The sequence below is a fragment of the Thioalkalivibrio sp. AKL19 genome (genome assembly GCF_000420165.1).
Classification (GTDB): Bacteria; Pseudomonadota; Gammaproteobacteria; order Ectothiorhodospirales; family Ectothiorhodospiraceae; genus Thioalkalivibrio.
Map to the genome: position 1 here is coordinate 226,717 of NZ_ATUK01000012.1, position 56,453 is coordinate 283,169.

Consider the following 56,453-nt stretch of genomic DNA (forward strand, 5'->3'; position numbering starts at 1 on the left):
CACCCTGGGCTATTTCGGCTACATCCCGCTGAACTGGGGGCTTTACCAGGGTCTTCCAGACCTGCTGGTCCCCGTCATCTTCCTGCTGGGCGGGTGTTTCGTCTGTACCGTGGTCAGCCTGACCCACAGTTCCGTGGAAAAGATCCGGCGGATCACGCGACTGGAGCACGAATCCATCACCGATCCGCTGACCGGTCTGTTCAACCGCCGACATATGGACCGCAGGCTGGATGAAGAGGTCTCCCGCGCGCGGCGCTATGGCCAGCCGCTGTCCCTCGTGATGCTGGACATCGACGAATTCAAGCCGATCAACGATCGCCTGGGCCACCTGATTGGCGACTACATCCTGACCACCCTCGCCGAGCGCATGCATCTGGTACTTCGGCGTTCCGACCTGGCCGCTCGCTTCGGTGGAGAGGAGTTCGTGGTCATTGCCCCTCACACCGACCTGGAAGCCGCGATGGCCCTGGGCGACAAGCTTCGGAACGCCATCGCCGGCACCCCGATCACCCTCACCGGACACCAGGCGGCCCCACCCTGCGCGCCGGACACCCTGACGGTGACCGTAAGTGTCGGCATCGCCAGCCTCTCCAGTGACCCGCAGTCCAGCGAGACCGCCGAGACCCTGATCGCGCGCGCCGACGATGCGCTCTATCGTGCCAAGCAGGACGGACGCAACCGCTGCGAGGCCAGCCCCGCTGCCACCGGCCTGTCAGCCGCCCTGTAGGCGCCCCTCCGGCGTCCGCGGGCAGACCGGGTTCTCGGCCGGTGCGGCTTGAGCGCCCGCCCCCGCCGTGGGAAGATCGCGGGCATTCCCCCCAAGGCGAGATCCCATGACGGCCCAGCTCATCGACGGACGCGCGATCGGACAAAGCCACCGCGCACGGATCGCGACCGAGATCGAATCCATGACCTCGCGCGACCTGCGTCCGCCGGGTCTCGCCGTGGTGCTGGTCGGGACCAACCCGGCCTCCGAGGTCTACGTGCGCAACAAGCGCAAGGCCTGCGAACAGGTGGGCGTGGTCTCGCACTCCTACGACCTGCCGGCGGGCACGCCGCAGACCGATCTGCTGGCGCTGATCGACCAGCTCAATGCCGACCGCACTATCGACGGCATCCTGGTCCAGCTGCCGCTGCCGGATCACATTGACCCCGAGACGGTGATCGAGCGCATCTCCCCGGCCAAGGACGTGGACGGCTTCCACCCGTACAACGTCGGCCGCCTGGTGGCGCGCGTGCCGCGCCTGCGCCCGTGCACCCCCTGGGGTGTCATCCAGCTGCTGCGGCATATCGAGGAACCGTTCAAGGGCCGCACGGCCTGCGTGATCGGCGCCTCCAATATCGTCGGCCGACCCATGGCACTGGAACTGCTGCTGGCCGGTGCGACCCCGACCATCTGCCATCGCTTCACCCCGGATACCGCTGCCATTGCACGGCACTCCGACATCGTGGTCGCCGCGGTCGGCAAGCCCGGCCTGGTCAAGGGCGACTGGATCAAGCCCGGCGCCACGGTGATCGACATCGGCATCAACCGCCGCGACGACGGCACCCTGACCGGCGACGTGGAGTTCGACGCCGCCGCCGAGAAGGCCGCCTGGATCACGCCCGTGCCGGGCGGGGTCGGCCCGATGACCGTGGCGATGCTGCTGGACAACACCTTGCGTGCCCGCGCCTTCGGGACCCACGAAGCGGCCTGAACGATGGCGTCCAGCGCCCGCCTGCGGGCGGGCGCTTGCTTCTCGCGGGTTCAGCCCACTGCGTGACGACGCGCGGCCTCCAGGCGCAAACGCACGCGCTCGCGCCCCAGATACTCCCAGATACGCGGCAGCTCCGGCCCAAAGGTCTGCCCGGACAACGCCGCCCGCAACGGCATGAACAGCTTGCGCCCCTTGCGTTCGGTGGCCTGCCCCACGGCCTTGGCCAGGGCGGGAAAATCCTCGGCCGCATCCAGCGCCTCCAGCCCCGCGTTAAAGAAATCCGGACCTGCGGCCGTCAGTTCCTCGCGCGCGGCCTCGCTGTAAGGCACCGGATCGGCGGCGAACGCCGCCACCCACAGTGGCGCCTCCTCGGCGCGGGTGATGTTGTCGCGCAGCAGCCGCGCCAGCGCCGGGCGCTGCTCGGCGCCCACCGCCTCCAGCACCCCCGCCGCCTCCAGGTAGGCCTGCATCTGTGCATCCGAAAGGCTGCGCAGGGCCTCGGACTGCCAGTGCTCCAGCTGCTGCGGATCATGCCGCGCCGCGCTGTGACCGATACGCTCGGGGCTGAATCCGGCCGCCAGCTCCGTGGGCGACAGCAGGGCATCGTTCTCGTAGCGATGCCCAAGACGCGCCAGGTGGTTCAGGATCGCGACCGGAAGATAGCCCTTCGCCCGCAACTCCTCGACACTCGCGGACCCGTTGCGCTTGGACAGCGGCGCCCCGTCCTGCCCCATCACCAGCGGCAGGTGGTGATACGCAGGTGCCGCGAGGCCCAGCGCCTCCAGCAGCAGCATCTGCCGCGGCGTGTTGGCGATATGGTCCTCGCCGCGCACCACGTCGGTCACGCCCATCAGGGCATCGTCGATCGCGTTGGAGAAGAAGAAGGCCGGCGTGCCATCGGAGCGGCGGATCACGAAATCGCCGATCTCGTCGGTGCGGAAGCTGACCGGGCCGCGCACGCCATCCTCGAAGCGCACCGTCCGCCCCAGTGGCACACGGAAGCGCAGCGTCGGCTTCTGGCCCTCGCCCTCGCGCCGGGCAACCTCCTCGGCACTCAGATGGGCACAGGTCCCGGGATAGCGCGGCGGCTTGCCCTGCGCGCGCATCCGCTTGCGCCCGCGTTCCAGCTCGGCGGATGAACAAAAGCACGGGTAGGCCAGACCCTGTTCGGTCAATTTCCGGTAATAGCCATCATAGAGCTCGCCCCGCTCGGACTGCGCGTAGGGGCCGGCATCGCCCCCGGCCCCGAAGCCCTCGTCCCAGTCCAGTCCCAGCCAGCGCAGATCGCGCTGCAACGCCTCGACAAACTCCGGCCGCGAGCGCTCCGCGTCGGTATCCTCGATACGCAGCAGGAAATGCCCTCCGCGCGAGCGGGCGAGCAGCGCACTGAACAGCGCGGTGCGCACATTGCCCAGATGCAGCAGGCCGGTGGGACTTGGGGCGAAGCGGGTTCGAGTCATCGTGTTCGTCATCGCGCGCATGGTAGCGGAGCGCCGGCGGGCTCACCAGCGCCACGCCCCCACATCCAGCCGGCGTGCTGGCAGGCCCTGCCGGTGGCGGGTACCATGGCCGACCTTCATCCTCCCGAGGTCAGTCCAATGCAGCGCATCCGTACCCGGCTCGGCATCGTGCTGGCCACCCTGCTGATCACCCTCTCTACATCAGGAGCCCTCATGGCCGATACCAACCCGCAGGTCGCGATCGAAACCAATCATGGCCGCATCGTGCTGGAACTCAACGCCGAGGCCGCACCGGAGACGGTCGCCAACTTCCTGTCCTACGTGGATGACGGCTTCTACGACGGCACGATCTTTCACCGCGTGATCCCGGGCTTCATGGTCCAGGGCGGTGGCTTCGACAAGGGCATGAACCAGAAGTCCGCTGGCGAGCCGATCCGCAACGAAGGGGACAATGGCCTGAAGAACGAGGTCGGTGCGATCTCCATGGCGCGTACCCAGGACCCGCATTCCGCCACCGCCCAGTTCTTCATCAACGTAAACGACAACGACTTCCTCAACCACACCGCGCCGAACGCGCAGGGCTGGGGCTATGCCGTGTTCGGCAAGGTCACCGAGGGCATGGACGTCGTGCGCCAGATCGAGGGCGTGCCCACCGGACGCTCCGGCATGCACCAGGACGTGCCGCAGGAACCGGTCGTGATGGAAAGCGTCAAACGCGTCGAGGACTAGGCCGGCCGTGAGTGCCCGCGCGCCGGCCCTGGTCATCTCCGACCTGCACCTGGATCGCGAACCCGACCCCCTGCTGGAGGCCGTGCTCGCGTTTCTGGAAGGGCCAGCGCGCACGGCCTCCGCTCTCTACATCCTCGGCGACCTGTTCGAGTACTGGGTCGGCGACGATGCCGGCTTTCCCGCTGCCGAACGGCTCGCCGCAGGCCTGACGACACTGGACATCCCGGTTGCCTTTATCCATGGCAATCGGGATTTTCTCGTGGGCGAGGCATACGCGGCGCGCGCGGGGATGCAGCTCGCTCCCGACCCCCTGCATGCGGCACTGCCCTGCGGACCCGCCGTGCTCCTGCACGGTGACTCCCTGTGCACCGACGACACCGAGCACATGGCGTTTCGTCAGCAAGTACGCAGTGGCGAATGGCAACGGGCGTTTCTCGCCCATCCGCTGGAAGAACGCATCCGCCAGGCCGAAGCCATGCGCGCCGCCAGCCGCGACAAGGGTCAGATGAAGGCCGCCGCGATCATGGACGTCAATGCGGAGACAGTCGCCGACACCTTCCGTGACGCGGACGTCCCGCTGATGATCCATGGCCACACCCACCGCCCGGCGATCCATGAGCTGACCGTCGACGGTCAGCCACGCCAACGCTGCGTCCTCCCCGCCTGGGACGAACACCCGGGGTACCTGGAGATCAACGCAACGGGCCCCATCCTGCGCGAACTCGACGGCTCGCCCTACCCCGAGCACCTCCTCTGCACCTAATCGAATCCGCCACCGCGCGCGTTGTGGGAGCGGGCTTGCCCGCGAACGCCCCCGCCTAGCCCTGACAGAAAGCCCGCAGGGTCCCGATGAGCACAATGAATCGGATCGACGCATAGAAAGCCCCGCATGTAGAGGCTGATCCTGGTTCATCGTCCAGTGTTTACGGTGCCTTCGTCCGGCCGCCTGCCACGCGCTCTCTCGCGAGCGCACCGCGAGGTACTTTCTTGCTTGCCCAAGAAAGTACCCAAAGAAGGGCACCCGGATTCCGCCCGGGAACCTCGCTCCGGACGCGCTGGGCCGGCGGCGCTGAACTCGCTACGCTGCGCTTCGCTCAGACATCCAGCGCCTTCTCCCGGCCCATCACGCCCTCCGCGAGGGGCTCCATACGGGAAGCGAAAGTCAAAACAAGCGGCACTCCAACATTCCTGCCCAACAACAAGCACTGCGGCCTGAACGCCCCCGGCGCCCGCTACGCGGGCGCGGCACGCCATGGCCGAAGGCCGAGCGTGCCTAGGATGTCCGAAGACCTAGCCTTCATCCATGAGCACAGCGTCGGGACAGCCGTTGTTTGGACCTTCGCCCCGTTGTCGTCGCGCCGAGTGGAGAGGCTTTTCGCGGGATTCAAGGCGCTGGATGTCTGAGCGAAGCGCAGCGTAGCGAGTTCAGCGCCGCCCGCGAAAAGCCTCGGAGCGAGGGAAACCCCGGCCCGCGCAGCGGGCCGGGGTCGCGGCAGTCGGGCGTGTTTCTTGGGTACTTCTTTGCACGAGCAAAGAAGTACCTCGCGGTGCGCTCGCGAGAGAGCGCGTGGCAGGCGGCGGACCGAAGCCACCGTAAACTCGAACCACGAACCAAGACCAGCCTTAGTGCGCAAGAGAACGCTCGGTATTGATGCGATTCGCTGCGCTCATCGGCATCCTACAGCGAGGTCGGGGCGGCCTGGGCCTCCAGTTGGGCCATCTCGGATTCGGTGAAGCCGGCGGCGCGGCGTGCCGCGTGCGCGAATGGTGGGCGCACGCGGCCGGGCATGTATTCGGCCAGCAGGTCGAGGAACAGCGGCTCGGGATCGAGACCGCGTGCCCGGGCCAGCTCGCGGAACCAGTGCGTACCGATCGCCACGTGCGCGACCTCCTCGCGCTGGATGATCTCCAAAAGACCTACGGTCGCGTGATCGCCCGCCGCGGTCAGGCGCTCGATCATCCCGGGCGTCACGTCCAGCCCGCGCGCCTCCAGCACCCGCGGCACCAACGCCATGCGCACCATCACGTCGTGGCCGGTCGCCAGCGCCGCCTCCCACAAGCCGTTGTGGGCGGGCAGATCGCCATAGTCGGCACCCAGCTCGAGGAGACGCTCCCGCAGCAACCGGAAGTGCCGCGCCTCCTCTGCCGCGACCTGCAGCCAGTCGCTGACGAACGGCGCCGGCATGTCGCGGAAGCGGTACACGGCATCCAGCGCCAGGTTGATCGCATTGAACTCGATATGCGCCACCGCATGCACCAGCGCGACCCGCCCGGCGGTGGTGTGCAGCCCACGCCGCGGCAGCTCCTTCGGATGCACCAGCACCGGCCGCTCCGGCCGCCCCGGCACCTCCATGCGTTGCGGCGCGGGGGCATTCGCGCCCTCCAGCTCATCCGCCCACCAGGCGCGCGCCAGCTCCAGCACACGCTCGCACTTGCGCTCCGGGTCGCGCTCTCGCAGCGCGACCTCGGCCTCACGGTAGACGGCCGGGTGCGGCCGCGGCTTTTCGGTCATGCCGTTCCTTCCCTTGTCATCGCGGCCCGTCAGGCCCGGACGCGCACGTTCACCATCATGTCGTTGTCCTCGTGCTCCAGATTATGACAGTGGAACACGTAGAGCTGATCACCAGCGTAGTGATGGGTGAAGTCGATCGCGATGCGCACGGTCTCGCCCGGCCACAGCAGGACCGTGTCCTTCCAGCCCAGGTCCGCGACGGTCAGCCCTTCATCGTTCACGGCCTGTTCGCGTACGAAATCCGGGCCCCCGGAGCGTGACAGCACCTGGAACGAAAAGCCATGGATATGCATCGGATGCGGCATGCTGCGGTCCGCATTGCGGATCGTCCAGACCTCCCGCGTATTGGCATCCACCTCGATCGGCACCCGGTCAGGAGCGTACGTCTCTCCGTTGATGCGCCACTGCATCGGCGCCATGTCCAGACGGATATCCCGCTGGCCGGCATCCGTCACGTCGATGGGCTCGATCCGCGACAAACGCTCGGGCACCTCGGCGGTGACCGCCTCGCCCTCGCGGACCACGAATTCGAGCAATGCGAGCGGATCGCCATCGTGCATGCCGCCACCCATCATGCGACCCATGCCGCCGCCCATGCCACGCCCCATCATTCCGCCGCCCATGCCGCCACCGGCCATCGGGTCGAATTCCATGCTGTGCAGCTCGACCCGGTCGCCTCCGGCAAACGCGGCGAAGTCAACCAGGACCTCCAGGCGTTCGCCCGGCGACAGGAAGGCCTCGTGGGCCTCCCGGGGTGATTCCAGCAGACCCGCGTCCGTGCCGATCACCTGGAACGGAACCGCCTCGCCGTCCGCCCGCAGTGCCAGGCGATAGATCCGGGCGGTGGAGCCGTTCAGCAGGCGCAGGCGATGCAGGCGCCGCGCCACTTCATGGGTCGCCGACGGTGTCATGTTCACCAGCACCTCGTCGCCGAGATAGCCCATCATCCGCTGCATCGGGTTCGGCTGGTACACCAGATGGCCGAGCCGGTCGAAGCGCTTGTCCTGCAGTACCAGCGGCAGGTCGGTCGTGCCGAGTTCCAGCCCCAGCGCCTCGTTCAGCGCGTCGTTGTCGTCATCGCTCACCAGCAGGAAGCTCGCCAGCCCCTGGTGGGCCTGGCGCGCGGTCCGGTGATGGGCATGGGTGTGATACCAGTAGGTACCGCCACGGTTGGTCACCTTAAAGCGGTATTCGTACTGCTCACCGGGGTCGACCGTCTGCATCGGATGCCCGTCCACCCGGCCCGGAACATGCATGCCATGCCAGTGGATGATCGTGCCCTCGTCGAGCTGGTTGTCCAGGGTCACGTCCAGTTCATCGCCGGTGCGCAACAAGAGGATCGGATTCTGGTATTCATGGCCGTTCATCTGCGTCCGGTACCAGAGGAACGGGGTCTCCTCGCGCCCCGGCACCGGCAGCCACCCCTGCTCCGCGACCAGGGTGAACGGCTCGTTGGGTGCGAGCACCGCAAACGGGCCGTCCGCGCCGGGCAGAAACAGGGCATTGTCGAACCGGGGGGCAGACACCGCGTGGTTGAACAGGCTCCAGCCGCCGAATGTGGTGATCACGGGAAGTGCCACGGCCAGCCCCAGAAACTGACGTCGTTTCATCATTACTTTTCTCCAGTACGGGATGCCGGCATGCTCCGGCGCAGCAGAATGGAATTGCCGATCACCGACAGCGAGCTGGCGGTCATCGCGACCACACCGATCATCGGATGCAACAGACCGGCCGCGGCGATCGGGATCGCGGCGGAGTTGTAGCCCCAGGCCCAGAACAGGTTCTGCACGATCTTGCGGAAGGTCAGCCGCGACAGCTGGACGGCCTCGACGACCTTGGTCAGCTCCCCGCGCACCAGCGTCACGTCCGCGGCCTCGATCGCGACGTCGGCGCCGGCCCCGATCGCGATGCCGACGTTCGCCTGCTGCAGGGCCGGGGCGTCATTGATGCCGTCGCCGACCATTGCCACGTGCTCGCCGTACTCCTTTTGCAACTCGCGGATGGCCTCGACCTTGCCCTCCGGCAGCACCCCGGCGCGCACCTCGTCGATCCCTACCTGGGCGGCCACGGCATTCGCGGTGCGCTCGTTGTCGCCGGTGACCATCACGCAGCGGATGCCGAGATCATGCAGTTGTTCGATCGCGGCCTGCGACTCTTCCTTGAGCGTGTCGGCCACCGCGACAATGCCGGCCGCCTGGTCGCCGATGGCCACCAGCATCGCGGTCTTGCCGGCATCCTCCAGTTCCCGCAACGAACCCAGTAGAGACGACGGGTCCAGCCCCTGCTCCTCCAGTAGCCGCTGGCTGCCCACCAGCACCCGCTCGCCGTCCAGGTGGGCCTCCACTCCACGTGCGGTATGCGACTGGAACTGCTCGACCTCGGCGACCTCCAGCTCCCTGTCGCGCGCCCCTTGCACGATGGCATCGGCCAGCGGGTGTGCGGAACCGGCCTCGACGGCCGCCGCCGCCCGCAGCACACGGGACTCGTCAAAGCCCTCGGCCGGGATGACATCGGTCAGCGCCGGCTTCCCCCGCGTGATAGTGCCGGTCTTGTCGAGCACGATCACCGCAATGTCCTTGAGCGTCTGGATCGCGGAGCCCGAGCGGATCAGCACGCCGCGCTCGGCCCCCATGCCGGACCCGACCATCAGCGCGGTGGGCGTGGCCAGCCCCAGCGCACAGGGGCAGGCAATGACCAGAACGGCGATCGCCGCCAGGATCGCCAGCACCAGCGGCGGGCGTTCGGAATCGACCCAGGGCAGGAAGCCCTCGCCCCAGATCAGGATCGGCTGCAGCGCCCCGGAGAACGCCAGCCAGGCCGCGAACGCGGCCAGCGCGATCACCAGCACCGCCGGCACGAAGCGTGCGGTGATGCGGTCCGCCAGTTCCTGCACCGGCACGCGCGAGCCCTGCGCCTCGTTCACCAGGCGAATCACCTGCGACAGGAAGGTATCGGCCCCGACGCGGGTCGCACGCACCTTCAGCCGCCCCTGCTGGTTCAGGGTCGCGCCGAGCACGGTGTCGCCCTCGCCCTTGTCCACCGGGACCGACTCGCCGGTGGCAATGGACTCGTCCACGGTGCTTTCGCCGGCCACCACCTCGCCATCGGTCGGCACCTTCTCGCCCGGGCGCACGATCATCACGTCGCCCACCTGGAGCGACTTGACCGACACCTCGACCTCCTCGCCATCACGCTCGACCCGGGCGGTCTTCGCACCCAGGTCCAGCAACTTGCGGATCGCCGAGGAGGCCTCGCCCTTCGCGCGATACTCCAGATAGCGCCCGAGCATATGGAAGGCCATGATGGTCGCGGCCATCTCGATGAACGAGGTCATCGGATAGACGAAACCGACCAGCCCGATCAGGTAGGGTGGCAGCGAGCCCATGGAGATCAGCACGTCCATGTTCAGATTGCCGCTCTTCAGCGAACGCCAGGCGGAACGATGCGTGGCCGCGCCTCCCGCGAGGAACACCACCGGGAAGGCCAGCAACGCAATGATCAGCAGATAGCCGGGGATCGGCTGCCAGAACATGTGCGGCATCATCAGGACCATGATCGCGATGGTCGGCACCATCGCGAACCACAGACGGTTCCAGGCCTGCTTCACGTAGGCGGCGTCGATCGCCGCGTCGTCCGCCTCGCTGGCGGCATCGTCGGTCTCCACCGCCGCCACGTCATAGCCGGCCCCCTCCACTGCCGCTCGCAGGACCTCGCCATCGGGCCCGTCCGCCGCCACCTCCACTGTGACCCGATGGTCGGAGATGTTGGTGCGTATGGATTCGATCCCGTCGAGCTTCTCGATCGCCGCGCGCACGATGCCGGCGCAGTGATCCGAGCCCATGCCCGGCACCACCAGCCGCACCGAACCGGAACCCCCGGCCTCGCCCTCGACCTGCGCGACGTCGTAGCCGGCGCCCTCCACCGCGGCGCGCAGGCCCTGCGGGTCGACCTGGTCGGGGTCATACCCCACCGTCACCCGGTGCCGGGCGATATTGGTCCCCACCGAGGTCACCCCCGGGGTCTTTTCCAGCGCCGCGCGCACGATGCCCCCGCAGTGGTCCGATCCCATTCCGGGGACGATGACCACCGCCTCGCGTGCGGTCGCCGGCTTCGTTTCTGACGTCGTCATCGCGTGACTCCTTACCGGCCACCGAACAGATACTTGATCAGCGCGGCGATCGCGAGGATCAGCAGTACCAGGACCAGAAGCCCGATCAGGCCTCCGCCCAGACCCATACCGCCCATCCAGCCAAAACCTTGTTCATTCATCATGGTGTAGTCCTCCCGGGGACGTAGATACAACGGCGATGCGCACATCGGCGCACCGAAGGGGCGACTGGCGCGTCGCCCGGAGCCGGGCGGCTGCCCGGCCGGGGAGGATTCAGAGAGGGGGGCGCAGGTCCGGACCCGCGCGGGCATCGGGGGCCATGGCCACGACACCCGGAACGGGACTGGAGGGTTCGGCGGTGACCGGCAGGGCCCCGCTGGAGGGCAGGGCCGAAACCGCGCAGATGCCACAAACCGCGCACGGCATCTCGCAGGTCGAGGCTTCGACCTGGATCGCGGGAGCGTCCGAATGCGGGCCAGCGCCCTGCTCCGGACAGTGGCCCTGCGCGGCCATTTCCGGTCCGGGGTGCCCGTGCAACATCCCCGCACTGGCCACCGGCGCCGCGAGCAGCGCGGCGGCGATCAGCAGGGTCAGCAGGTGGTGCAGGGTTCGCGACACGGACAGGCCTCGAAAACGTATTCCGGGTACAAGTCTAGCACTGACGTTCGCTGGCCACATGACACCGATAAAGTCACGTGGTTACCGCCCGGAACGTTACAACACCGGCGCCAGCAGATAGGCGGCACGCGCGGCCACCCGGCGCCAGAGTGGCAGGTCGTCCACGTCCTGCCGGATCATCTCGCGGGAACGGGCAAAGTCCGCCTCGAACATGCGCGCCGTCTCGCGCGCGAAGGCCGGGTCCAGCACCAGTGCCGTGACCTCGAAATTGAGCCGGAACGAGCGGTTGTCCAGGTTCACCGTACCCACGGCCGCGCCCATGTCGTCCACCACGAACGCCTTGCCGTGCAGGAAGCCCTCCTGGTAGCGGTAGACGCGCACACCGGCATCCAGGAGCGGCCCGAGGAAAGCATAGGCCGCATGCGTGGTCAGCGGGTTGTCGGTGACCTCGGGGATCAGCACGCGCACGTCGACGCCGCTCAAGGCGGCCAGCTTGAGCATGCCCTGCACGCCCTCGTCGGGCACAAAATACGGGCTGGCGATCCAGATGCGCCGCTCGGCGGAATGGATTGCCTGCTGCATCATCAGGCTGGCGGTCTCGAATTCGTCGGCCGGACCGGAGGGCAGGATCAGCACCGGGACCCCGTCCTCCGCCATGGTCGCCGGCTTCCATTCCAGCTCCGGGACCGCCTCGGTGGCCCAGTGCCAGTCCTCCAGGAACACCGACTGCAACGCGAGGGCGGACGGCCCCGCAATACGCAGGTGGGTGTCGCGCCAGGCACCGATTGCCGGATCGCGGCCCAGGTACTCGTCGCCCACGTTCAGCCCGCCGACCCAGGCCTGCTCGCCATCGGCGACCACGATCTTGCGATGGTTGCGGAAATTCAGCTGGAAGCGATTGCCGCGTCCGCGGGTGGAGTGAAAGTGCTGCACGTGCACACCGGCCTCGCGCAGGGTATCCAGATAGGATCCGGGCAGGCGGTAGCTCCCGATCTCGTCATACAGGAAATAGACGTCGACACCGGCCTCGGCACGTTCCACCAGCCGCCGCTGGAGTTCGCGCCCGATCGCGTCGTCGCGCACGATATAGAACTGCACCAACAGGTAGCGCTCGGCCTGCTCGATGCCGCGAAAGAGGCTGTCGAAGGTCGCCTCGCCGTCCACCAGCAGCTCGACCTCGTTGCCGTGGAGAAACGGCCAGCGGGCGAGTTGCTGTACGCCATCCAGATGCTTGCTCGGTTCCTGCGCGACGTACTGGTGCGACCACAGCTCCTCGGTCTTCGGCTGCAGCGCGCGGGCCAGGCTGGAATCCTCGTCGCGGCGTGCCACGACGTAGCCGCGAAACTCGCTGGCGCCGAACACCCAATAGGCCGGGACAGCCACATACGGCACGGTGTTGAGTGAAACGATCCAGGCCACCGCGCCCTGCGGCGTGCGGGTGGACATCAGCGCGTCCAGCGAGGACAGGAAGCCCAGCAGGTGGAACCCGATAACAACCGTCAGGAGGACACGCCAGCGCGGCCGGCGACGCCGGGACTGGCCGGGCTGGGTGTTCGAGGCTCGCGACATGCCCGTCGGTCTCGGGTCGTCGGCTCAGAGGGCGTCGAGGCCGCGCGCCAGGTCGCGCTGGATGTCGGCGACGGCCTCGAGCCCGACCGCGACCCGCACCAGGGCCTCGGTAATGCCCTGGGCCTCGCGCTTGTCCGGGTCCACGCGCCCATGGGTGGTGGTCGCCGGATGGGTGATTGTGGTCTTGGCATCGCCGAGATTGGCGGTGATCGACAGGAACCGGGTGGCGTCGATCACCGACCAGGCCGCCTCGCGCCCGCCAGCGACCTCGAAGCTCAGTACCCCACCAAAGCCGCTTTGCTGCTGCTTCGCGATCGCGTGCTGCGGGTGATCCTCGAGGCCCGGGTAATGCACCGCCGTGACCTTCGGGTGAGCCTGCAGCCACCGCGCCAGGGCCAACGCGTTGTCGCTGTGCGCCCGCATACGCAGGGCGAGGGTCTCCAGCCCCTTCAGGAACACCCAGGCGTTGAACGGCGAGAGCGTCGGGCCCGCGGTGCGCAGGAAGCCGTAGACGTCCTTGCCAACGTGCTCGGCATCCCCCACCACCGCGCCACCCAGGCAACGTCCCTGACCGTCGAGGAACTTGGTCGCCGAGTGGATAATGATGTCGGCCCCCAGATCCAGCGGGCGCTGCAAGGCCGGCGTGCAGAAGCAGTTGTCCACGGCCAGCAGCACATCGTGGCGGTGCGCGATCTCCGCCAGCGCGGCGATGTCCACCACCTCGCCCAGCGGGTTGGACGGCGTCTCGCAGAAGTACAGCCGGGTATTGGGCTGTGTGGCGGCCTCCCAGGCCTCCAGATTCGACAGCTCGACGTAGGTCACCTCCACGCCGAAGCGCCCGAGGTAGTTGTTGAACAGCACGGTAGTGGTGCCGAACACCGAACGCGAGCAGACCACGTGATCGCCGGCCTTCAGCAAGCCCATCATGGTCGCGAGGATCGCCGACATGCCGGAGGCGGTGGCGACACAGGCCTCGCCCCCTTCCAGCGCGGCCAGGCGGTCCTGGAAGGTGCGCACGGTAGGGTTGGTAAAGCGCGAGTAGATGTTGCCCGGGCTCTCGCCGCCAAAGCGCGCCGCGGCCTCCGCGGCCGAGCCGAACACGAAGCTCGAGGTCGGGAAGATCGCCTCGGAGTGCTCGCCCTCGGGCGTGCGCTGGTAGCCATGGCGGATGGCGACGGTCTGCGGGTCGTAATCAGTGGGGTCGAAGTCGGTCATCGCGGCATCCTTGAATGCGGGATGCGACAGTGTATCAGCGTGCCGGCTGCAGACGGTCCGCCACGCGGGTCAGAAGCTCGTAGCTGATCGTTCCCGCCGCGCGCGCGACGCGTTCCACCGGCAACCCCTCGCCCCACAGCGTCGCCAGGTCCCCGACCTGCACATCGGGCACCCCGCTCAGGTCCACCGCCAGCATGTCCATGGAGACGCGCCCGATCAGCGGGCAGATCCGGTCCTGCACACGGACCGGGGTACCCGACGGGGCGTGACGCGGATAACCGTCGGCATAGCCCATCGCGACGATCCCGGCCCGGCCGGGTCCGCGGGCCGTCCAGGTCGCGCCATAACCGACCGACTCGCCGGGCTCCAGGGACTGGGTCGCGATGATCGGGGCGCGAACGGTCATCGCCGGGCGCAGGTCCCCCTCGGGCCCCTCGGGCGGGCGCGCTTCCGGGACCGAGGCCGGGTGCGCGCCGTAGAGCATGATGCCGGGACGTGCCCAGTACTTACCGGCTGGGGCCGCGTCGCCGCCGCGGCCCCAGCCCGCGAACAGGGAAGCCGAATTTGCCACGCTGCGGTATCCCGGGAACGCCGCCACCGTGTCGGCAAAGCAGGCCAGCTGCCGGGCATTCTGCGCGTGGTCGGGCGCATCGGCGCAGGCAAGGTGGGTCATCCAGTGCAGCCCCGCGTGCCCGTGCCCGGCGGCCTGCAGACGGGCGGCGACCTCACCCGCTCGACGCGGTTCGAAGCCCAGGCGGTTCATGCCGGTGTTGACCTTGACCCAGACCTCGGGGAGCGTAACACCGGCGACATCGAGAAGCTCGAGTTGCGCGGGGTCGTGCACAACGGGCTGCAGGGCGAATTCGAGACAGGCATGCGCCTCGGTGACGTCCCGCGGCCCCTGCAGGACCAGCAGTGGCCCGTCGAAGCCGGCAGCGCGCAGCGCTCGCGCCTCGCCGACCTGCGAAACCGCCAGGCCGTCGCTGTCCGCCCCCAGCACTTCGGCGGCCCACAGCAGACCGTGGCCATAACCCTCGGCCTTGATCACCGACCACATGGGGACACCAGGGGCCAGGCGACGCGCCACGACCAGGTTGTGCCGCAGGGCCTCGGGGTGGAGCTGGAGGGTGGCCGCGCGTTTCACGCCGCTGGTCAGGCCTGGTGGCCCATCTCGCCGTAGACGTCGGGGGCATAGTTCTCAAAGCGCGTGAACTGCCCGCGGAAGGTCAGGCGCACGGTGCCGATGGGGCCGTTACGCTGCTTGGCGATGATGATCTCCGCCGTGCCCTTGTCCGGAGATTCCTCGTTGTAGACCTCGTCGCGATAGACAAAGGCGATGATATCGGCGTCCTGCTCGATAGCGCCGGATTCGCGCAGGTCGGACATCACCGGGCGCTTGTTCGGCCGCTGTTCCAGCGAACGGTTGAGCTGCGACAGCGCGATCATCGGCACGCTCAGCTCCTTGGCCAGGGCCTTCAGGCCGCGCGAGATCTCCGAGATCTCGTGGGCGCGGCTCTCGCCGGCCCCGGGAAACTGCATCAGCTGCAGGTAGTCGACCACGATCAGCTTGAGCCCCTTGTGCTCGCGCATCAGGCGGCGCGTGCGGGCGCGCAGCTCGGTGGGCGACAGCGCCGGGGTGTCGTCGATGTACAGCGGCGCCTCGGAGAGCATCTGCACCGCGCTGGTCAGGCGCGGCCAGTCGCCATCTTCCAGGCGACCGGAGCGCAGCTTCTGCTGGTTGATCCGGCCCATCGAGGACAACAGGCGCATCGCCAGCTGCTCTCCGGGCATCTCCATGGAGAAGATCGCGACCGGTTCGGCGTTCTTCATCGCCACGTACTCGGCGATATTCATCGCAAACGAGGTCTTGCCCATGGACGGGCGTCCGGCCACGATCACCAGATCGCCCGGATTCAGCCCGGAGGTCAGGGCGTCCAGGTCCTCATAGCCCGTGGCGATCCCCGTGATGGGGTTTTTGGTCTCGTAGAGCTCTTCGATCTGGTTTACCGCCGCCGTCAGCAGCGGTTTCATCCCGCGAAACCCCTGGGCACCCCGAGCGCCCTGCTCGGCGATACGGAACACCTTCTGCTCCGCCACGTCCAGCAGTTCCTTGGAGTCACGGCCGTCGGGGGTATAGGCGGAATCGGCGATCTCGGTGCCGACCGAGATCAGCGAACGCAGGATGGAGCGCTCGCGGACGATATCGGCATAGGCCACGATGTTTGCGGCACTGGGGGTCTCGGCGGCCAGACGCCCGAGGTACGCCATGCCACCGGCCGATTCCAGCTCGGCCGTGCGGTCGAGCTGTTCCGACACGGTCACCATGTCGAACGGGGCATTGCGATCGGCAAGCGTGGACACCGCCCGGAAGATCAGGCGGTGGTCGTGACGATAGAAGTCTTCTGCGGTGATGCGGTCCGCCACCCGGTCCCAGGCGGCGTTGTCCAGCATCAGCCCCCCCAGGACGGCCTGTTCGGCCTCCTCGGAGTGCGGGGGGACCCGCGGATTCGGGGCCATGGGCGAGTTCATGCGGCGAACCCGCCCATCTGCCGGGTATCAGCGACCCGGTGGGGCCACCCTCCCGACATCCGGCGAATCACTCTTCGCCGATCACGACGACGCGGATGTCGACGTCCACGTCCGAGTGCAGGTGCAGGCCGATCTCGAATTCGCCGGTCGTGCGCAGCGGGCCTTCCGGCATGCGCACTTCGCGCTTCTCGACTTCGGTGCCCTTCGCACTCAGGGCATCGGCGACGTCGGCCGGGCCAATGGAGCCGAACAACTTGCCTTCGCCACCGGATTTCGCGGTGATCTCGAGCACGGTACCGTCCAGCTTTTCCTTGCGCGCCTCGGCCTCGGCCAGGGCCTCGGCGGCCGCCTTCTCCAGTTCGGCGCGGCGCGCCTCGAACTCGGCGATGTTCTCGGCGGTGGCGAACGTGGCCTTGCCCTGCGGCAGGAGATAGTTGCGCGCAAAACCCGGACGCACATTGACGCGGTCACCCAGGGTGCCCAGATTGTCGATCTTTTCCAGCAGAATGACTTCCATCTTTGGTATTCCTGTAACGTTTGATCAGCCCCCGAAGGAGCGCATTCTACACCGGTCGTGGACCGGTCTCACGGATTGTTGTCACCGTCCTGCCCGCCCGGTGCGGAACCGGGGCCCAGCCGCGAGCGGATATCCGCCCAGGCGTCGATGACCCCGATGGTCGCCAGCAGCAGAAACATCTGCGGCAGCGCCAGGGCCAGCAGGACATACATCCCCACCAGCCAGAAACTGCTCATCCCCTGGCGTAGGGTCAGCGCGTGCATCAGCGCGATCCCCTGCAGGAAGAACAGCACCGCCAGGATGAACGCCAGCTCGGTGGCCAGCGGGACCGGGCCCAGATGCCCGACCCCTGCCAGCAGCAGCGTGGCCGCGCTCATCGCGCGTCCGAACTGCAGCGCCCGGAACTCTTTGCCGAACGCCCCCGGGTTGTACAGCAGGGCCTGCCAGTAGCGGCCCAGCAGCACCGCCAGCGTCAGGCTCAGCAGCAGGATCCCGGCAAACAGCCCGGTCAGATACGGGGCGGCGCGACGCAGCCCCGCCTCCAGTTCCTGCGGGCCGGTTTCGCTGCCCTCGACCAGCGGCCCCAGCAGCGCCATGCCGGTCTCGGCCCAGGTGGACTCGAGATCCGGGACCAGCATGTGGACCGCCAGCACCCCGAGACCCGCGACCCCGGCCGCGGCCTGCAGCGTCATGCGCCACGAGACCGTGCGCCGCAGCAGCTCGGCGAGCAGCGCCACCGGTGCCCACTGCACGATTCCGGCGATCACACCCGCGAACAGCGGGGCCTCGGGCATCAGGGCAAACATCGCCACCCCGAGCACCACCGCGGAAAGCGCCATGACCAGCAGCGCCTGCCCGAGACCGATGCGCAACCCGACCAGGGCGATCAGCGCACTGCTGAGGAGCGCGACCGGCGGCAGGAACAGTCCCGCCACGCCAAAGCCGGCGACCGCGCCCACGGCGCGGCCCCGGCTCTTCATCGCGAATTCGGCCAGTACGCGCATGGCGACGGCCCCCGGCGAACCGGTACGTGACTTAGTGGTTGTCGCTGTACGGCAGCAGGGCGAGGAAGCGCGCGCGCTTCACGGCGGTGGCCAGCTGACGCTGGTACTTCGCGCTGGTGCCGGTCACGCGACTGGGCACGATCTTGCCGGTTTCGGTGATGAAACCCTTGAGCAGGTTCAGGTCCTTGTAATCGATGTAATCGATGCCTTCGGCGGTGAACTTGCAGTACTTGCGGCGACGCGGAAAACGGGCCATGTCAGATCTCCTTCAATCAATCGGTCAGCGAACGGGCGGGGCTTACTCGGCGGCGGCCGAGTCGTCGGAGGCGGCTTCACCACCCTCGTCGTCGCGCTCGCGGCGACGGCCCTTGGCACCTTCCTCTTCCTGGCCCTTGGCCAGCGGGGAGGTCTCGGTCACGGCCTCTTCCATGCGCATCGCCAGGTGGCGCAGCACGGCATCGTTGAACCGGAAGGCACTGGCCAGCTCTTCCATCGCCTCTTCCGAGGCCTCGATGTTCATGAGCACGTAGTGGGCCTTCACCAGCTTCTGGATCGGGTACGCCAGCTGACGGCGACCCCAGTCTTCCAGACGATGGATCTTGCCTTCATGGCCTTCGACCAGGCCCTTGTAGCGCTCGATCATCGCCGGGACCTGCTCGCTCTGGTCCGGGTGGACCAGGAATACAACTTCGTAGTGACGCATCGGGAACTCCTTGCGGGTATCAGCCTCCCGTCCACGCGGTGAGGCAAGGGTTCGACCCCGCGGGCACACCCGCGGGGCAGAAAGGCGCGATACGATAACCGAAGCGCGCGGCAACAACAAGCCAGAGCCGGGGAAACGGACGCGGACGCCACACCGGAAGACCCGAAGGCGGAAACCTTCCTCAGGCCAAACCCGGCACCGGTGTGGCCTGGCGCTGACGCACCGCCTCGAAAAGGGTGACGCCCGTGGCAACGGAGACGTTGAGACTCTCCACCGTTCCCCGCATCGGCAACGCGACCAGATGATCGCAGGCCTCCCGGGTCAGGCGGCGCAGCCCCTCGCCCTCGGCCCCCATCACGATCGCGCTCGGCAGGCGCAGGTCCACCCGGTAGAGGCTTTCCGTCGCCTCGCCTGCCAGGCCCACGGTCCACATGCCGGCGTCTTTGAGCGAGGCCAGCGTGCGCGCGAGATTGCCGACGGTCACCACCGGAACGGTCTCGGCCGCGCCGGAGGCCACCTTGATCGCCGCCGGGGTCAATGCCGCACTATGGTGGCGTGGCATGATGACCGCACCGGCTCCGGCCGCATCGGCGGTACGCAGGCAGGCGCCGAGATTGTGCGGATCGGTCACCCCGTCAAGCACCAGCAGCAGGTCGAGGCCATCGTGAACACGCCGGACCAGGGCCCGTTCATCCACCACCGGGCGCGGTGTGCAGTGCACGATCACGCCCTGGTTCTGGAAGCCGGGGTGCTGCTGGTCCAGCCGCTCGCGCCCGACCCGCTCGACCGACAGGCCGCATGCCCGGGCGCGCTGCAGCAGGCGCTCCAGGGCGGGTTCCACCGGATCGGTGGCCAGCTGCAGACGCTTCACCCTTTCCGGGGCGTGCTCCAGCACGGCCGCCACCGCATGGATCCCGCCAAAGGTCTCCGCGCGGCTGCCCTTGCCACCCTTGCTCATGGCGTCCCTTCCGCCGGCGCGGCCAGAGGCCACTCCCATACCGGGCCCACTGCGACGACAACCCGCGGGGATGCCGCGCCTGGCCGCGCGAACGCATCGGGGCGCATCCGGCGCCTCAGGACGAGGACGGACGCCGACGGCGACTGCGGCGACGCGCGGAACCCGCAGGCTTCTTGTCCGCGGGCTTGGCCTCCGGCTCGGCGATGGTATTGCCGTCCTTGTCCGCCTCGGGTCGCGGCGGCGGAACCGCCTCGTTGCCGGGTTCCGGGGCATCCGGGGTGTCGTCGTGCGGCTCGCTCGGCGGGCCCGCTTCGTTCCCTGGCTCGGGCCCGTTGTCCGGACCGGACTCGCTGGCCGGATTCGACTCACCGGCCGCGGCGCCACGGCGGCGCCCGCCGCGACGGCGGCGCTTTTTCTTCGGCGCCGGGGCCTCGTCGTCGCCAGCGGGCGCCTCCGGTTCGGGCGTTGCCGGCTCGGCAGCGGCCTCCACCGGGGCGGCGTCCGCATCCTTGCGGCGCTTGCTGCGGCGGCTGCGCTTCTTGGGAGGCGCATCCGTGGGCTTCGGCTTGCCCGGCTCCTCGGCCAGGGCCAGGTCGATCTTGCGATCATCAAGGCTGACCCGCGCGACCTGGACCTTGAGCTCGTCGCCAATGCGGAACACCCGGCCACCGCGCTCGCCGGTCAGGCTGTGACGTGCCGGATCGAAGTGATAGAAGTCGTTGTCCAGGCTGGTCACATGCACCAGGCCCTCGATGTAGACGTCCTTGATCTCCACGAACAGGCCAAAGCCGGTGACGCCGGACACCACGCCGAGGAAGGTCTCGCCGACCTTGTCCTGCATGTACTCGGCCTTCAGCCAGGCCACCGCGTCGCGGGTCGCGTCGTCGGCCCGGCGTTCGGCCATCGAGCAGTGCTCGCCCAGCTGTTCCATGTCACCGTGCGAGTACGGGAAGGCCTTGGCGCTGCCCTTGCGCAGGACATGGCGGATGCCACGGTGCACCAGCAGGTCCGGGTAGCGCCGGATCGGCGAGGTGAAATGGGCGTAGTCATCCAGTGCCAGGCCGAAGTGGCCATCCAGTTCCGGTGCGTACACCGCCTGGCTCAACGAACGCAGCAGCACCGTCTGGATCAACTGCTGGTCCGTGCGCTGGCGCGCGGCCTTCAGGACCGCGGTGTAGTCGGCCGGGGTGGGTTCCGCCCCGCCCCCGAGACTCAGGCCCGCGCCGTTCAGGAATTCGCGCAGCTCCTCGACCTTGTCCGCCGGTGGCTGGTCATGGATGCGGTACAGCGCCGGCACCTTGTGCTTCTTGAGGAAGCGCGCCGCGGCGACGTTCGCCATGATCATGCACTCCTCGACCAGGCGATGGGCATCGTTGCGCTCGGTCGGGACGATCTTCTCGATCTTGCGGTCCTCGCCGAAGACGATCTTCGTCTCGGTGGTATCGAAGTCGATCGCGCCGCGGCGATTGCGCGCCGCGTGCAGTGACTTGAAGACCTTGTGCAGGGTCTCGAGGTGGGGCATCACATGCGCGTTCTTCTCGCGCAGGGCCGCATCGCCATCGAGCATCGCGGCGACGTCTTCATAGATCAGGCGTGCATGCGAACGGATCAGGCCCTCGTGGAAGCGAAAGCTCTTGAGGGCCCCGCGCGCGCCGATCTCCATCTCGCAGATCATGCTCAGGCGGTCCACGTCCGGGTTCAGCGAACACAGGCCGTTGGACAGCGCCTCGGGAAGCATGGGAATGACATTGTTCGGGAAATACACCGATGTGCCACGGATACGCGCCTCGCGATCCAGCGCGGCGTCGCGCTCGACATAGTGCGACACGTCGGCGATCGCGACCCACAGCCGCCAGCCTTTACCTTCCGGCTCGCAGTACAGCGCATCGTCGAAGTCGCGGGCGTCATCACCGTCGATGGTGACGAATGGCTTCTCGCGCAGGTCCAGGCGGCCCTTCTTGTCCGCCTCGGCCACCTCGGCACCGAGCTCGTCGGCGGCGGCCGTGACCTCGTCCGGCCACTCGTGGGGCAGACCATGGGCACGGATCGCGATGTCGATCTCCATGCCCGGCGCCATGTGCTCGCCGAGGACCTCCTGCACGTCGCCGCGCAGACGCGCGGTGCGCGAGGCCGACTCGCGGATGCGCACGACCACGATCTGGTCATCCTCCGCCTCGCCCAGACCATCTGGCGGCACCAGGATGTCGTGGGTGATGCGCTTGTTGTCCGGCGTCAGGATGCCGACGCCGTCCTCGATCTTCAGGCGCCCCACGACCTGCGTGGTGTTGCGCTCCAGGACCTCGACGATCCCGCCTTCGCGGCGGCCCCGGCGGTCCACGCCCATGACCCGGGCCAGGACCCGGTCGCCATGGAACACACCACGCATCTGCTTGGGCGACAGGAACAGATCGTCGTCCTGCTCGTCCGGCACCAGAAAGCCGAAGCCATCCGGATGACCGATCACGCGGCCGCGGATCAGGTCTTCCTGATTGACGGGCAGGTAGGCGCCCCGGCGGTTGCAAAGGGCCTGGCCGTCGCGTTCCATCGCCTTCAGGCGACGGCGAAGGGCCTCGAGACGATCGTCATCGTCGATCTGCAGCCGCTCCGCAATCTCGTCATAGGACAGCGGATTGTCCGCTTCCTGCAGGAGCCCGAGGATGAACTCGCGGCTGGGGATGGGGTTGTCGTACTTCTGCGCCTCGCGCTCGAAGTTGGGGTCGGCGGGGGTCTTGCGACGTTGTCTTGGCATTCAGTGAACTCTGTGGATGTTGCAATGGGCAGCCCGTCGCCGGGGATCCGGCCGGGCGCGCAAGGGAAACGCTGATTCTTGTACACGCTCGCGACATTGGTCGCGGCTGCGCGCCAACAAGGCGCGCCGAGCGAGGTATGGGCAGGCCACACCCGCAAAGCAACACCGCGAGCAGGCCCGTTCCCGTCCATGACGGGCGGCCGAGCCGCCCCTTGCCCTCACTTGCCGGGCGGGTGGCCCCGTTCCCCGAGCCAGCGCCCCACCCCGCATCAATCAAGAGCGGGCGGGCAGAACCACTGCCGCGACAGCGGCGTCTGGCCCCGAAAACGGGGGAGCGCCAACGCGAGCGTGTACATGTATCAGCGTTCCCCAAGGCGCCCATTATGAGGCATGCGGAATTTTGTTGCGCGGGCGGCCCGCTCGTGCCGCCTGGCGCACACCAGAAGCGGCGATTTTCACCCCCCGGGACGTTGACAGCCTCACGACCGCGCACTATATTGCGCGCTCCTGAAGCGCAGGACACACGGTTTTCCCTGTGTGTCGTCCCTCGTGCCGAGGTGGCGGAATTGGTAGACGCGCTAGCTTCAGGTGCTAGTGGGGGTAACCCCGTGGAGGTTCAAGTCCTCTCCTCGGCACCATTTCTATGCTTCAACCCAATCCCGATCGAACTTGTCGACGCGGCATCCACATGGATGGCGCGATGTTTCTGCGTGGGCGTCTTGCCGCAGCCGGGCTTTGTCCCGCCCGGGGCGCACCCGGGGCCAGCCCGGTGTGCGCCCTGCGCGTTCGCGGGCGCGATCAGGTATCGAACGGATCACGCAGGACCAGGGTTTCGTCCCGGTCCGGGCCGGTGGAGACCATGTCGACCGGAACCCCGACCACCTCGCTCAGGCGCTCCAGATAGGCACGCGCATTCGCGGGCAGCTTGTCGTATTCGCGGATCCCGACCGTGGACTCCGACCAGCCGGGCATCTCCTCGTAGATCGGCGTGCAGGCGGCATAGGCCTCGGCCCCGGACGGCGGCGCTTCGCGCATCTCGCCATCGCAGCTGTAGCCCACGCAGATCTGTACGTTCTCCAGCCCGTCCAGCACGTCCAGCTTGGTCATGCACAGCCCGCTGATGGTGTTCACCTTGACCGCGCGTCTCAGCGCGACCGCGTCGAACCAGCCACAGCGGCGCGCACGGCCGGTGGTGGAACCGAACTCGTTGCCCTGGCGCGCCAGGTGCTCACCCATATTGTCGAACAGCTCGGTCGGGAACGGGCCCGCCCCCACCCGCGTCGTATAGGCCTTGGTGATGCCCAGCACATAATCGATATCGCGCGGGCCCACCCCGGAACCGGTGGAAGCCCCGCCGGCCGTGGTGTTGGACGAGGTCACGAACGGATAGGTCCCGTGATCGATATCCAGCAGCGTGCCCTGGGCGCCCTCGAACATCACGTCCTTGCCCTGCTCGCGGAGCGTGTGCAGGCGGCCGGCCACATCGGTGACCATCGGCTGCAGACGCTCGGCGTGCGCCAGGCACTGCTCCAGCACCTCCTGCTGGTCGATGGTCGGGGCCTTGAAGTAATGCTTCAGCGCGAAGTTGTGATAGTCCATCACCTCGCCCAGCTTCGCGGCCAGGCGCTCGCGGTGGAACAGGTCATCCAGGCGCAGGCCGCGGCGGGCGACCTTGTCCTCGTAGGCCGGCCCGATCCCGCGGCCGGTGGTCCCGATCGCGGCCTTGCCCCGGGCCTTCTCGCGCGCATGATCCAGCGCCACGTGATACGGCAGGATCAGCTGACAGGCATCCGACAGGCGCAGGCGATCCGCGACCGGGACACCCTTCGCCTCCAGCTCCTCCATCTCGGTGATCAGGGCCTCGGGCGAGAGCACCACCCCGTTGCCGATCATGCACTCCACGCCCTCGCGCAGGATGCCCGACGGGATCAGGTGGAGCACGGTCTTCTCGCCGTCGATCACCAGGGTATGGCCGGCGTTGTGCCCGCCCTGGAAGCGCACCACGGCGGCGGCGTCCTCGGTGAGCCGGTCGACGATCTTGCCCTTGCCCTCGTCACCCCACTGGCTGCCCAGTACGACTACAAAACGTCCCATCGCCATCAATGCTCCACCACTGTCCATTCCCCGGCGTGCTGTTCCAGACGCGCGCCCGCGGATGATTCGTTGTCCTGGCCTTCCAGCTCCCGCACCACGCGCACGCCGCGCGAGCGCAGATCCGCGATCGTGGCCTCCAGCGCCGTGTCGCCGGCGGCGGGCGCCCATACCGTCTGGCGCACTGGCGCAGCCCCCTCGCGCCGCACCAAGGCGCGCAGGTCGGTACTGAAACCGGTGGCTGCCCGCGCCCGACCGAATACCCGGCCGATATCGTTATAGCGCCCGCCACGGGCGATCGCCTGGCCCGAACCGGGCACGAAGGCCGCGAATACGAGCCCCGTGTGATAGGCATAGCCACGCAGTTCGGCCAGATCCAGGTGCAGGTCCAGCCCCGGTTCACAGGCCTCGAGCCGCGCCACCACGACCTGGAGGTGATCCAGCGCCTCGGCCACCTCGCCCGGCGCACCGGCCAGCGCCCGGCGGGCCTCGTCCAGCACCCCGGCATCGCCGTTCAGATCCACCAGGGCGCGCAGGCGCGCGCAGGCCGCCGGATCCATGCCGGAGGCCTGCCAGGCGGCCAGGGTCTGCTCGATCTCGGGCACGCTCTTGCGCTGTAGCTGGTCGAAGAAATCCTGTTCCTGGCCCGCATCGAGGCCGGCGTCCCGCGCCAGCGCGCGGTAGATGCCGACGTGGCCCAGATCCATGCTCGGGCGTTCCACACCGCAGACCAGCAGGGTCGCGAGCATCAGCCGGATAATCTCGAGATCGCTGTCGATCCCGTCATGGCCGAACAGCTCCGCCCCGGCCTGCAGCGGGCTGCGCGAGCCGGACCACTCGTCGGCACGGGTGCGCAGCGCCGAGCCCACGTAACACAGCCGATTCGGGCCCTGGACGCGCAGGCGATGGGCGTCGATGCGCGCCACCTGCGGGGTCAGGTCCGCCCGCACGCCCATCATGCGCCCGGTGAGCTGGTCGGTCAGCTTGAAGGTCTGCAGGTCCAGGGCATGCCCGGCGCCGGTCAGGAGCGACTCCAGGTATTCGGCGAGGGGCGGCATGACCAGGTCATAGCCCCAGGTATCGAACTGGTCCAGCACGCGCCGCCTGAGATCCTCCAGGCGGCGCGCGGCGTCCGGAAGGGCCTCCTCCAGCCCGTCCGGCAGCAGCCAGCGGTTGATATCCGTCATTTCGTCCCTGCCCTTGTACTGTGATCCACCACGGCCACGGGGAAACCCGGCAAAAATCGGGCCCGGAATCTTCCGGGCCCGTTGCAAACGGCCACCTTCAAGGCAGCCACCGCCGCCCGCTACTGCCCGGTTACCGGGTCGGCAGCGGCGCCGGGCGTTCGCCACCCGGGGCGTTGAAGAACTGGAAGAACTCGGAGTTCGGTTCCAGGATAAAGGTACTGTTCTCGCCGCTCATGCTGTTGCGGTAGGCAATGAGGCTGCGATAGAAGCGGAAGAAGTCCTGATCCTCCCCGAACGAACGTCCCAGGGTCTCGGTCGCGATCGCGTCACCCGCACCACGGATCTCTTCCGAATCGCGGTAGGCGTTCGCCAGGATGACCGTGCGTTCGCGATCGGCGCGGGAGCGAATCCGTTCGGCCTCCTCCTGACCGCGAGCGCGGAAGTCCTGTGCCACGCGCTGACGCTCGGCGCGCATGCGCTCGTACACGGACTCGGACACCTCCTCCGGCAGGTCCATGCGACGGATACGCACGTCGACCAGATCGATCCCCAGCTCCTGCGCGGTCTCCAGCGCGGTCTGGCGCACCGCACCCATGATCGTCAGGCGCTCGCCCGCGACCACGTCCTGCAGCTCGAAGCGGGCGAATTCGTTGCGCATCCCGTCGCGCAGAATCTGCGCCAGGCGCTCCTCGGCCAGGCGCTCGTCCCCGCGAGTCGCGCGGTAGAACTGGCCGACATCGTCGATCCGCCACTTGGCGTAGAAGTCGACGATGATGTTCTTCGCCTCGGAGGTCAGGAACCGATCCGGCGGGATATTCAGCGTCATGATCCGGGCGTCGAACTTCTCGACGTTCTGGATCAGCGGGAACTTGAAGTGCAGCCCCGGGCTCGGGTCGACCTCGCGGATCTCCCCGAGGGCGAACTTGATCACGCGGTCGCGTTCGTCAACCGTGTAGGTCGACAGGGCGACCACGATCCCGAGCACGACGACGGCAATACCGACTATGCGTAACATTAGCGCACCTCCCGCGAACGCTGGGCGGCCGGGTTGCGGTCACCCAGTCGGCTCGTGCCCGTGCCACTGTTGCCGAACGTGCTGCGACTGGTATCCAGTGGCCGCGGCGTCGGCGTGTCGCCGGAATCATTGGTGGACCGCCGCCCCTGGAACAGCTGATCCAGGGGCAGCATCATCAGGTTGTTGCTACTGCCGACATCCAGCATCACCTTGCGGGAATCCTGCAGCACGGCCTCGACGGCCTCGAGATACAGACGGTCGCGGGTCACATCCGGCGCCTGCTGGTACTCGGCCAGCAACTGATCAAAGCGGGAGGCATCACCTTCGGCACGCGCGATGACCTGATCCCGATACCCCTCGGCCTCTTCGATGACGCGGGCGGCCTGACCGCGGGCCCGCGGGATCACGCCATTGGCATAGGCCTCGGCCTCGTTGCGGAAGCGCACCTCGTCCTCGCGGGCCCGGATGGCGTCGGCGAAGGACTCCTGTACCGGCTCGGGCGGCTGGGCCTGCTGCATGGACACGGCCGTTACGATAATGCCGGCCCCGTAGGCGTCCAGATTCTCCTGCATCACTACCCGCGAGGAGGACGCAATCTCGCCACGCCCCTCGCCAAGAATGAAGTCCAGGTTGTTCTTGCCGATCCGTTCGCGGATCGCCGACTCCATCACCTGGTTCACGGTGGTGTCCGGGTCCCGCACATTGAACAGGTAATCGACCAGATCCAGGATGCGGTACTGCACCGCGATGTCGACGTCGATAATGTTTTCGTCACCTGTCACGATCAGCGCGCGATGGGACAGGGTGCGCACGTTGTCGACATTCTCGATCTCGACGCGCTCGATCGGGTACGGCAGGTGCCAGCCCGGCCCCGGGTTTTTCACTTGCTGGAATTCGCCGAAACGCAGCACGACGCCGCGCTCGCCTTCCGAGATGATATGGAATCCGGAGGCCAGCCAGACGACCACGGCAATGATCAGACCGAGGCTGACCAGGGCCTGCGTCCCGCGCCCCATGCCGCCGCTTCCGGAACCGCCGGAGCCACCACTGCCGCCTCCGCCGAAGATGCCGTTCAGCTGACGCGACAGCTTGCGCATCATCTCCTCGAGGTCGGGGGGCTGATTGCCGCCCCCGCCGCCACCGCTTCCGCGCTGGCCGCCGCCACCCCCACTCCAGGGGTCTCGGTTGTTGTTTCCCGGTTCGTTCCAGGGCATGAACTGGACTCCGTCGCTCGCTCAGGGCTGCGCCCGACGCGGCGTCCGCGGACACCGGCAGGCATAAGGGGCCACATTCTAGGGAGCCACCCCCGGTCCGGCAAGCGCGCCCGGCCGGAATTGAGGGTATAGCACCAGCTCAGCGCCGGGGTGGACTCGCGGACTCCACGATCACGAAGGCCTGCGCGTACTCGCGCTCGTCGCTGATGCTGAGATGGATGGCCCCGGCCCCCAGGCGCTCGGCCGTGGCGCGGGCGCGCCCGTCCAGCACGAACCCGGGTCGACCGCGGGCATCATGGGTCACCCCGGCGTCGACCAGGGCCATATCCGCCCCCACCCCGCAGCCGAGCGCCTTCGACAGGGCCTCCTTGGCGGCAAAGCGGCGGGCGAGGAAGCCGGCCGGATCCTGTGCCGGCAGCGCCACGCGCTCGAGCGGATGCAGGATGCGCCCGGCCAGCCGCGCCCCGTGGCGTTCCCACATGCCCTGCATGCGCGCCACCTGGACCAGGTCGGTCCCGATGCCGAGAATCACGGCCGACTCAGACCGGGTACTGCCCGGCCGGCAGCCCCTCGCGGGCGGCATCCATCAGGCCGCGCATGTGGCTGACGGCCTCGGGCAGGCCGGTGAACAGGGCCCGGGCGACGATCGAATGCCCGATATTGAGTTCGTGAAAGACCGGGTTGGCCGCGATCGGGCGCACGTTGTCATAGTCCAGCCCGTGGCCGGCATTGATCACCAGGCCCATGCCCTGGCCCGCCGCCGCCGCCTCGTTGATGCCGGCGAGCAGCCGCTCGCGCTCGCCGGCATCGCGGGCGTTCGCGTAGGCGCCGGTGTGCAGCTCGACCACCGGCGCGCCGATGGCCACCGCGGCCTCCAGCTGGCGCACATCCGGCTCCACGAACAGCGAGACCTCGATCCCGGCCGCGGCCAACGGCGCGACGAACTCGCGCAGCCGGTCCAGCTGCCCCGCGGCGTCCAGGCCACCCTCGGTGGTCAGTTCCTCGCGCTTTTCCGGCACGATGCAGCAGGCCTCCGGGCGCAGCTTCAGGGCAATCGTCTGCATCCCCTCGGTGGCCGCCATCTCCAGATTCATCGGGACCTTCAGTCGGGGCTTGATACCGAAGACGTCATCGTCCTGGATATGGCGGCGATCCTCGCGCAGATGCAGGGTGATCGAATCCGCCCCGCTGGCCTCGGCCAGGCGCACCGCCTGCATCAGGTCGGGATACGGCGTATGCCGCGCCTGGCGGATGGTGGCGATGTGGTCGAGATTGACCCCGAGCTTCAGCGGAGCAGGATGCGACATGATGCAGTGACCTTGTGTCGGTGCGGGCCGGAAAGCCTACAGCAGACCGCGGGTCCGCAGCGGCCGGCCGGCCAGATGGGTATCGATCAGCCGGCGCATGAAGTCGCGGCTGACGCGGGCCTGATTATCCGGCACGTCGGACCCGCTGGCCAGCGCCCGCAGGGCAACGCCGGGGATCGCCTCGCCACGCCCGGCGACCGCCGGTTCCAGCCCGCCGTCCGGGTCATAGCGATACCAGGCATCGGGGTCCAGAGCGGACGGATCCACATGCTCGAGCCCGGAGTCCAGCGGCGCGAGCAGGGCCCATTCGGCCCGGCGCAGAACGGCATCGGCGCGCTCGCCGGCGGCCAGCCGGGCATAGGCGGACAACAACGCAGGCAGGGCCTCAGGGATCGCGGCCTCGCGCGGGTACAACCGCAGGATCAGTTCGTTGAGGTACAACCCGCAGACCAGGGCACGCCCGGTCAGCGGGAAAACCCGCTGCTGCTCAGCCACGCTGAGGGTGGGCAGTTCGCCCCGCCCGCGCCAGGCCAGATCCAGCAGCACGAAGGGCTGCACCGATCCGGCCTTGCCGCGCACCACCGCCGAAAGGCGGCCGGCCCCGGCGGTGAGCAGCTCGAGCACCCGGCTGTTCTCGCGCAGCGGCCGCGCGTGCAGTACCACCCCCTGGGTGACCGCCGACGCCGCGCCGCTCATGCCCGTCGCGGGGCCCTCATCGCGGCTCCTCGATGCCCAGCTCGCGCAGGGCGCGCGGGTTGCGGGTCCAGTCGGCCTCCACGCGCACGGTGAGTCGCAGCATCACCTTGCGTTCCAGCAGTTCCTCCAGCTGGACACGGGCCGCCTGGCCAATACGCTTGAGGCGCTGACCACCCTTGCCGATGACGATGCCCTTCTGGCTGTCGCGCTCGACCAGGATCACGGCGTCGATGTGGGTGGTGCGCGGCTCGTCCGCCCAGTCTTCCACGCGCACCGCCACCGAGTACGGCACCTCCTGCCCAAGGTGCTCCAGCATGGACTCGCGGATCATCTCCTCGGCGCGAAAGCGCTGCGGACGATCCGAGAGCTGATCGGGGTCGTACAGGAACGGGCCCTCCGGGATATGCGCCCGGATCTCCGCGATCAGGCCCTCCAGGTTCGAGCCGGTCTTCGCCGACAGCGGCACCACGCCGGCGTAGTCGAAGGCCGCGGCACGGGCCTCGATAAACGGCAACAGCTCTTCCTTCGCGCGGAACTGGTCAACCTTGTTGATGACCAGCAACGCCGGGCGCCCGGAATGACGGATGGTCTCCTCGATGCGCTCGTCGCCGGGGCCGAACTCTCCGGCCTCGACGATGAAGCAGACCAGATCGGCATCCGCCAGCGCCTGACTGGCCGTGCGATTGAGGACCCGGTTCACCAGTTGGGTACGCTCGGTGTCGATCCCCGGGGTATCCATCAGCACGACCTGGTCCTGCCCCTCGGTCACGATGCCGAGGATGCGGTTGCGCGTGGTATGCGGCCGGCGGGTGGTCGCCGCCAGCTTCTCGCCGACCAGACGATTCATCAGCGTGGTCTTGCCCACGTTGGGGCGGCCGATCAGCGCAACCAGACCGCAGCGCGTGGAGTCGCCCGCGGGGCCTTCGTCGATTTCACTCATTGTTCCTGTACCTGTTGCAGGCGTTTCAGGGCGGCCTCGGCCGCGGCCTGCTCGGCGCGGCGCCGCGAGGAACCCTGCCCGCGCTGCCCCCAGCCCTGGGTCGGCAGGTGCACCGCCACGGTGAACTGGCGCTTGTGATCGGGACCGGCCACCTCCAGCACCTCGTAGACCGGCAGCTCCGCATTGCGGCCCTGGAGCTGTTCCTGCAGACGGGTCTTGGGGTCCTTCAGCGATTCGGCGGAGGGCAGATCGTTCAGGCGTTCGGCGTACAGCGCCAGGGTAAATTCGCGCGCGGCCTGCATGCCCGCCTCGCGGTAGGTCACCCCGATCAGGGCCTCCACCGCGTCGGCCAGGATGGAGTCGCGCCGCTGGCCGCCGCTCTTGCGTTCGCCCTGGCCCAGATTCAGCGTGCCCTCGAGACCGGTCTCCCGCGCGAGGGCCGCCAGCGATTCGCGATTGACCAGGGCGGCGCGCAGACGGGTCAGGTCCCCTTCCGGGGCGTCCGGAAGCTTTTCGTACAGGGCGTCGGCGATCACCAGACCGAGGACGGCGTCTCCGAGGAATTCCAGGCGCTCGTTGTTGCGCCCGCCGGCACTGCGATGGGTCAGCGCCTGGCCCACGCCCTCCCCATCGCGCACGGCCGGCGGCAGCAGACTGCGAAAGTCGCGGCTCACGGAAACACCCTGCGAGGCATGCAATGAATCGGATCGACACCGCCCCCGTCAGGGAGCGAGCGTCTCGCTGTTCGAGAAGCGCGCGACCACGTCCACGTTGCCGAGGAACTCGCGGCGGACCTCGTACTCCAGTTGCAGGCGGCGGCCCTCGCCGTGCTCGGTCACGCTGAAGTCCTCCTCGACGATCCCGTCATACACCGAGTTGATCTGGAAGCGGCGGTTGATCTCGCGCCACAGCTCGCGCTCGCTCTTGTCGGCGGCGCCGGTCTGGGTGGCGACGTCCTGCATGATCGAGCGCACGGTGAGGAACTGGGTGTACTGCGTGCCCATCTTGATCACGAACGTGCCGACCAGCAGCGCCAGAAAGATCAGCGCAAGAATGGTGACGGCGCCCGCGCCCTGCATCGAGTGTCTGGAATGTCGCATGAATGCCCTGCCCCCTGTATGCCTGCGCCCGCGGAACGGGCCTATCGAATCGCCTGACCGATGCGGGAGAAATCCCGGTGGCCCTCATTGTAATCCCAATGCAACCAGATAAAGAGCGCGCGGCCGACCAGGAGCTCCTCGGCGACGAATCCCCAGGAGCGGCTGTCATTGGAATTGTCGCGGTTGTCGCCAACCATAAAATAGTGCCCTTCGGGGACCGTGACCGAGCCATCCAGGCTCGCCTGCTGTTCGCGCATCAGGGTGTTGTAGGTGCGGTCGTCCAGCGTCTCCTCGAAGATCGACGCCCCCGACATCACCTGCCCGGAACCCTCGCCCTCGAAGGTACCCACGCGCTCGGCCGGTTGCGGCTCGCCGTTCACGTACAGCACGCGGTCGCGAAAGGCGATGGTATCGCCCGGCAGGCCGATTACCCGCTTGATGTAGTCCTCCTGCGGGTTGCGCGGATACTTGAACACCACCACCTCGCCGCGCTCCGGTTCGCCGGTGTCAAAGATCTTGGTGCGGGTGACCGGCAGGCGGATCCCGTAGGAGAACTTGCTGACCATGATGAAGTCGCCCACCAGCAGGGTAGGCATCATCGAACCGGAGGGGATGCGAAACGGTTCGGCCACGAACGAGCGCAGGATCAACACGATCAGCAGCACCGGAAAGAACGAGCGCGAGTAGTCCACAAACCAGGGCATCTCGCGCTGGCGCTCGGGGCTGCGGCGCCGCCGCAGGATCACCCAGCCCAGCCAGATCAGGCCGGTCACGGCAGTTGCCAGCACCAGGATCAGTTCGAGATTTGCCATGCCGTGTCCTCTGTTCCCGGCCCGCCGGGGATCGCCCAGGGCCTCGTCCGGGCCCCGGGCCTGATTGTCATTTCCTGTCGTCGTCCACCGACAGCACCGCCAGGAAGGCCTCCTGCGGCACATCCACCTTGCCGATCGACTTCATGCGCTTCTTGCCGGCCTTCTGCTTCTCCAGCAGCTTGCGCTTGCGGGTCACGTCGCCGCCGTAGCACTTGGCCAGCACGTTCTTGCGCATCGCCTTGACCGTGGCACGGGCGATGATCTTGGAGCCGATCGCCGCCTGGATCGCGACCTCGTACATCTGGCGCGGGATGATCTTGGCCATGCGCTCGATGATCTCGCGCCCGCGCGACTCCGCGTGGTCGCGGTGCACGATCGCCGACAGCGAGTCCACGCGATCACCGTTGATCAGGATGTCCACGCGCACCAGCGGCGCCGCCTGGAAGCGCAGCGGCTGGTAGTCGAACGAGGCATAGCCGCGGGTGGCGGACTTCAGCCGGTCGAAGAAATCGAGCATCACCTCGGACATCGGCAACTCGTAGGACAGCTGCACCTGGCGCCCGAGATACTGCATCTTCGTCTGCACCCCGCGCTTTTCCACACACAGGGTAATGACCGCGCCCACGTACTCCTGCGGGACCAGGATATTCGCCTCGATGATTGGCTCGCGGATCTGGGCGACCTCGTTGTTCGCCGGCAGCTCGGACGGATTGTGCACCGAGACCACCTCGCCGTCGTTGCGCTCCACCTCGTAGACCACGGTCGGCGCGGTGGTGATCAGGTCCAGATCGTATTCCCGCTCCAGGCGTTCCTGCACGATCTCCATGTGCAGCATGCCGAGGAAGCCGCAGCGAAAGCCGAAGCCCAGCGCCTGCGAGGTCTCCGGCTCGAACGACAGCGCGGCGTCGTTCAGGCGCAGCTTGTCCAGCGCCTCGCGCAGGTCGTTGAAGTCATCCGCGCTGACCGGGAACAGCCCGGCGAACACCCGCGGCTGGATCTCCTGGAAGCCCGGCACCGGCTCGTCCGCGGGGTTGTTGAAATCGGTAAAGGTGTCGCCCACCTTGGCCCCGGAGATGTCCTTGATGGTCGCGATCAGGTAGCCGACATCGCCCACCTCCAGGGTCTCGCGGTCCACCGGCTTGGGCGTGAACACCCCGACCCGACTGACCTCGTGGGCCCGCCCCACCGACATCGCCTTGATCTTCTGCCCGGCGCGGAAGCGACCGGCCTTGACCCGCACCAGCGCAACCACGCCCAGGTAGTTGTCGTACCACGAGTCGATCACCAGCGCCTTGGGCGCGGCCTCGGCATCGCCCTCCGGTGGCGGGATCCGGCGCACGATCTCCTCCAGCAGTTCGGCGATGCCCTCGCCGGTCTTGGCGGATACGCGCAGGGCGTCGGTGGCCTCGATGCCGATCACGTCCTCGATCTCGGCCGCCACGCGGTCTGGCTCGGCGGCCGGCAGGTCGATCTTGTTCAGCACCGGCACGACCTCCAGTCCCTGGTCGATCGCGGTGTAGCAGTTGGCGACACTCTGTGCCTCGACACCCTGCGAGGCATCCACCACCAGCAGCGCGCCCTCGCAGGCGAACAGCGAGCGCGAGACCTCGTAGGAGAAGTCCACGTGCCCGGGGGTGTCGATGAGGTTCAGCTGATAGCGCTGACCGTCCTGGGCGTCGTAGTACAGCGACACACTCTGCGCCTTGATGGTGATGCCGCGCTCGCGCTCCAGGTCCATCGAGTCCAGCACCTGCTCCGACATCTCGCGCTCGGTCAGGCCGTGGCAGCCCTGGATCAGGCGGTCCGCCAGCGTCGACTTGCCGTGGTCGATGTGCGCGATGATGGAGAAATTACGGGTGAGGCGGGTTTCGGTCATGCAGGGGCCAGTTGGTCCAGCAGTGCCTTTCGATCGAGGAAATGGCAGCAGAGAATGTCGCCGTCGACCGCAAGCACCGGGACCTTGACGTTGAAACGCGCCTGCAGCTCCGGGTCCTCGTCGATGTCGACGACCGTAAGCGCGAAAGTATAACGGCTTTTGAGGGCCATGATCTCGGCCAGCATGTCATGGCAGAGACCACAGCTCTCGCGGTGATACAGCGTCAGTTGGGTCATGCGCAAACAATCGGGAGGGCTGCCGACGGGATCGACAGCCCTCCCTCTCCATGACGGCCCCGGAGCCTGTGCTCCGGCGGCGGTTTCAGTCCCGCGGGATGCGCAGGGCGATATAGGTCGGGTTGTCACCGCGATAGACCAGCACCGGCACCGTCCGCCGTTCGCCAACATCGGCGATCAGCTCTTCCAGCGTCTCTGCCGAGTCGACCGCGTGGCCGCCGAACTGCACGATCACGTCACCAGGCCGGACCCCGGCCGAGCGCGCGGGGTTGTCGACCACCTCCTGCACCACCAGCCCGGCATCCACGTCCAGTTCCGCGGCACGCTCGGCGTCCAGCGGCTCCAGGACCATGCCCAGCAGGCTTTGCGGTTCGGTCCGCTCCGGCGCCTCTCGCTGCGGCCCGCCACGCTGTGCGGAGATGTCGTCCGGCAGGCGTTCGATCTCGACCGTAATGGTGCGGGTCTCTTCACCCCGGCGCACCTCGACCTCGGCCTCGGTGCCGACCGGCGTACGCCCGACGATGGGCGGCAGCGCGGAGGAGTTGGGCACCTCGATGCCGTTGAACGACAGGATCACGTCGCCGGTTTCGAATCCGGCCTTCTGCGCCGGGCTGTCGGCCTGCACGCGCGCCACCAGCGCACCCGCGGGCTTGTCCATGCCGAAGGAATCGGCCAGCTCGCGCGTCACTTCCTGGATCAGCACGCCCAGCCAGCCGCGCGTCACCTCGCCGTGCTCGCGGAGCTGTTGCACCACGTCCTCGACCATCTCGATCGGCACGGCGAAAGACAGCCCCATGAAGCCACCCGTACGGCTGTAGATCTGGGCGTTGATGCCGATCACCTCGCCGTCGAGGTTCAACAGCGGTCCACCGGAGTTGCCCGGGTTGATGGCCACGTCGGTCTGGATGAACGGGACGTAGTTCTCGGTCGGCAGGCTGCGCCCCTTGGCGCTCACGATCCCGGCCGTTACCGAATGGTCGAAACCGAACGGCGAACCGATCGCCAGCACCCACTCGCCGACCTTCAGGTCGGACGATGAACCCAGCTTCAGGGTCGGCAGGTCCTCGGCATCGATCTTCAGCAGGGCCACGTCACTTTGCGGGTCCTTGCCGACGATCTCGGCGTCGAACACGCGCCGGTCGGACAGGTGCACCACCACCTCCGAGGCCCCGTCCACCACATGGTTCGCAGTGATGATGTAGCCGTCTTCGGTATAGATGAAGCCGGACCCCAGCGAGTTGCGCTCGAAGCGCTCCGGACCGCGCGGGCCCTCGCCGCCCGGCGCCCCGAAGAAGCGCTCGAACAGGTCCTCGAAGGGCGAGCCCTCGAAGTCCGGCATCTGACCGCGGTGCGGATTCTCGCGCTCGCGGGTGGTCGCTATATTCACCACCGCCGGGCTGTGTTCCTCCGCCAGCGGCACGAAGTCCGGAAGCATGCGCGCCGAGGCCGGCAGCGAGAGAGCCAGAAAGGTCAGGGCAACCAGTGCCCATTGCATCGGTTTCATCATCATCTAACCCGCATTGGGAAGTCGTAGGTTCATGGCTCTAGAAAGCCCGGCCCGCCCACAAGTTCCCGCGGGCGGGTGCGAGCGGTCAGGGTCGCGGCGAGATCACGGACGCGGCCGGGGCATGCGTCCCCGCGGCAGGGTGACGCTCCAGCAGCACCGGGGCCAGATCCGGCGCCCGACGACGCAGCCAGACTCGCACGCCGAACAGGCCCGCGGTAAAGCCCGCGAGACCGGCAAGCAGGTGCGCGCCCTCCCCGAGTCCAGGCGCGAGCAGCATCAACAGGGCCGGTGCCGCCACCAGGCCGGCCAGCGGGAGCAAGTACATCGCCAGCGCTCCCGACACCAGGGCCTGGTCACGGATGCCCAGGGTCACGGTATCCCCCGGCTGCAGCGTCCCCGGGTGACCGATGGACACCTCCACCGCCTTGCGTCCGAGGACTTCGGAGAGCACCCCGCTGCCGCAACCGGTGCGGGCGGAACAACTGCCACAGGTCGACTGGCGTTCGATACGCACCCGCGCGGCATGGCCTTCGACCGAAAGCACCGTACCCTGTTCGCGAATCCAGTTACTCATGCCTGCGCGCCGCGGTCCCGGCTCACTGGTCGGAGTGATACACGACCGCGTCCAGCACACCCTGCACCGTGGCACGCGGGACATCGCCCACTGCGGTCACCTGATGGCCCGCGATCGAGCGGGCGGCGCCATGGGTGGCACCGGCGCGGGTGGTGCCCTCGAACAACTGCTCGCCGCTGGCCTTTTCGATATACACCGAAACCGAAGCCAGCCCGTCGCTCAGAACGAAGTGGCGCAGGCGGGTTTCATTATCCCCGACCCGACGTTCGGTCGCGGCGATCGCGGTGAACCCATCGGGGAGATCCCCGAAGCCCCAGCCGTCCATGCCGGTCTGTTCGTCCCAGTCCGGCTTCTTGTGACCATGATCGGCCCGCACCTCGATCCGCTCGACATCCTCGCGGGTGGGCTCGAGGGCCGCCTCCGCGACCTCCTCCAGCCGTTCAAGATCGGTGAAGGCCAAACGTTCCAGCAACTTGCCGTGTCCGTCATACAGCTCGCTCAGCAGCGGGATCGCCGTGGCCGCGTGCAGGCAGTAGCGATGGCTGTAGCGCAGGGTGTCACGGGCGCGCGCCAGAATCATGCGGCAGTCGAGACCGGCCACACGGTCTGCGCCCATGTCCTTCAGCTCATAGTGATCGTGATGCTCCAGCAGGAACACCGGGGCGCCGGCCGGCCCGTGCGGGGCCTCGCCGGCCGCCGCCCGGGCGCCCTTGAGGGCGCTCAGCCGGTCGACCGAGCGCAGGATCTCGCGCGGGGCGCCGGTGAGGGTTTCCAGGCGTTCGCGATAGCCGCCATTCTCGGCGGCATGCACCACGCGAATCGCATCCAGCCGGTCATCGCGCTGGAGCACAAAGGTTCCCTGATAGCTTTCCGAATGCAGGCTGCCGGTCATGCGCTGCAGCCAGTCGGCGGGGGACGGCTCGCCCGCCAGGGCCGGCAACGAAAGACAGCAGAGCGCGGTGGCGGCAACCAGGGCGAACGGCAGGCCGCGGCGCATCACGCGTTACTCGTCACTCACGGAGTAGCGGACCCGCCCCAGGGCGGTGGATCCCGGCCCGGTCAGCTCCGCGTGGTTTTCGAGATAGCGCGCAAAGCGCGGGTCCAGACCCTCGTGCTCGGTGGCGGGGGCATCGCCACTGGTGGTACTTGCAGGCTGCACGCCACCGGCGACCTGCGCGGGGGCAGCGGTCTCGCTGCTGGCCACCGGAGCGGTCTCCGGGGTGCCCGATTCGGGGCCAATCATCTGCATCCCGACCAGGGTAACCATCGCGACCGCGGCCGCCACGCCGGTCCCGGCCACCGGCTTCAGCCAGCGTGGCTGGGCCGGTTTGGCCGATACCGCCAGCGGCGCCTCGTCGTCCAGGGCCGCATGGATACCGTCCATGAAGTGCGCGGGGGCGGTGCGCCGCATCCCGCCGCGCAGACTGTCGCCGATCAGGTGATAGCGTTCCCAGCGGGCGCGGTCCTCCTCGGACCTCACCAGCTCGTCCATCAGGCGACGTGTCTCGAAGTCATCCGTTTCTCCGTCCACCAGGGCCGACAGACGTTCATTCTTGGAGACTTGTTCTTTCATGGCGCTACTCGTTCAGTTGTCGTCTAACAATGGACGCAAGGTCCGGTCGATGGCCTCGCGGGCCCGGAAGATGCGCGACCGGACCGTGCCAATCGGGCATCCCATCGTCTGCGCAATTTCCTCGTAGCTCAGTCCCTCAATCTCGCGCAGCGTGATGGCCATCCGAAGGTCGTCGGGCAGTTCCTCGATGGTGCGACGCACCGCCCCTTCAATCTCTTCGGACAACAGCTCCCCCTCCGGGGTTGCACTGTCCTTCAGGGCGGAGTCACCACCCATCTGTTCCGCATCCTGCGCATCGACCTCGGCCTCGGGCCGACGCCGTCCCTGGGAGACAAGGTGGTTCTTGGCCGTGTTGATGGCGATACGGTAGAGCCACGTATAGAACGCACTCTCGCCGCGAAAGTTCGCCAGCCCCTTGTAGGCCTTGATAAAGGCCTCCTGGGCCACGTCCAGGGCCGCTGCATGGTCATGGACATAGCGCCCGACCAGATTGACGATCTTGTGCTGGTACTTCAGCACAAGAATGTCGAAAGCCGCCTTGTCGCCCTTCTGAACTCGCTTGACCAGGGCCTCATCGGAAGCCTTTTCGCTCATGCGGGGACTCCCGCCAGCCCACCGGTCTCCGGTAATCTATGGTGCATGGACCGCCTGACTCGCATTAAGTTCGCTTTGCGCACAACACTGTTGCGCAAGGGCCACATTTTGCTCTGGCAACAAGCGCAGCACGTTACCTGACCCATGGGGACAGTACAACAACCGCGCCTGACGGACGTCCTCGTGATCGGAAGCGGCGCGGCGGGGCTCTCGGCGGCCCTGCATCTGGCCCCGCATCGGCGCGTCACCGTGATCAGCAAGGGCCCGGTGGACGAGGGCTCTACCCGCTATGCCCAGGGCGGCATCTCGGCCGTCCTCGACCGGACGGACTCCTTTGACGCCCACATCCAGGACACCCTGGACGCCGGCGCCGACCTGTGCGATCCGGACGCCGTGCGCCGCACCGTGGCGGCCGGCCCGGAGGCGATCCACTGGCTGCTGAATCTCGGGGTTCCGTTCACCCGCGAGCCGCTGGAGGGCCGCAGCCGCCTGCACCTGACCCGCGAGGGCGGACACAGCGCACGCCGGGTCGCCCACGCCGCGGATGCCACCGGCCGGGCCATCGAGGAGGCGCTGGTCCGCAATGCCTCGGGCCTGGGCAGCATTGAGGTATTCGAGCGCCACGTGGCCGTGGACCTGATCACCCAGCCGGTGGACGGCACGCGCCGAGTCGTCGGGGCCTATGTGCAGGACGCCAAGACCCGCGAGGTGGAGACCTTCCTCGCCCCGACGGTGATCCTCGCCACCGGCGGGGCCAGCAAGGTCTACCTCTACAGTTCCAATCCCGACGGCTCCACCGGCGACGGCATCGCCATGGCCTGGCGGGCTGGCTGTCGCATCGCGAACATGGAGTTCATGCAATTCCATCCGACCTGCCTGTTCCACCCGCGGGCCAAGTCGTTCCTGATCTCGGAGGCGGTGCGCGGCGAGGGCGGGGTCCTGCTCCTGCCCGATGGCGAACGCTTCATGCCGCGCTTCGACGAACGCGCCGAACTGGCCCCCCGCGACATCGTCGCCCGCGCGGTCGACCACGAGATGAAGCGCCTCGGCATCGACCACGTGAACCTCGACATCAGCCACAAGCCGGCCGAGTTCATCCGCGAGCACTTCCCCACCATTCACGAGCGCTGCATGGAATACGGCTTCGACATGACCCGCGAGCCGCTGCCGGTCGTACCCGCCGCACACTACACCTGCGGCGGCGTGATGGTGAATCACTTCGGCCAGACCGACCTGCCGGGGCTCTACGCCGCCGGCGAGGTCTCCTATACCGGCCTGCACGGCGCCAACCGCATGGCCAGCAACTCGCTCCTGGAGTGTCTGGTCTACGCCCGCGCCGCGGCCGACCACATCCTCTCGCAGACCGACCTGCCCGCGCCCGAGAAACTCCCGGTGCCGCCGGCCTGGGACGAATCCCGGGTGACCGAGTCACAGGAAGAGGTGGTGGTCGCCCACGACTGGGACGAACTGCGCCGGCTGATGTGGGACTACGTCGGGATCGTGCGCGCCCGCGAACGCCTGCACCGCGCCGAACGACGCATCCGCATCCTGCAGGAGGAGATCCACGAGTATTACAGCCACTTCCGCATCTCCCCGGACCTGCTGGAGCTGCGCAACCTGGCGATGGTCGCCGAAATCATCGTGAAGAGTGCCCTGTCGCGCCAGGAGAGCCGCGGGCTGCACTTCATCCGCGACTATCCGGACACCGACCCGGCCCTGGACGGCCAGCCGACCATCCTCGCCCCCGACAACGCCCTGCGCCCGGGCGACACCCGCCGGCCGTAATCCTTCTGAGTTCGAGCACCGCGCCTGCCGTCCCCCGTCATTGCGAGGAGTGCAGCGACGAAGCACAAAAGCAGCGAAGCTGCGTTGAACGGCCGCAGGCCGGCCCGAAGGGCGAGCGGAGCGAGTACCCCCCCACGCTGGCAAAGCGCTGGGATCAGGTGGCCGAGCACATCGATTGCCACGTCGCCTGCGGCGACTCGCAATGACGGGTTCAGCTAGACACGCGGCGCATTACCACCACTTCTCGTATTTCAGCTGCGCCTCGGGGATGCCCCATTCCGCCAGCAGCGTGGCCATGTCCTCGATGAACTCGCGCGAGCCACAGAAATAGAACAGCGCATCGCGCGGCAGGTCGAGCGACTCCAGCAGGCGATGGCTGATGCGCCCGGTATGGCCCAGCCAGTCCTCGGCCTCGCGGGTCACGGTCAGGCTGACGTCGATGTTTGGCGCCGCGGCCATCGCCTCCAGTTCCTGCGGGAACAGCACCTCGTCCTTGTGCGCCACGCTGTACACCAGATGCGCATAGACCTCGGGCATGTCGGCATGAATCGCGCGCAGAATACCGAACAGCGGCGTCACACCGATGCCGGCCCCCAGCAGGACGACGTTCCTTGCCATGCCGGGCTCGAAGAAGAAGCTGCCCTGCCCCGGTGTGATGTACACGGTGTCGCCTTCCTGCGCGACCGCGTGCAGGTGATGCGTCGCATGGTGGTGGTCGGCATACTTGATGGCCAGTTGCAGGCGGCCGTCCGCACGCGGCGCGGAAACCACCGAGTAGCCCCCGACGAAGGGCTTGCCCTCGGGCTGCGGGATCACCAGGTCCAGCCACTGCCCCGCCTTGCTGGTAAAGCGCCGCGGATCCGCCGCCAGGGTGAATACCTTGATCAGCGGCGTGACCTGCTCGATCGTCTCGATCCGGGCCGGCAGAAAGTGATCGGGCAGTTCAACGGCATCGGTCATGTCGGGTCCTTGGTATCGAAATCGTTCCGGGCAGCGCGCTCGCGGCGCCGCGCCTCCTGGTAAAGGGCCTCCTGGTCCGAGAAATCCAGCGTGTCCAGGCTCGCGCCGCGGGCGGCGGCCAGGGCCTCCATGTGGCGGAAGCGGGCCTCGAACTTGCGCGTGCTGCCGCGTAGCGCGCCTTCCGGATCCACGCCCAGGTGGCGCGCCCAGTTGCTCACGGCAAACAGCACATCGCCGACCTCCTCGGCGACACGCTCGGGGGGCTCGCCCTGGTCCACGGCCTCCTGCACCTCGGCCAGCTCCTCGTGGATCTTGTCGACCACCGGCGCCGGGTCGTCCCAGTCGAAGCCGAGCCGGGCGGCACGACGCTGGCTCTTGACCGCCCGCGACAGGGCCGGCAGGGCCAGCGGGATATCGTCCATGGCGCTGGTCTGGGCGCGATTGGCACGCTCCCGGGCCTTGTCCGCCTCCCAGGCCGCCTCGCGCTCCGCATCCGAGGCATGCTCGACATCGGCAAACACGTGCGGATGCCGGCGCACCAGCTTGTCGCCGATCGCGCGCGCTACATCATCCAGATCGAAGCGCCCGGCCTCCTCGGCGATGCGGGCCTGGAACACCACCTGGAACAGCAGGTCCCCCAGCTCGTCGCGCAATTCGCGGGTATCCGCCGCCGCGCCCTGGTCGCGCGCGATCACGTCGGCCAGCTCATAGGCCTCTTCCAGGGTGAACGGCACAATGGTGCCGGCCGTCTGCGCCCGATCCCAGGCACAGCCCGACTCGGGATCACGCAGCCGCGCCATGATCGCGCGCAGGCGGTCCAGCGGACCCGGCACGTCAACGGGTGTGTGTTCGGTCATCGCGGGAGTGTACGGGGTCCGACGGGCGGCAAAAACCGCCCTCCGGATGAACATTCGGAACCGGTGGCTCCTGATGGGGCCACCGGGCGGGGCCGAGCTAGCCCTGCTGATCGGTCTCGCAGAGGCGCTTCTTGTCGTCCGGCAGGTTGTCGGGACAGATTCCACAACCCTCGTTGCCGGGCAGGGCCCAGTCGATCTTCTTCGGGTACGGCAGGTCCATCTCGTCCATGATCTTGACGAACTCCGCTTCCGGCTTGCCCTTGCCCAGGCGCGGGTTGCGCATCTTCTCCTGGCCGATGGTGGTGATCTGGCGCTCCTCGTAATCGTGCGCGGGATACACCAGGGTCTCGTCCGGCAGGGTGAAGAACTTGTCGTGGATCGAGTGATAGAGCGTCTTGGCGTCCCCCGACTGGAAGTCGGTTCGGCCGCAGGCCTCGATCAGCAGGGCATCGCCGGAGAACAGCATCTTCAGGCCCACGTGGTCCATCAGATACGCGTGGTGCGCATCGGTGTGCCCCGGGGTGTAGAGCGGGTTGACTACCAGGTTGCCCACCTGGAAGGGCTCGCCCTCGCGCAGGCCGAAATCGCGGCAGGGCAGCTCGTCCATCGCCGGCCCGCCCAGCTTGCAGCCGGTCTTCTCGCGCAGCATGCGCGCGCCGGTGATATGGTCGGCGTGAATGTGGGTCTCGATGACGTAGTCGAGGCTCAGCCCCATCTCCTGCAGCACGCGCAGGTCACGGTCGACGGTCTCGATAACCGGGTCGATCAGGGCCGTCTTCCCGGTATCCGGGCAGCTCAGCAGGTAGGTGTAGGTGGACGACTCGTCCTCGAACAGTTGCTTGAAGATCATTGCCTTTGCCTCCATGGCCCGGCGGGCCGGTCGATGATGACCTGATGCTAGCGAGCCGGTTCGGGTCAAACCAAACCACCCCGACTTTCCATGCAGGTGTTTCGGTGTGAGCCCCGCACCGGGGTACGAGTTCCGCGTGTGGGGGCACTTCATGTCGGGCCTGGCGCCCGGCTATCATCCGCGGCTGACATTCGCATTCATCATACGCACGCAATCGGGGGACACATCATGGAAGCCAGCCAAGTGGCCGAACTCATCCGCGCCGGCCTGCCAGAGGCCGAGAAGGTCGAGGTCACCGGCGGCGAGGGCAAATTCGAGGCCCTGGTCGTCAGCCCGCAGTTCGCCGGCATGAACGCGGTCAAGAAACACCAGACGGTCTACGCCACCGTGCGCGATCAGATCGACTCCGGCGAGGTGCACGCCCTGTCCATCCGCGCCTTCACGCCCGAGGAGGCCCCGGGCGCCTGAGGCGCCCGCTTCGCGCGCTTATGCTGTCGCCCAAGGGTCGCGAGGAGATCGAACGCCTGCTGGAGGGCGGCCTGGTCCATGACTGGGGCGAGGCCGAGACCACGCTGCGCAATGTCACGCGCATGCTGCTGACCACCCGTCCGGACCTCCTGCGCCTGTACTTTACCCACGAGGCCTGGGAGCAGATCACCGCCTGGCCGCAGAAGAAGGCCGCCAACGCCATCATCGCGGCGCTGCGCACCGGCGTGGTGGACACCCTGGGGCGGCCCGCCATCGCCAACCGCGAGCAGGCGCGGTTCTACCTGCTGTGCTTTCAGGACGACCTCACCGAGCGGGTCGACGCCTGGTGCCGCGAGCACCCCGAGGAATGTCCGCGGCGCAGCCGCAAGCGCACCACGGCCCTGCCCGGCCACCACGACGAATGATTCCCCCCGGTATCCAGACCTGCGGCGATCCGGCCCTGCAGGCCCACCTGACGAACCTGCTCGCGCGCTACGGCCTGCGCCTGGTGCCACACCCGGCCCGGGCCCCGCTGCCCGGCAGCTGGTGGGGCGAACCCGAGGCCGGGATCATCGGCCACGAGGTGCACGTGCGCCCCGACACCCCGATCCACTCGGCCCTGCACGAGGCCGGGCACGTCATCTGCATGGATGCCGCGCGCCGTGCCACCCTGCACACCAACGCCGGCGGCGACGATCTCGAGGAGTGCGGGGTGTGCTACCTGCAGATCCTGCTGGCCGACCAACTGCCCGGCGTCGGCCGTGAGCGGCTGATGCAGGACATGGACGCCTGGGGCTACAGCTTCCGCCTCGGCAGCACCGCCGCCTGGTTCGGCGACGACGCGGCCGACGCGCGCGACTTCCTGCGGGCCCATGGCCTGATCGACGCCGACGACCGGCCGCGCTTCGCCTGCCGCGGGGCCGTGCCGCCGGTTCCCGTGGCGGCATCGGATGCTACACTGGCGCCATTCGAATAGCCCGCGCATGCGCGCACCTACCGCTGCCCGCCACCCGGGGCAGCGGCGCGGGAATGGATTGGCACAGCACGGATCGGGAACCGCCCCATGGATAGCACCAGCATTGATGCCCTGCTGCAGGACCTGGACCTGACCTCCAGCCTGTCGGACCAGGCCCGCAGTGAACTGGCCTCGGCCTGTCAGGCCCGGGAGCTGGACGCCGGGCGACGCCTGCGTCCCCAGGAGGTCGAGGACCGCTACCTGTTCCTGCTGAGTGGCCAGCTGGTACGGGTCAGCGGCGGCACCCCCGCCCGCATCACGCTGGACGCGGCCGATCCCGACAGCCCCTTGCAGATGTTCGACCACAACATTGGCCCGCAGGACTTCATCATCACCGAGCAGCCCTGCCGGATGCTGGAGATCCCGACGTCTGCACTGGAAAAGGCCCACAGCGCCTCGCTGGTGGTGCACGACACCGATCTGGACGACACCGAAGGGGCCTTCTTCGGCGAACTGTACGACCTAATCACCAGCAACCGGCTGGAACTGCCGACCATGCCGGAGATCGCCCTGCGCATCCAGGAGCTGACCAACGACCCCGACGCGGACCTCGACAAGCTGACCGAAGTGATCCAGCGCGACGGCACCATCGCCGGCGCCCTGCTGCACGCCACCAACAGCCCGTTGTTCCGCGCCGCCAAACAGATCCAGTCGGTCCGCGATGCGGTCAACCGACTGGGCTTTCGCAACACCCGCATGCTGGCGATGAACATGGCCCTGCGCCAGGCCTTCAAGGCCAAGCACGCCTCCACCCGCGACGCCATGGAGGCCAGCTGGAAACACGGCGCCCTGCAATCCGCCTACAGCTACCTGATCGCCGACTCCCTGAAACTCCTGGACCGCGAACGGGCCCTGCTCGCCGGCCTGGTCGCCGGCATCGGTGCCGTCCCGATCATCCAGTTCGTGGAACTGCGCGAGGATCACCCCGACACCGAACGCGTGCAGTCGCTGGTGCGGCGCCTGCGCAACCTGGCCGGCGTGCTGGTCATCAACTACTGGGACCTTGGCGGTGACCTGGTCACCGTCGCCGAGCACGCCGGGGACTGGGGCTATCGTGCACCCGAGCCCAATTACGCCAGCATTACCCTGGTCGCCGAATGGGCCGCCCGCCACGCCGAGGGCGAGACCGTGCCCGATGCCGCAGAGGTCGCCGCGTTTGCCACGCTCGACATTACACCCCCGGCGCCGGGTGAACCCATCGCCTTCCTCGAGGAACGCGCCGAGGACCTGGCGGAACTCCGCGCCATGTTCAACGTCTAGATCGTGGTGATCGAGGAACGCCTTCCCCAGCTGCGCCCGTTCGCCGATCTCAGCGAACGCGCCCGCGACAAGCTGCTGCAGCACGCCCGGACCATGACGGTGGATCCGGGCTTCAAGCTGCACGCACGCGACGAATTCCGCAGCATGATCTTCCTTCTCGAAGGCCGCATGATCCTGGCCAATGGCCGCAATTCGGTCATGCTGAAAGGGGACTCCAGCGAGGCCCTCAATCCACTGTTCGACAGCCACGACTATCGCAGTCACGCGATTGCGGCAGCACGCTCCACGCTGGCGATGCTGGACCGCAAGGTCTTTGAAACCTTGGTGGACGGCGGCAGCCAGGACAGCGTCGAGGTCAGCGAGATCGAGCTGTCCGACCTCGAGGGCGAACTGTTCAGCAGCATCTATACCCATGCCTACTCGGGGGAGCTGGTCCTGCCCCAGTTGCCCGAGGTCGCGCTGCACCTGCAGCAGGCCCTGAAGGACCCGGATGTCTCCATCGCCGAGGCCACCCGCATCATCGAAGAAGACCCGAGCGTCGCGGGACGGCTGCTGAGCGTGGCCAACAGCCCGGCCATGGGCAGCCGCCGCGAGGTCGCCCGCCTGCAGGACGCGGTCGCCCGCCTGGGCCTGGAACGCACTCGCCAGCTGGTGATGGCCCTGGCGATGCACCAGGTCTTCATTCATCGCGACAGCCCCTACCACGAACTGCTGGAACGCCTGTGGCGCCGCTCCGCCCGGATCGCCGCCATCAGCTGCGTGCTGGCCGACCAGAGCGAAGCGGTCGACCCACAGACCGCCCTGCTCGCCGGCCTGCTGCATCGAGTGGGGGCCCTGCCCGTGATCGCCGAGGTCGCCCGCCGCCACCCGGGACGCACACCGGAAGAGGTCGAGCGCGTGCTGTTCCGCCTGGAAGGCCTGATCGGGGAACTGGTTGCCCGGCAATGGGACCTGGCATCCGATATCATGGATGCGATTCGCGATTCCGGCGGCCCGGAAAACCCCGAGGCCCCTGTCCTGACGGACATCGTGCGGATTGCCCGCGCCGCATGCCCGCGGGATGCCGAGGACGACCCGCTCGCCGACCGTATCCCGCTCGCTGACCTGCGGGCGGTGGAGCGGCTCGGCTTCGTCCTCGATGAGGACGGCAGCCTGCCGGCCATCGAGTCCGCACGACAGGAAGTCGAGACATTGATCCGTCAGGTCGCCTGATCCGGTATCGCCCCACGCCGGCCGGCTGCATCCCGGCCGCCAGAGAGATTCAGGGAAGGTCCATGGACACACGCACCCGCCCCCAGCCCGGAGAGAAACAGCGCGCCGCCGACAAGGTCGCCCGCATCCCGGTCAAGATCAATCCGACCGAGCGCCCGCAGCGCAAGCCCAAGTGGATTCGCGCCCAGAGCCAGGCGCGACCCGAGGTGCAGCGCATCAAGGGCATCCTGCGCGAGCAGAAGCTGCACACCGTCTGCGAAGAGGCGAGCTGCCCGAACCTTGGCGAATGCTTCGCCCACGGCACGGCCACTTTCATGATCATGGGCGACATCTGCACCCGGCGCTGTCCGTTCTGCGACGTGGCCCACGGCCGCCCCGAGGCGCTGGATGCGGACGAGCCCCGTCACCTGGCCGAGACCATTCATGCGCTCGGCCTCAACTACGTGGTTATCACCTCGGTGGACCGCGACGACCTGCGCGACGGCGGCGCCGGGCACTTCGTCGACTGCATCCGCGAGGTGCGCACGCTCAACCCGAAGACCAAGATCGAGATCCTCGTGCCGGACTTTCGCGGGCGCATGGACCGCGCGCTGGAGATCATGCACCAGGCCCCGCCGGACGTCTTCAACCACAACCTCGAGACCGTCCCGCGGCTGTACCGCGAGGCTCGCCCCGGCGCCGACTATGCCTGGTCGCTGGAGCTGCTCCGCCAGTTCCGCGCGCAACACCCGGGTGTGCCGACCAAGTCCGGCCTGATGCTGGGGCTGGGCGAAACCCGCGAGGAGCTGCTGGAGGTCCTGCAGGACCTGCGCGACCACGGCTGCGACATGCTGACCCTGGGCCAGTACCTGCAGCCCTCGCGCCATCACCTGCCGGTCACGCGCTTCCTGTCACCCGAGGAGTTTGACGAGCTGGGCGAGCGCGCCCGCGAGATGGGCTTCAAGCAGGTCGCCAGCGGCCCGATGGTCCGCTCGTCCTACCACGCCGACCTCCAGGCCCAGGGCCTCGAAACCGCCTGACCCGTCCCGGGTGCCTTGCCGCGGCAACGCGTCCGGTGCGGCCTGGCTGCTCCGAACGTTCACGTGTCGTACCAGCGCAGCCCGTAGCTAGAGCGGCTTGAAAACCGATTGTTTACAGGGCCTCGCGCCACCGCCTGCCTGGTCGTGGCTGGCCCCGGTTCATCCTCTGGTGTTTACGGTGGCTCCGGTCCGCATACTGCCCGGCGCTGACTCGCCAGCGCGCCCCGAGGCACTTTCTTGCTTGCCCAAGAAAGTGCCCAAAGAAGGGCACCCGGATTCCGCCCAGGAACCTTGCTCCAGGGCCCTCGGGCCGGCGGCGCTGAACTCGCTACGCCTTCGGCTCCGCTCAGACATCCAGCGCCTTCTCCCGGCCCGAGAACCCTTCCGCAAGGGGCTCCATACGGGAGGAGAAAGTCAAAACCGACGCTACTCCGACATTCCTGCCCAGCCCATAGGCACGGCCGCCCGAACACCCCCGGCGCCCGCTGCGCGGGCGCGGCACGCAACGGCCAAAGGCCGAGCGTGCCCGAGATGTCCGAAGACCTAGCCATCATCCACTAGCTATATCGCTGGGATAGCCGTTGTTTTGACCTACCTCCCCGTTGTCGTCGCGCCGAGTGGAGAGGCTTTTCGCGGGATTCAAGGCGCTGGATGTCTGAGCGGAGCCGCAGGCGCAGCGAGTTCAGCGCCGCCCGCGAAAAGCCTCGGAGCGAGGGAAACCCCGGCCCGCGCAGCGGGCCGGGGTCGCGGCAGTCGGGCGTGTTTCTTGGGTACTTCTTTGCACGAGCAAAGAAGTACCTCGCGGTGCGCTCGCGAGAGAGCGCCTGGCAGGCGGCCGGACGACGCCACCGTAAACACCGAAGGATGAACCGGGACCAGCCACAACCCAGCCTTGGGAAGGCCAGGCGACGTGTTACGGCGCCGGGCTGCGGCCCAGCGCCAGCACGCGCACCAGTTCGGCGGGCAACGCCGCCTTGTGCCGAAGCGCGACATCCGCCCCCTCGAACAGCTGTGCGCCGAGATTCGCCAGGAGCGCATCGCGCACACGGTCGATTGCGACCGGCTCGCCCAGGAGCGCCTGCATGGACGTGGTCGGCAGGCCGGCGTAGCCACAGGGGTTGATACGGGCAAACGGCTCAAGGTCCGGCGCTACATTCAGGGCCAGGCCATGAATGCTGCGCCCATGGCGCACCCGCAGGCCCAGGGCCGCGATCTTCGCCGACCCGACATAGACGCCGGGCGCGTTCGCCCGGCGCTCGGCCTTGATGCCCCACTCGTCCAGCGTATCGATAATCGCCTGCTCGAGGCACTCGACGAGGCGGCGCACACCAATACCCAGGCGTTTCAGGTCCAGCAAGGTGTAAACCACCAACTGCTCGAGCCCGTGGTAGGTCACCTGTCCACCGCGATCGATCGCCACCACCGGAATCGCACCGGGATCGAGCAGGTGTTCGGGGCGGCCATTGCGGCCCTGGGTGAAGACCGGGGGGTGCTGCACGCACCACAAGGCGTCGGGGGCAGCGCCCCCGCGCTCACGCCCGTGGAGCTGCATCGCCTGCCATACCGGGACGTAGGGCTGCAGCCCCAGCTCGCGCACCTCGACCGGGGCCGGTGTCACAGGATCATGCGCACCCGGTCGCAGCGGCCAAGGGAGCGGTAGAAGGCGTCCAGCTGTTCCTGACTGGTCGCGGTAAAGGTGATGGTGATGCCGACGAAGCGGCCCGCGCGCGAGGCGCGCTGCTCGATCACCGCGTCCTCGGCATCCAGGTGCTCCGCCACGCAGCCCTCGACCGCCTCCAGCAGTTCCGGGTGCGCATCACCCATGACCTTCACCGGGAACCGGCAGGGAAACTCGATCAGCGTCTCGCGGTCGCTCATGCGGAACCTCCCGACTGCATGGGTGTTCTTACCTGCGCGCCGGGCTTGGCGGCCTGATAGGCCGCGTGGACGGCCTGCCAGACCGGTCCGGGAAGGCCGGCACCCACGGCGTGGTCATCCAGACGCGTGACCGGGAGGATCTCGCGCGTCGAACTGGTGAGCCAGATCTCTCCCGCCCGGGCCAACTCGTCCGCGCTGACCCCGCGCTCTTCCACCGGGTACCCCAGCTCGCGCGCGAGTTCAAGCACCCGCCAACGGGTGACCCCCGGCAGCACCGAGGCGTCCAGCGGCGGGGTGATGACCCGCCCGTCGAGGACCACGAAGACATTGCTGGCCGCACCTTCGGTCAGCTTTCCGTCGCGCAGCAGAACGGCCTCGACGGCACCCCGCTCCATCGCTTCCTGGCGGTTCAGCACGTTCGCCAGCAGCGTGGTCGCCTTGATATCACAGCGTTCCCAGCGGCAATCCTCGGCCGTCACGGCCGCCACGCCCTCCACGCGCACTGCCTCCGGCAGGGGGCGAATCGGACTCGCCATCGCCAGAACCGTCGGCCGCGCATCCGCGGGAAAGGCATGATCGCGCGGGGCCACGCCACGCGTCACCTGCAGGTAGACACCCAGATCCGGGGTCGCGGGATCGGCATTGCGCACCAGCAGATCCGTCAGCAGCGCAGTCCACTCCGCGGGCGCAAACGGGTTCGGGATGCGAATGGCCTCGAGGGACCGCGCCAGCCGTTCGAGATGTTCGGGGAGCAGGAAGAACTCGCCGGCGTAACTGGGGATCACCTCGTAAACCGAGTCCCCAAACAGGAAACCCCGGTCCAGCGGCGAGATTCGGACCTGGTCCAGCGGCAGGTAGTCCCCGTTGAAATAGGCAATGCTCACGATCGGTACGCGGTTCAGAACGGCCAGGCCGCCTGGATACCGAGGGCCGCGCCATCCCACAGGCGCCGTACGAGTCCGCCCTGTTCCACCGGCTGCAACGCGACCAGCGGCTGGGTCCGGATCACCTCGCCGTTCAGGCGCACCACGACCTCGCCCACCGGGTCGCCCGCGGCAAGCGGCGCCTCCAGCGGCTGGCTCACCTCCATCGAGGCGTCCAGGTCGTCCTCCCGTCCCGGCGGGACCATTACCCAGAAGTCCTCGGCCAGACCGACAGCCACCTCGGTCTGTGACCCGCGGTAGACCCGCGGACTCCCCAGTTCGTGGCCGCCATCAAACAGCTTGCGTGTCGCGGTGAACCGCATGCCCCAGTTCACCAGCGCCTGCGATTCATTGGCGCGGCGGGTGCCGCCCTGCTGGTGGTCGGATGCCTCGATGCCCATGACCACGGCCACCAGTCGGCGGTCGTTGCGCTCGGCGGAGGAGACCAGATTGTAGCCGGCGTTCGAGGTCCAGCCGGTCTTCAGGCCGTCGAACCCGGCATCGCGCCAGAGGAGCATATTGCGATTGCTCTGCGAGATGTCGTTGTACTCGAACGAGCGCTCGCTGTAGTAGCCGTAGAGATCGGGGAAGTCCCGGATCAGCGCCCGCGCGAGCAGCGCCATGTCCTGCGCCGTGGTGTACTGCGACTCGTCGGACGGCAAGCCGTGCGGGTTGGCAAAGTAGGACTGGCGCATCCCCAGTTCGCGGGCCTGGGCATTCATCATGTCGACGAACGCCCCTTCGGAACCGGCGACGTGCTCGGCCAGGGCCGTGGAGGCGTCGTTACCGGACTGGACAATCATCCCGCGCAGCAGGTCCTCGACGCCGACTTCCTCGCCAACCTCGATAAACATGCGCGAAGCCCCGCGCATCCCGGTGCGCCAGGCGCGCTCGCTGACCGTCACCCGGTCGTCCAGCGCCATGCGACCCGCGGTAATCTCGCCGAACACCACGTAGGCCGTCATCAGCTTGGTCAGGCTTGCCGGCTCGCGTTCCACCATCGGGTCGCGGCTGGCCAGCATCAGGCCGGAGTCGAAGTCCATCAGTGCATAGCTCGCCGCCGTCACGTCCGAGGGCGGACGCGGGATGCCGCCGGGCACGTTCGCACCCGAACCGGCCACGGGCAGCTCCGGCTCCTGCGCGTGCGCTGGAACAAGCGCCAGCACGAGCGCCAGGATCACCGGCAGGCAGGCCGCCAGAAGCGGCAGAAACGGGGTGCGGACGGACGAATTCATGATGGGGAAGGACCTCCTGAAGGACCGGTCTACGATAGCAGAATCGGGGCCCGGAACGGGCCGGAAAACCACGAAAACGGATGCTACGGCGCGTCGTTGACCACGCGGTAGTCCACGTGCGCCGCGCCCTGCAGGCGATCGGTAATCGTGCGGACAGCCTCGCCATCGGCGAGCGGGCCGATGCGCACGCGGTGCAGGGCCACGCCGTTGTCCCGCTCGACGCTGGAGATCCGCACCGACTCGAACCCGAGCGCGCGCAAATCCTCGCGCACCTGCTCGGCGGAGTGACGTTCGGCGAACGCCCCGACCTGGACAAAACGCCCGGACCCGCGCGCCTCGCCATTGGCCACGTCAGCGCCCGTCGAGGCGTCCTGCGGTTCGGCCAAGGCGATCGCCCGGGGTTCCGCGGCCACTTCGAGCGGCTCGGGCTCCGGTGCCGCCGCGACACGGGCAGAGCGGGTATCGCCCGGCCCAACCGCGCGGATGCGTACCCGCGCCACCCCGGCATCCGTCATGTCGATGCGATGGGCAGCCGCGTAGGAAAGATCGATGATGCGCCCGTCGACGAAGGGCCCGCGATCATTCACCCGCACCACGACCTGCTTGCCGTTTTCCAGGTTGGTCACCTCGACGTAGCTCGGCAGCGGCAACGACTTGTGCGCCGCCGTCATCGCGTACATGTCATAGGGCTCGCCGCTGGAGGTCCGCCGGCCGTGAAACTTGGTCCCGTACCAGGAGGCAACCCCTTCCTCCTCGAAGCCATCACTGGTCCGGAGGGTGCGATACCGCTGACCGAAGACCTCGTACTCGGGGGGATTGCCATAGCGACTCGGAGGCTCGTCGCGTGGCTCCGGCTCCGGAATGAGCGCCAGGTCCTGCGGGACATGCGCGGGATCCGGGTAGCTGTCATACGCGGCATCGCCCAGCGGGCGATCCGGGTCCGACTCGCGGTCGGGAGTCGACGAACAGCCCGCCAGGACCAGCGCCAGCAAGGCCGCGAACGCAGCACCTAGCGCACCCGCCGGGCGCGGGTTACTCGGCCAGGGCCTCGGCCAGTTGGTGCACGGCCATCGCATACAGCGGGCTCCGGTTGTAACGGGTGATCACGTAGAAATTCGGATATCCCAGATAGTACTCGTAACCATCATCGCCCTCGAGCCGGATAAACGAATACTCGCCATCCTCGTCCACGGCCTCGTCCGGGTAGATGCCGTGCTCGGCCAGCTCCGCGAGGTCGAAGCGGGCCTGATAGTTGCGACTGATCAGGTCCTCGTGGGCATCACCCTCGACGCGGGCCTTCGCCACTACCGGCTCGCCGTGATTCCAGCGGTGCTCGCGGAAGTAGTTGGCAACCGAGCCGATCGCATCCGGCCAGGAATTCAGCAGGTCGCGCTGGCCGGAACCGTCGAAGTCCACCGCGTAATGGCGATAGCTGGACGAGATGAACTGGCCACGCCCCATGGCCCCGGCGTAGGAGCCACGCGTCTCGCGCGGATCGAGGCCTTCCTCGTCCACGAGCGTCAGGAACTCGCCCAGCTCGCGGCGGAAGAAGTCGGACCGCGGCGGGTAGTCGAAGCCCAGGGTGACCAGGGCATCAAACACGCGAAAACCACCGGTGTTGCGGCCGTAGTAGGTCTCGACCCCGATGATCGCGGCGATGATCTTCGGCTCCACGTCAAAGCGGTCCTCGGCGCGCTGGAGCCACCGGTCATGCTCCAGCATGAACTCGCGGCCACGCTCGATGCGCTCGTCGGTGATGAAGATCGGCCGGTAATCCTTCCACGGCCGCGCCTCGGCCGGGCTGGAGATCAGATCGAGGATGCGCTGCTGCGGGTTGGCCGCGGCAAACATCGACTCCAGCGCCTCGCGGTCGCGGCCGGCCGCGACCTGCTCGTCGATGAAGGCCTGAACCTCGTCGCGCTCGAGATATGGCGGATCGCCCGCGCGGAATTCGCTTTCCGCCGCCACCGGGAGGGACGTGGCCACCAGGGACAGAGCCAGCCCGAGCGGCAACAGGAGCGGACGGGCAAGGCGGGCCCACACGGGGCGCAGGGTCAGGGTCATCGATTCACCAGGCGTTTCTGGGAGGCTATGCTCATGAGAATACCGAAGGCGACCATCAGGGTCACCAGCGAAGTCCCCCCGTAACTGACAAGGGGCAGCGGCACGCCAACCACCGGCAGCAGACCGGTCACCATGCCGATATTGACCACCATGTAGACCGCAAAGGTCAGGCTGATACTCCCGCCCAGCAGCCGGGCATAGCGATCCTGTGCCAGCGCGGCGATCCAGAGCCCGCGGGCGACAATCGCAAAATACAGCAGCAGGAGCAGCGCGACACCAATAAAGCCGAATTCCTCGGCGTAGACCGCAAAAATGAAGTCGGTGGAGCGCTCCGGCAGAAACTCCAGCTGCGACTGGGTCCCGTTCAGCCACCCCTTGCCATACAGGCCGCCGGACCCGATCGCGATCTTCGACTGGATAATGTGATAACCCGCCCCCAGCGGATCGGATTCCGGGTTGAACAGCGTCAGCACTCGCTGACGCTGGTAATCCAGCATCTGCGACCACAGGACCGGGATAGCGGCCGCGGCCACCACCCCGAGCCCGAGGAACCAGCGCCAGCCCAGGCCCGCGAGGAAGACCACCAGGAATCCCGCCGCCCCCACCAGCATCGAGGTCCCGAGATCCGGCTGCTGCATGATCAGGTACACCGGAACCAGGATCAGCGCCGCGGTCACCACAAGGTCCCGAAAGCGCGGTCGCCCGCTGCGCAGCGACAGATACCAGGCCACCATCATCGGCACGGCAAGCTTCATGATCTCGGAGGGCTGGAAACGCATGAAGCCGAGATCCAGCCAGCGCTGGGCGCCCTTGCCGACATCGCCGACCCACATCACCGCCAGCAACAGCAGGACCCCGGCCACGAACAGCCACGGCGAGATGGCGCGCAGGGCATACATGGACACCTGCGCCACCAGCAGCATCGCCGTCACCCCCAGGCCGATGCGCATCACCTGGCGCTCCAGGGCGATCACGCTCTCGCCGGTGGCGCTGAACAGCACCGCCAGCCCCAGCAGCAGCAGGATGGACAGCAGCACCAGCAGCACGCTGTCCAGACGAAGGCTGCGCAGGGCCCACTGGCTGATCGACATTTCCCGTCCGGTCACGCTGATCATTCGTCCTCCGGGACCTCGAGGGTCATGCCCGCCCCCTCCAGCAGATAGGCATCCAGCACCTCGCGGGCTACGGGTGCGGCGACCCGGCCGCCGGAACCGCCGTGCTCGACCAGCACGGCGACCGCGATGCGCGGGTCCTCGGCCGGGGCGTAGCCCACGAACAGCGCGTGGTCCCACAGGCGTCGGGCCAGCTCGTCTTCGTCGTACTCCTCGTCCTCGCCCAGGCTGAACACCTGCGACGTACCGGTCTTGCCGGCAATGGTGTATTCCGGACGGGTACTGCCCACGCTGCCCCAGGCGGTCCCGTGGCGGGCGTGAACGGCTTCCACCAGCGAGCCGTGGATCGCGTCCCAGTGCTTCGCGTCCACCGTTACCGGCTCGCGCTTCACCGGGAGGGGATATTCCGGCTCGCCGGTCCCGTTATCCATGGCACGCAGCAAATGCGGCTGGTAGCGCTCGCCGCGGACGGCCAGCGCCGCGGTGAAATCGGCCATCTGCAGGGGTGTGGACAGCATATACCCCTGGCCGATCGCGGTGATCAGCGTCTCGCCGGGGAACCACACCTCGTCATGCGTCGCCCGCTTCCAGTCGCGACTGGGCAGGATGCCCGCTCGTTCGCCGGTGGAATCAATGCCGGTGCGCTGGCCGATCCCGAAGGCCCCCAGGATCGGCACCATGCGATCGATGCCCATGGTATGGGCCAGGTCGTAGAAGTAGACGTC

At 67.9% G+C, this 56,453-nt stretch carries 56 protein-coding genes, 1 tRNA gene and 2 pseudogenes (2 of these 59 only partly in view); 12 read left to right on the forward strand and 47 right to left on the reverse strand.

Annotation, left to right across the window (positions count from 1 at the left end; all coding sequences use genetic code 11):
* Together F817_RS0107750 and folD are read left to right on the forward strand one after the other, a co-directional pair.
* A protein-coding gene (locus F817_RS0107750; protein ID WP_024327110.1) for a GGDEF domain-containing protein crosses the window boundary here: on the forward strand, positions 1-727 show its 3' portion. It extends 149 nt beyond the left edge of the window; only the last 727 of its 876 coding nucleotides appear in the window; its start codon lies off the left edge, out of view; its stop codon occupies positions 725-727.
* Positions 728-833: 106 nt separating this feature from the next.
* Positions 834-1,697, forward strand: a complete 864-nt coding sequence (gene folD, locus F817_RS0107755; protein ID WP_024327111.1) for a bifunctional methylenetetrahydrofolate dehydrogenase/methenyltetrahydrofolate cyclohydrolase FolD — start codon at positions 834-836, stop codon at positions 1,695-1,697.
* Between the two features lie 50 nt (positions 1,698-1,747).
* Here the strand turns inward: folD and gltX are convergent, their stop codons facing one another.
* Complete coding sequence (gene gltX, locus F817_RS0107760) at positions 1,748-3,178, reverse strand: glutamate--tRNA ligase (protein ID WP_024327112.1); 1,431 nt, start codon at positions 3,176-3,178, stop codon at positions 1,748-1,750.
* Positions 3,179-3,370: 192 nt separating this feature from the next.
* Here gltX and F817_RS0107765 point away from each other — a divergent pair, with 192 nt between their 5' ends.
* A complete protein-coding gene (locus F817_RS0107765; RefSeq protein ID WP_024327113.1) occupies positions 3,371-3,886 on the forward strand; it encodes a peptidylprolyl isomerase in 516 nt (171 codons plus the stop codon).
* A 7-nt stretch (positions 3,887-3,893) separates the two neighbouring features.
* Entirely contained in the window at positions 3,894-4,649 is a 756-nt protein-coding gene (locus tag F817_RS0107770; RefSeq protein ID WP_024327114.1) for a UDP-2,3-diacylglucosamine diphosphatase, read from the forward strand.
* A 331-nt stretch (positions 4,650-4,980) separates the two neighbouring features.
* On the opposite strand, the pseudogene F817_RS14705 reads toward F817_RS0107770, so the two are convergent.
* The 16 genes and pseudogenes from F817_RS14705 to rnr form a co-directional block, all read right to left on the reverse strand.
* Positions 4,981-5,187 (reverse strand): annotated as a pseudogene (locus tag F817_RS14705) (hypothetical protein).
* A 377-nt stretch (positions 5,188-5,564) separates the two neighbouring features.
* Positions 5,565-6,398, reverse strand: a complete 834-nt coding sequence (locus tag F817_RS0107780; RefSeq protein WP_024327115.1) for a ferritin-like domain-containing protein — start codon at positions 6,396-6,398, stop codon at positions 5,565-5,567.
* 29 nt (positions 6,399-6,427) lie between these two features.
* The gene (locus F817_RS0107785; RefSeq protein WP_024327116.1) at positions 6,428-8,011 is read right to left on the reverse strand and encodes a multicopper oxidase family protein; all 1,584 of its coding nucleotides are present in this window, start codon (positions 8,009-8,011) and stop codon (positions 6,428-6,430) included.
* On the reverse strand, positions 8,011-10,527 hold the full coding sequence (locus tag F817_RS0107790; RefSeq protein ID WP_024327117.1) for a heavy metal translocating P-type ATPase: 2,517 nt from the start codon (positions 10,525-10,527) through the stop codon (positions 8,011-8,013). The genes F817_RS0107785 and F817_RS0107790 overlap by 1 nt, the downstream gene beginning before the upstream one ends.
* A gap of 11 nt (positions 10,528-10,538) precedes the next feature.
* Complete coding sequence (locus F817_RS14750) at positions 10,539-10,670, reverse strand: hypothetical protein (protein WP_018946855.1); 132 nt, start codon at positions 10,668-10,670, stop codon at positions 10,539-10,541.
* Between the two features lie 109 nt (positions 10,671-10,779).
* Positions 10,780-11,124, reverse strand: coding sequence for a hypothetical protein (locus F817_RS0107800; protein WP_024327118.1), 345 nt, complete (start codon positions 11,122-11,124; stop codon positions 10,780-10,782).
* Between the two features lie 96 nt (positions 11,125-11,220).
* Positions 11,221-12,693 (reverse strand): cardiolipin synthase, encoded by a 1,473-nt coding sequence (cls, locus tag F817_RS0107805; RefSeq protein ID WP_024327119.1) that lies wholly within the window; start codon positions 12,691-12,693, stop codon positions 11,221-11,223.
* 24 nt (positions 12,694-12,717) lie between these two features.
* Positions 12,718-13,908 (reverse strand): O-succinylhomoserine sulfhydrylase, encoded by a 1,191-nt coding sequence (locus F817_RS0107810; protein ID WP_024327120.1) that lies wholly within the window; start codon positions 13,906-13,908, stop codon positions 12,718-12,720.
* A 34-nt stretch (positions 13,909-13,942) separates the two neighbouring features.
* The gene (gene alr / locus F817_RS0107815) at positions 13,943-15,052 is read right to left on the reverse strand and encodes an alanine racemase (RefSeq protein WP_024327121.1); all 1,110 of its coding nucleotides are present in this window, start codon (positions 15,050-15,052) and stop codon (positions 13,943-13,945) included.
* Between the two features lie 8 nt (positions 15,053-15,060).
* Entirely contained in the window at positions 15,061-16,425 is a 1,365-nt protein-coding gene (gene dnaB, locus F817_RS0107820; protein ID WP_024327122.1) for a replicative DNA helicase, read from the reverse strand.
* A 79-nt stretch (positions 16,426-16,504) separates the two neighbouring features.
* Positions 16,505-16,954, reverse strand: coding sequence for a 50S ribosomal protein L9 (gene rplI, locus F817_RS0107825; protein ID WP_024327123.1), 450 nt, complete (start codon positions 16,952-16,954; stop codon positions 16,505-16,507).
* A 68-nt stretch (positions 16,955-17,022) separates the two neighbouring features.
* A complete protein-coding gene (locus F817_RS0107830) occupies positions 17,023-17,958 on the reverse strand; it encodes a hypothetical protein (protein ID WP_024327124.1) in 936 nt (311 codons plus the stop codon).
* Positions 17,959-17,989: 31 nt separating this feature from the next.
* Positions 17,990-18,214: a 30S ribosomal protein S18 gene (rpsR, locus tag F817_RS0107835; RefSeq protein ID WP_018867238.1), complete on the reverse strand. Its 225-nt coding sequence runs from the start codon at positions 18,212-18,214 to the stop codon at positions 17,990-17,992.
* A 42-nt stretch (positions 18,215-18,256) separates the two neighbouring features.
* The gene (gene rpsF / locus F817_RS0107840) at positions 18,257-18,661 is read right to left on the reverse strand and encodes a 30S ribosomal protein S6 (protein ID WP_017940973.1); all 405 of its coding nucleotides are present in this window, start codon (positions 18,659-18,661) and stop codon (positions 18,257-18,259) included.
* Between the two features lie 181 nt (positions 18,662-18,842).
* Positions 18,843-19,619, reverse strand: a complete 777-nt coding sequence (gene rlmB, locus F817_RS0107845) for a 23S rRNA (guanosine(2251)-2'-O)-methyltransferase RlmB (protein WP_024327125.1) — start codon at positions 19,617-19,619, stop codon at positions 18,843-18,845.
* Between the two features lie 115 nt (positions 19,620-19,734).
* Complete coding sequence (gene rnr, locus F817_RS0107850; protein ID WP_024327126.1) at positions 19,735-22,368, reverse strand: ribonuclease R; 2,634 nt, start codon at positions 22,366-22,368, stop codon at positions 19,735-19,737.
* A 551-nt stretch (positions 22,369-22,919) separates the two neighbouring features.
* Here rnr and F817_RS0107855 point away from each other — a divergent pair.
* A tRNA-Leu gene (locus F817_RS0107855) sits at positions 22,920-23,006 on the forward strand.
* A gap of 160 nt (positions 23,007-23,166) precedes the next feature.
* Here F817_RS0107855 and F817_RS0107860 read toward each other — a convergent pair.
* The 18 genes from F817_RS0107860 to rpoE all read right to left on the reverse strand — a co-directional run bounded on the left by F817_RS0107860 (position 23,167) and on the right by rpoE (position 39,090).
* Positions 23,167-24,468, reverse strand: coding sequence for an adenylosuccinate synthase (locus F817_RS0107860; RefSeq protein ID WP_024327127.1), 1,302 nt, complete (start codon positions 24,466-24,468; stop codon positions 23,167-23,169).
* A complete protein-coding gene (locus F817_RS0107865) occupies positions 24,468-25,646 on the reverse strand; it encodes an ATP phosphoribosyltransferase regulatory subunit (RefSeq protein ID WP_024327128.1) in 1,179 nt (392 codons plus the stop codon). The genes F817_RS0107860 and F817_RS0107865 overlap by 1 nt, the downstream gene beginning before the upstream one ends.
* Before the next feature lie 130 nt (positions 25,647-25,776).
* A complete protein-coding gene (gene hflC / locus F817_RS0107870; RefSeq protein ID WP_024327129.1) occupies positions 25,777-26,661 on the reverse strand; it encodes a protease modulator HflC in 885 nt (294 codons plus the stop codon).
* Positions 26,661-27,875, reverse strand: coding sequence for an FtsH protease activity modulator HflK (hflK, locus tag F817_RS0107875; protein WP_024327130.1), 1,215 nt, complete (start codon positions 27,873-27,875; stop codon positions 26,661-26,663). The genes hflC and hflK overlap by 1 nt, the downstream gene beginning before the upstream one ends.
* 139 nt (positions 27,876-28,014) lie before the next feature.
* On the reverse strand, positions 28,015-28,407 hold the full coding sequence (gene acpS, locus F817_RS0107880) for a holo-ACP synthase (protein WP_024327131.1): 393 nt from the start codon (positions 28,405-28,407) through the stop codon (positions 28,015-28,017).
* A gap of 7 nt (positions 28,408-28,414) precedes the next feature.
* Entirely contained in the window at positions 28,415-29,182 is a 768-nt protein-coding gene (gene pdxJ, locus F817_RS0107885) for a pyridoxine 5'-phosphate synthase (RefSeq protein WP_024327132.1), read from the reverse strand.
* A gap of 36 nt (positions 29,183-29,218) precedes the next feature.
* Positions 29,219-29,878, reverse strand: a complete 660-nt coding sequence (locus F817_RS0107890) for a DNA repair protein RecO (protein WP_024327133.1) — start codon at positions 29,876-29,878, stop codon at positions 29,219-29,221.
* A 16-nt stretch (positions 29,879-29,894) separates the two neighbouring features.
* Complete coding sequence (gene era, locus F817_RS0107895; RefSeq protein WP_024327134.1) at positions 29,895-30,818, reverse strand: GTPase Era; 924 nt, start codon at positions 30,816-30,818, stop codon at positions 29,895-29,897.
* Positions 30,815-31,492 carry a ribonuclease III gene (gene rnc, locus F817_RS0107900; RefSeq protein WP_017940962.1) on the reverse strand — a complete coding sequence of 226 codons (678 nt, stop codon included), beginning with the start codon at positions 31,490-31,492 and terminating at the stop codon, positions 30,815-30,817. Before rnc ends, era begins: the two co-directional genes overlap by 4 nt.
* A gap of 48 nt (positions 31,493-31,540) precedes the next feature.
* Positions 31,541-31,897, reverse strand: coding sequence for a DUF4845 domain-containing protein (locus tag F817_RS0107905; protein WP_024327135.1), 357 nt, complete (start codon positions 31,895-31,897; stop codon positions 31,541-31,543).
* Positions 31,898-31,959: 62 nt separating this feature from the next.
* Positions 31,960-32,730, reverse strand: coding sequence for a signal peptidase I (lepB, locus tag F817_RS0107910; RefSeq protein ID WP_024327136.1), 771 nt, complete (start codon positions 32,728-32,730; stop codon positions 31,960-31,962).
* 67 nt (positions 32,731-32,797) lie between these two features.
* The gene (gene lepA / locus F817_RS0107915; protein ID WP_024327137.1) at positions 32,798-34,606 is read right to left on the reverse strand and encodes a translation elongation factor 4; all 1,809 of its coding nucleotides are present in this window, start codon (positions 34,604-34,606) and stop codon (positions 32,798-32,800) included.
* Positions 34,603-34,842 (reverse strand): glutaredoxin family protein, encoded by a 240-nt coding sequence (locus F817_RS0107920; RefSeq protein ID WP_024327138.1) that lies wholly within the window; start codon positions 34,840-34,842, stop codon positions 34,603-34,605. The genes lepA and F817_RS0107920 overlap by 4 nt, the downstream gene beginning before the upstream one ends.
* A gap of 85 nt (positions 34,843-34,927) precedes the next feature.
* Complete coding sequence (locus F817_RS0107925) at positions 34,928-36,352, reverse strand: DegQ family serine endoprotease (protein ID WP_024327139.1); 1,425 nt, start codon at positions 36,350-36,352, stop codon at positions 34,928-34,930.
* Positions 36,353-36,434: 82 nt separating this feature from the next.
* Positions 36,435-36,923, reverse strand: coding sequence for a SoxR reducing system RseC family protein (locus tag F817_RS0107930; RefSeq protein ID WP_024327140.1), 489 nt, complete (start codon positions 36,921-36,923; stop codon positions 36,435-36,437).
* Positions 36,924-36,945: 22 nt separating this feature from the next.
* The gene (locus F817_RS0107935) at positions 36,946-37,920 is read right to left on the reverse strand and encodes a MucB/RseB C-terminal domain-containing protein (protein ID WP_081644469.1); all 975 of its coding nucleotides are present in this window, start codon (positions 37,918-37,920) and stop codon (positions 36,946-36,948) included.
* 6 nt (positions 37,921-37,926) lie between these two features.
* Entirely contained in the window at positions 37,927-38,496 is a 570-nt protein-coding gene (locus F817_RS0107940; RefSeq protein WP_024327142.1) for a sigma-E factor negative regulatory protein, read from the reverse strand.
* Between the two features lie 12 nt (positions 38,497-38,508).
* A complete protein-coding gene (rpoE, locus tag F817_RS0107945; RefSeq protein ID WP_024327143.1) occupies positions 38,509-39,090 on the reverse strand; it encodes an RNA polymerase sigma factor RpoE in 582 nt (193 codons plus the stop codon).
* Positions 39,091-39,234: 144 nt separating this feature from the next.
* On the opposite strand from rpoE, the gene nadB reads away from it, so the two are divergent.
* Complete coding sequence (nadB, locus tag F817_RS0107950) at positions 39,235-40,875, forward strand: L-aspartate oxidase (protein WP_024327144.1); 1,641 nt, start codon at positions 39,235-39,237, stop codon at positions 40,873-40,875.
* Positions 40,876-41,106: 231 nt separating this feature from the next.
* On the opposite strand, the gene F817_RS0107955 is transcribed toward nadB, so the two are convergent.
* From F817_RS0107955 to F817_RS0107965, 3 genes are read right to left on the reverse strand one after another with little or no spacing between them, the layout of a single operon-like run.
* Complete coding sequence (locus tag F817_RS0107955) at positions 41,107-41,835, reverse strand: ferredoxin--NADP reductase (RefSeq protein WP_024327145.1); 729 nt, start codon at positions 41,833-41,835, stop codon at positions 41,107-41,109.
* A complete protein-coding gene (mazG, locus tag F817_RS0107960) occupies positions 41,832-42,746 on the reverse strand; it encodes a nucleoside triphosphate pyrophosphohydrolase (RefSeq protein ID WP_024327146.1) in 915 nt (304 codons plus the stop codon). Before mazG ends, F817_RS0107955 begins: the two co-directional genes overlap by 4 nt.
* Positions 42,747-42,789: 43 nt before the next feature.
* The gene (locus tag F817_RS0107965) at positions 42,790-43,542 is read right to left on the reverse strand and encodes an MBL fold metallo-hydrolase (protein WP_024327147.1); all 753 of its coding nucleotides are present in this window, start codon (positions 43,540-43,542) and stop codon (positions 42,790-42,792) included.
* A gap of 228 nt (positions 43,543-43,770) precedes the next feature.
* On the opposite strand from F817_RS0107965, the gene F817_RS0107970 reads away from it, so the two are divergent.
* The 6 genes from F817_RS0107970 (at position 43,771) to lipA (ending at position 48,516) form a co-directional block, all read left to right on the forward strand.
* Entirely contained in the window at positions 43,771-44,010 is a 240-nt protein-coding gene (locus F817_RS0107970) for a BolA family protein (RefSeq protein WP_024327148.1), read from the forward strand.
* 20 nt (positions 44,011-44,030) lie between these two features.
* On the forward strand, positions 44,031-44,435 hold the full coding sequence (locus tag F817_RS0107975; RefSeq protein WP_024327149.1) for a hypothetical protein: 405 nt from the start codon (positions 44,031-44,033) through the stop codon (positions 44,433-44,435).
* Complete coding sequence (locus tag F817_RS0107980) at positions 44,432-44,986, forward strand: hypothetical protein (protein ID WP_024327150.1); 555 nt, start codon at positions 44,432-44,434, stop codon at positions 44,984-44,986. The genes F817_RS0107975 and F817_RS0107980 overlap by 4 nt, the downstream gene beginning before the upstream one ends.
* A gap of 87 nt (positions 44,987-45,073) precedes the next feature.
* Complete coding sequence (locus F817_RS0107985; RefSeq protein ID WP_024327151.1) at positions 45,074-46,285, forward strand: HDOD domain-containing protein; 1,212 nt, start codon at positions 45,074-45,076, stop codon at positions 46,283-46,285.
* A 6-nt stretch (positions 46,286-46,291) separates the two neighbouring features.
* Positions 46,292-47,497: an HDOD domain-containing protein gene (locus F817_RS0107990; RefSeq protein ID WP_024327152.1), complete on the forward strand. Its 1,206-nt coding sequence runs from the start codon at positions 46,292-46,294 to the stop codon at positions 47,495-47,497.
* A 62-nt stretch (positions 47,498-47,559) separates the two neighbouring features.
* Entirely contained in the window at positions 47,560-48,516 is a 957-nt protein-coding gene (gene lipA, locus F817_RS0107995; protein ID WP_024327153.1) for a lipoyl synthase, read from the forward strand.
* 346 nt (positions 48,517-48,862) lie between these two features.
* Here lipA and F817_RS14710 read toward each other — a convergent pair.
* The 9 genes and pseudogenes from F817_RS14710 to mrdA all read right to left on the reverse strand — a co-directional run.
* Positions 48,863-49,070 (reverse strand): annotated as a pseudogene (locus F817_RS14710) (hypothetical protein).
* Positions 49,071-49,429: 359 nt separating this feature from the next.
* Positions 49,430-50,134, reverse strand: a complete 705-nt coding sequence (lipB, locus tag F817_RS0108000; RefSeq protein WP_024327154.1) for a lipoyl(octanoyl) transferase LipB — start codon at positions 50,132-50,134, stop codon at positions 49,430-49,432.
* Complete coding sequence (locus F817_RS0108005) at positions 50,131-50,394, reverse strand: YbeD family protein (RefSeq protein WP_024327155.1); 264 nt, start codon at positions 50,392-50,394, stop codon at positions 50,131-50,133. The genes lipB and F817_RS0108005 overlap by 4 nt, the downstream gene beginning before the upstream one ends.
* A complete protein-coding gene (locus F817_RS0108010; RefSeq protein WP_024327156.1) occupies positions 50,391-51,278 on the reverse strand; it encodes a D-amino acid aminotransferase in 888 nt (295 codons plus the stop codon). The genes F817_RS0108005 and F817_RS0108010 overlap by 4 nt, the downstream gene beginning before the upstream one ends.
* 14 nt (positions 51,279-51,292) lie before the next feature.
* The gene (locus F817_RS0108015; protein WP_024327157.1) at positions 51,293-52,552 is read right to left on the reverse strand and encodes a D-alanyl-D-alanine carboxypeptidase family protein; all 1,260 of its coding nucleotides are present in this window, start codon (positions 52,550-52,552) and stop codon (positions 51,293-51,295) included.
* An 83-nt stretch (positions 52,553-52,635) separates the two neighbouring features.
* Positions 52,636-53,628 carry a septal ring lytic transglycosylase RlpA family protein gene (locus F817_RS0108020; RefSeq protein WP_029681067.1) on the reverse strand — a complete coding sequence of 331 codons (993 nt, stop codon included), beginning with the start codon at positions 53,626-53,628 and terminating at the stop codon, positions 52,636-52,638.
* Positions 53,585-54,616: a lytic murein transglycosylase B gene (mltB, locus tag F817_RS0108025; RefSeq protein WP_024327159.1), complete on the reverse strand. Its 1,032-nt coding sequence runs from the start codon at positions 54,614-54,616 to the stop codon at positions 53,585-53,587. The genes F817_RS0108020 and mltB overlap by 44 nt, the downstream gene beginning before the upstream one ends.
* Complete coding sequence (gene rodA / locus F817_RS0108030) at positions 54,613-55,731, reverse strand: rod shape-determining protein RodA (RefSeq protein WP_024327160.1); 1,119 nt, start codon at positions 55,729-55,731, stop codon at positions 54,613-54,615. The genes mltB and rodA overlap by 4 nt, the downstream gene beginning before the upstream one ends.
* Positions 55,728-56,453, reverse strand: the final stretch of a protein-coding gene (gene mrdA, locus F817_RS0108035; protein ID WP_024327161.1) for a penicillin-binding protein 2. It continues 1,152 nt past the right edge of the window; 726 of the gene's 1,878 nt are visible here — the last part of the coding sequence; its start codon lies beyond the right edge, outside the window — the gene reads right to left on this strand; the stop codon is at positions 55,728-55,730. The genes rodA and mrdA overlap by 4 nt, the downstream gene beginning before the upstream one ends.

Excerpts from the sequence above, each read along its gene's own strand:
- folD (WP_024327111.1), top strand. The coding sequence starts at position 834 with ATGACGGCCCAGCTCATCGACGGACGCGCGATCGGACAAAGCCACCGC.
- gltX (WP_024327112.1), bottom strand. The coding sequence starts at position 3,178 with ATGCGCGCGATGACGAACACGATGACTCGAACCCGCTTCGCCCCAAGT.
- F817_RS0107765 (WP_024327113.1), top strand. The coding sequence starts at position 3,371 with ATGGCCGATACCAACCCGCAGGTCGCGATCGAAACCAATCATGGCCGC.
- F817_RS0107780 (WP_024327115.1), bottom strand. The coding sequence starts at position 6,398 with ATGACCGAAAAGCCGCGGCCGCACCCGGCCGTCTACCGTGAGGCCGAG.
- F817_RS0107785 (WP_024327116.1), bottom strand. The coding sequence starts at position 8,011 with ATGATGAAACGACGTCAGTTTCTGGGGCTGGCCGTGGCACTTCCCGTG.
- F817_RS0107790 (WP_024327117.1), bottom strand. The coding sequence starts at position 10,527 with ATGACGACGTCAGAAACGAAGCCGGCGACCGCACGCGAGGCGGTGGTC.
- F817_RS14750 (WP_018946855.1), bottom strand. The coding sequence starts at position 10,670 with ATGATGAATGAACAAGGTTTTGGCTGGATGGGCGGTATGGGTCTGGGC.
- cls (WP_024327119.1), bottom strand. The coding sequence starts at position 12,693 with ATGTCGCGAGCCTCGAACACCCAGCCCGGCCAGTCCCGGCGTCGCCGG.
- F817_RS0107810 (WP_024327120.1), bottom strand. The coding sequence starts at position 13,908 with ATGACCGACTTCGACCCCACTGATTACGACCCGCAGACCGTCGCCATC.
- dnaB (WP_024327122.1), bottom strand. The coding sequence starts at position 16,425 with ATGGCCCCGAATCCGCGGGTCCCCCCGCACTCCGAGGAGGCCGAACAG.
- rplI (WP_024327123.1), bottom strand. The coding sequence starts at position 16,954 with ATGGAAGTCATTCTGCTGGAAAAGATCGACAATCTGGGCACCCTGGGT.
- F817_RS0107830 (WP_024327124.1), bottom strand. The coding sequence starts at position 17,958 with ATGCGCGTACTGGCCGAATTCGCGATGAAGAGCCGGGGCCGCGCCGTG.
- rpsR (WP_018867238.1), bottom strand. The coding sequence starts at position 18,214 with ATGGCCCGTTTTCCGCGTCGCCGCAAGTACTGCAAGTTCACCGCCGAA.
- rpsF (WP_017940973.1), bottom strand. The coding sequence starts at position 18,661 with ATGCGTCACTACGAAGTTGTATTCCTGGTCCACCCGGACCAGAGCGAG.
- rlmB (WP_024327125.1), bottom strand. The coding sequence starts at position 19,619 with ATGAGCAAGGGTGGCAAGGGCAGCCGCGCGGAGACCTTTGGCGGGATC.
- rnr (WP_024327126.1), bottom strand. The coding sequence starts at position 22,368 with ATGCCAAGACAACGTCGCAAGACCCCCGCCGACCCCAACTTCGAGCGC.
- F817_RS0107860 (WP_024327127.1), bottom strand. The coding sequence starts at position 24,468 with ATGGCGATGGGACGTTTTGTAGTCGTACTGGGCAGCCAGTGGGGTGAC.
- F817_RS0107865 (WP_024327128.1), bottom strand. The coding sequence starts at position 25,646 with ATGACGGATATCAACCGCTGGCTGCTGCCGGACGGGCTGGAGGAGGCC.
- hflC (WP_024327129.1), bottom strand. The coding sequence starts at position 26,661 with ATGTTACGCATAGTCGGTATTGCCGTCGTCGTGCTCGGGATCGTGGTC.
- hflK (WP_024327130.1), bottom strand. The coding sequence starts at position 27,875 with ATGCCCTGGAACGAACCGGGAAACAACAACCGAGACCCCTGGAGTGGG.
- pdxJ (WP_024327132.1), bottom strand. The coding sequence starts at position 29,182 with ATGTCGCATCCTGCTCCGCTGAAGCTCGGGGTCAATCTCGACCACATC.
- F817_RS0107890 (WP_024327133.1), bottom strand. The coding sequence starts at position 29,878 with ATGAGCGGCGCGGCGTCGGCGGTCACCCAGGGGGTGGTACTGCACGCG.
- era (WP_024327134.1), bottom strand. The coding sequence starts at position 30,818 with ATGAGTGAAATCGACGAAGGCCCCGCGGGCGACTCCACGCGCTGCGGT.
- F817_RS0107905 (WP_024327135.1), bottom strand. The coding sequence starts at position 31,897 with ATGCAGGGCGCGGGCGCCGTCACCATTCTTGCGCTGATCTTTCTGGCG.
- lepB (WP_024327136.1), bottom strand. The coding sequence starts at position 32,730 with ATGGCAAATCTCGAACTGATCCTGGTGCTGGCAACTGCCGTGACCGGC.
- lepA (WP_024327137.1), bottom strand. The coding sequence starts at position 34,606 with ATGACCGAAACCCGCCTCACCCGTAATTTCTCCATCATCGCGCACATC.
- F817_RS0107920 (WP_024327138.1), bottom strand. The coding sequence starts at position 34,842 with ATGACCCAACTGACGCTGTATCACCGCGAGAGCTGTGGTCTCTGCCAT.
- F817_RS0107925 (WP_024327139.1), bottom strand. The coding sequence starts at position 36,352 with ATGATGATGAAACCGATGCAATGGGCACTGGTTGCCCTGACCTTTCTG.
- F817_RS0107930 (WP_024327140.1), bottom strand. The coding sequence starts at position 36,923 with ATGAGTAACTGGATTCGCGAACAGGGTACGGTGCTTTCGGTCGAAGGC.
- F817_RS0107935 (WP_081644469.1), bottom strand. The coding sequence starts at position 37,920 with ATGCGCCGCGGCCTGCCGTTCGCCCTGGTTGCCGCCACCGCGCTCTGC.
- F817_RS0107940 (WP_024327142.1), bottom strand. The coding sequence starts at position 38,496 with ATGAAAGAACAAGTCTCCAAGAATGAACGTCTGTCGGCCCTGGTGGAC.
- rpoE (WP_024327143.1), bottom strand. The coding sequence starts at position 39,090 with ATGAGCGAAAAGGCTTCCGATGAGGCCCTGGTCAAGCGAGTTCAGAAG.
- nadB (WP_024327144.1), top strand. The coding sequence starts at position 39,235 with ATGGGGACAGTACAACAACCGCGCCTGACGGACGTCCTCGTGATCGGA.
- F817_RS0107955 (WP_024327145.1), bottom strand. The coding sequence starts at position 41,835 with ATGACCGATGCCGTTGAACTGCCCGATCACTTTCTGCCGGCCCGGATC.
- mazG (WP_024327146.1), bottom strand. The coding sequence starts at position 42,746 with ATGTTCATCCGGAGGGCGGTTTTTGCCGCCCGTCGGACCCCGTACACT.
- F817_RS0107965 (WP_024327147.1), bottom strand. The coding sequence starts at position 43,542 with ATGATCTTCAAGCAACTGTTCGAGGACGAGTCGTCCACCTACACCTAC.
- F817_RS0107970 (WP_024327148.1), top strand. The coding sequence starts at position 43,771 with ATGGAAGCCAGCCAAGTGGCCGAACTCATCCGCGCCGGCCTGCCAGAG.
- F817_RS0107975 (WP_024327149.1), top strand. The coding sequence starts at position 44,031 with ATGCTGTCGCCCAAGGGTCGCGAGGAGATCGAACGCCTGCTGGAGGGC.
- F817_RS0107980 (WP_024327150.1), top strand. The coding sequence starts at position 44,432 with ATGATTCCCCCCGGTATCCAGACCTGCGGCGATCCGGCCCTGCAGGCC.
- F817_RS0107985 (WP_024327151.1), top strand. The coding sequence starts at position 45,074 with ATGGATAGCACCAGCATTGATGCCCTGCTGCAGGACCTGGACCTGACC.
- lipA (WP_024327153.1), top strand. The coding sequence starts at position 47,560 with ATGGACACACGCACCCGCCCCCAGCCCGGAGAGAAACAGCGCGCCGCC.
- F817_RS0108005 (WP_024327155.1), bottom strand. The coding sequence starts at position 50,394 with ATGAGCGACCGCGAGACGCTGATCGAGTTTCCCTGCCGGTTCCCGGTG.
- F817_RS0108015 (WP_024327157.1), bottom strand. The coding sequence starts at position 52,552 with ATGAATTCGTCCGTCCGCACCCCGTTTCTGCCGCTTCTGGCGGCCTGC.
- F817_RS0108020 (WP_029681067.1), bottom strand. The coding sequence starts at position 53,628 with ATGCGATGGCCGTGCACCAACTGGCCGAGGCCCTGGCCGAGTAACCCG.
- mltB (WP_024327159.1), bottom strand. The coding sequence starts at position 54,616 with ATGACCCTGACCCTGCGCCCCGTGTGGGCCCGCCTTGCCCGTCCGCTC.
- rodA (WP_024327160.1), bottom strand. The coding sequence starts at position 55,731 with ATGATCAGCGTGACCGGACGGGAAATGTCGATCAGCCAGTGGGCCCTG.